We start from the raw sequence: 57414 nt of genomic DNA on the forward strand, positions 1-57414 counted from the left end.
CCGATGGTAGTGTGGGGTCTCCCCATGTGAGAGTAGGGAACTGCCAGGCATCAAACAAGTGAAGAGCCCATCCTGCCGGATGGGCTTTTTGCGTTTCTGTCGTCCGGCCAGCGTGCCGGTATGTCTCCCCGGTGGCGCTGCGCTTACCGGGGCTACACGATCCGTAGCCCGGACAAGGTGCGCAGCACCGTCTCCGGAGAGGCTCCTGTCTAAGGGTTAGCAGTTGCGACGTCAATCTTAGTCTGCTTCAGCCTGCTGCTCATGTATCAAATTCAATAACGGATACGGTTGCCCCAGATCGTCCGTTTCAGACCGCCCTGTCACCCTAAAACCCATTCTCTGATAAAACCCGACCGCTTGTTCATTCTGCTCATTTACGTTTGTCGTCAGCTTCGGCGTTAACGACAGCGCATGCTCAATCAGCAATCTCCCCACACCGCAGCCGCGGACATCTGGATCGACGAACAGCGCATCCATATGATCTCCGGTCAGTAGCATAAAGGCGATCGGCTGGTCCTCCGTGTTAACCGCCACCCACAGCGGAGCCTCCGGTAAAAATGCGCGTACCATCTCCTCCAGCTCCTTTCGATACGCTTTTGACAGAAAGTCGTGGGTGGCGTCGACCGACCGACACCAGATCGCAATCAGTTTATCCCCTTCATCAGGCCGGGAACGGCGGATGCTAATAACCATATTTTCTCCTTTTCTTCATTCTTATATTCTAACTCAATGCGCGCCGTGAAATTTTCTCACCGTGAACATGCAGACTCGACATTCACTCGATTCCTGGTTATCTTCAGCTATCTGGATGTCTAAACGTTTATACGTATGCTATGAGGTAATAGAGTTATGCCAATTCGGGTGCAGGACGAGCTACCAGCCGTCAATTTCTTGCGCAATGAAAACGTCTTTGTAATGACGACAACGCGTGCAACAACTCAGGAAATCCGCCCCCTGAAGGTGTTAATCCTCAACCTGATGCCGAAGAAAATCGAGACGGAGAATCAGTTCCTGCGTCTGCTGTCGAACTCTCCGCTGCAGGTGGACATCCAGTTATTACGCATCGATGCACGTGAGTCACGTAATACGCCGGCGGAGCATCTGAATAACTTTTACTGCAATTTCGATGAGATCTGCGATCAGAACTTTGACGGCTTGATCGTCACCGGCGCTCCTTTAGGCCTGGTTGAATTTAATGATGTCGCTTACTGGCCGCAGATCAAACAGGTGCTGGAGTGGGCCAAGGATCACGTCACTTCGACGCTGTTCGTCTGTTGGGCGGTGCAGGCCGCGCTGAATATTCTGTACGGCATTCCCAAGCAAACCCGTGCCGAAAAGATTTCTGGCGTCTATGAACACCATATTCTACACCCACACGCCTTACTGACCCGCGGTTTCGACGACTCTTTCCTCGCCCCACACTCACGCTATGCTGACTTTCCGGCAGGGCTTATCCGTGACTATACCGATCTCGAGATCCTCGCGGAGACAGAAGAGGGCGATGCGTATCTGTTCGCCAGTAAAGATAAGCGTATCGCCTTTGTCACCGGCCACCCCGAGTACGATGCCAATACCCTGGCAAGTGAATATTTCCGCGATGTGGAAGCCGGTTTGAACCCTGAGGTTCCCCACAACTATTTTCCGCAAAACGACCCGCAGAACAAACCGCGCGCTACCTGGCGCAGCCACGGTAATCTGCTGTTCGCTAACTGGCTGAACTATTACGTCTACCAAATTACACCATACGATCTGCGGCATATGAATCCAACGCTGGAGTAATACTCCGCACGAAACGATCCTAAAGCGTTTCAGCACTTTGCCTCTGGCACCTTCGGGTGCCTTTTTTATTTCCGAAATTCACCTCACAGCTGATGATAACTTTAATTCCATTGTTATCAATATGTTAATGTCATTTTAAAATTAAAATGGAAATTGTTTTTGATTTTGAAAATTAATTGAGTAGTCTTAATTGTGCTGAGCGAAAACTGCACAACGATCTTTCGCTCGCTTCCAGCGGATCAACCAAGAGGAGCAGCACAATGACGCAGCAGGCGACAATCACCGATGAACTGGCCTTTAGTCAGCCCTATGGCGAGCAGGAGAAGCAAATCTTAACGCCTGAGGCGGTAGAATTTCTGACGGAACTGGTGAGCCGCTTTACGCCGGCGCGCAATAAACTGCTGGCCGCGCGTCTGCAGCAGCAGCAGGCTATTGACGATGGACAGCTGCCGGATTTTATTTCGGAAACTGCTTCCATTAGAAATAGCGACTGGACCATTCGTGGTATCCCGGCGGATTTGCAGGATCGCCGCGTTGAAATTACCGGCCCCGTCGAGCGCAAGATGGTCATTAACGCGTTGAACGCTAACGTAAAAGTCTTTATGGCGGACTTTGAGGATTCGCTGGCGCCTGACTGGCGTAAAGTCATTGATGGTCAGATCAACCTACGCGATGCCGTGAACGGGACCATCAGCTACACCAATGAGGCTGGCAAAATCTATCAACTGCAGCCCAATCCCGCTGTGCTGGTATGCCGTGTGCGCGGTCTGCACCTGCCGGAAAAGCATGTGACCTGGCGTAATGAGGCCATCCCCGGCAGTCTTTTCGATTTTGCGCTCTATTTCTTTCATAACTACCAGGCGCTGCTGGCGAAAGGAAGTGGTCCCTACTTCTATCTGCCAAAAACCCAGGCCTGGCAAGAGGCGGCATGGTGGAACGATGTCTTCAGCTTTACTGAAGATCGCTTTGATTTGCCGCGCGGCACTATCAAGGCCACGCTGCTGATTGAAACACTGCCGGCGGTGTTCCAGATGGATGAGATCCTGCATGCGCTTCGCGACCATATTGTCGGCCTGAATTGCGGCCGCTGGGACTATATCTTCAGCTATATCAAGACGCTGAAAAACCATCCGGACCGCGTACTGCCGGACCGCCAGGTGGTGACGATGGATAAACCCTTCCTTAGCGCCTACTCACGGTTGTTGATTAAGACCTGCCACAAACGCGGGGCGTTTGCGATGGGCGGGATGGCGGCCTTTATCCCGAGCAAAGATGTCGAGCGTAACCGTCAGGTGCTGAATAAAGTCACCGCCGACAAAGAGCTGGAGGCGAACAACGGTCACGATGGCACCTGGATCGCCCATCCTGGGCTGGCGGATACCGCCATGGCGGTGTTTAACCGCGTGCTCGGCGACAAGCCGAATCAGCTCTCGGTGACCCGTAGCGAGGACGCGCCCATTACCGCCGAACAGCTGCTGGCCCCCTGCGAGGGCGAGCGCACGGAAGCCGGGATGCGCGCCAACATTCGCGTGGCGGTGCAGTACATCGAAGCCTGGATCTCCGGCAACGGCTGCGTACCGATTTATGGCCTGATGGAAGACGCCGCGACAGCTGAGATCTCGCGCACCTCTATCTGGCAGTGGATCCATCATCAGAAAACCCTGAACGACGGCACGCCGGTCACAAAAGCGCTGTTCCGCCAGTGGCTGGCGGAAGAGCTGATGGTGATTCAGGAAGAGCTGGGAGAGCACCGCTTCAGCCATGGCCGCTTTGACGATGCGGCGCGGCTGATGGAGCAGATCACCACCTCTGATGAACTGATTGATTTTCTGACATTACCGGGCTACCGCCTGCTGGCCTAATCGCCAGATGGTGTGGTTCGCCATTTAGTCCTTCACCAATGCGCCTGGAGAGCCAGGAAATTATATGGAGCATCTGCACATGAAAACCCGTACCCAACAAATCGAAGAATTAAACAAAGAGTGGACGAACCCGCGCTGGGAAGGGATTACCCGCCCGTACAGCGCGGAAGAGGTGGTGAAATTACGCGGCTCGGTGAACCCGGAATGCACGCTGGCGCAGCTTGGCGCGGCGAAAATGTGGCGTCTGCTGCACGGTGAAGCAAAGAAAGGGTACATCAACAGCCTTGGCGCGCTGACCGGCGGCCAGGCCTTGCAGCAGGCGAAGGCCGGCATCGAAGCCATTTATCTCTCCGGCTGGCAGGTGGCGGCGGATGCTAACCTGGCGTCCAGCATGTATCCGGATCAATCGCTGTACCCGGCCAACTCGGTACCGGCGGTGGTGGATCGGATCAACAATACCTTCCGCCGCGCCGATCAGATCCAATGGTCAGCCGGGATCGAGCCGAACGATCCGCGCTTTATCGACTATTTCCTGCCGATCGTGGCGGATGCGGAAGCCGGTTTTGGCGGCGTCCTTAATGCCTTCGAGCTGATGAAATCGATGATTGAAGCCGGTGCAGCGGCTGTTCACTTCGAAGATCAGCTGGCGTCGGTGAAGAAGTGCGGTCATATGGGCGGTAAAGTGCTGGTCCCGACCCAGGAAGCGATACAGAAACTGGTGGCGGCGCGTCTGGCGGCTGACGTGATGGGGGTCCCGACGCTGGTGATCGCCCGTACCGATGCTGACGCTGCCGATTTAATTACCTCAGACTGCGATCCGTACGATCGTGAGTTTATTACCGGGGATCGCACCAGCGAAGGGTTCTTCCGCACCCATGCCGGGATCGAGCAGGCGATCAGCCGCGGGCTGGCCTATGCGCCGTATGCGGACCTGGTGTGGTGTGAAACGTCGAAACCGGATCTTGAGCAGGCGCGTCGCTTTGCTGAAGCCATTCATGCGCGTTTCCCGGGCAAACTGCTGGCCTATAACTGCTCGCCGTCGTTTAACTGGAAGAAAAATCTCGATGATAAAACCATCGCCAGCTTCCAGCAGCAGCTGTCGGACATGGGATACAAGTACCAGTTTATTACCCTCGCCGGGATCCACAGCATGTGGTTCAACATGTTCGACCTCGCCCATGCTTACGCTCAGGGTGAGGGGATGCGCCATTATGTTGAAAAAGTGCAGCAGCCGGAATTCGCCGCCGGGCCGGAAGGCTATACCTTCGTCTCGCATCAGCAGGAGGTGGGTACCGGCTACTTCGACAAGGTCACCACCATTATCCAGGGCGGTGCCTCGTCGGTGACGGCGCTGACCGGCTCGACCGAAGAAGATCAGTTTTGAGCCATGCCCGGTGGCACGACGCTAACCGGGCCTGTGAAGGGATCCAGGCCGGATAAGCGAGCGCGCCATCCGGCCTGACGTGGTGCCGGATGGGGGAGTTCGATGACGCGTGGTCTGGAATTACTGATTGCCCAAACGATATTGCAGGGATTTGACGCTCAGTATGGGCGTTTTCTCGAAGTGACTTCCGGCGCGCAGCAGCGCTTTGAACAGGCCGACTGGCATGCGGTGCAGCAGGCGATGAAACAGCGGATCCACCTCTATGACCACCATGTGGGTCTGGTGGTGGAGCAGCTGCGCTGCATCACGGAAGGAAAGAGCACGGATGCCGACTTTTTGCTGCGGGTGAAAGCCCACTACACCCGTTTGCTGCCGGATTACCCTCGTTTTGAAATTGCCGAGAGCTTTTTCAATTCGGTCTACTGCCGCCTGTTTGACCACCGCTCGCTGACCCCCGAGCGGCTCTTTATTTTCAGCTCGCAGCCCGAGCGTCCTTTTCGCACCCTTCCGCGACCGCTGGCGAAAGATTTTTTTGCCGATCGCGGCTGGCCGCACCTGCTGGGTAAAGTGCTGTCCGATCTGCCGCTGCGGCTGCCGTGGCAAAATAAAGCGCGGGATATCGGCTATATCATTGCCAGTCTGCAGGAGGCGCTGGGGGAGGAACTGCTCGCCACCTGTCATCTGCAGGTCGCCAATGAGCTGTTCTATCGTAATAAAGCCGCCTGGCTGGTGGGCAAACTGGTGATGCCGATGACCACGCTGCCCTTTTTGCTGCCGATCCATCGCAGCGACGAGGGCGAGCTGTTTGTCGATACCTGCCTGACCACCCATGCCGAAGCGAGTATCGTGTTTGGCTTCGCGCGTTCCTATTTTATGGTTTATGCGCCACTGCCCGGCGCCCTGGTGGAATGGCTGCGCGAGATCCTGCCGGGGAAAACCACGGCCGAGCTGTATATGGCGATTGGCTGCCAGAAGCACGCCAAAACCGAAAGCTATCGTGAATATCTGCACTACATCGCTCGCTGCGATGAGCAGTTTATTGAGGCGCCGGGCATTCGCGGGATGGTGATGCTGGTGTTTACCCTGCCGGGGTTTGACCGGGTGTTTAAGGTGATCAAAGACCGCTTCGCGCCGCAGAAAGAGATGACCGCCGCCCACGTGCGCGCCTGCTATCAGCTGGTAAAGGAGCATGACCGCGTCGGGCGGATGGCGGACACGCAGGAGTTTGAAAATTTCGTGCTGGAGAAACGACAAATCGCGCCGGCGCTGCTGGCGCTGCTGCAGGCGGAGGCGGGGAACAAACTGACCGACCTCGGCGACCGGATTGTCATCAGTCATCTGTATATTGAACGGCGAATGGTGCCGCTCAACCTGTGGCTGGAGCAGGTTAACGGCCAGGCGCTACGCGATGCGGTAGAAGAGTATGGGAATGCTATCCGCCAGCTGGCCGCCGCCAACATCTTTCCCGGTGATATGCTGTTTAAAAACTTCGGCGTCACCCGCCACGGCCGGGTGGTGTTCTACGACTATGACGAAATCTGCTATATGACGGAAGTGAATTTTCGCCAGATCCCACCGCCGCGCTATCCCGAGGATGAACTGGCCAGCGAGCCGTGGTACAGCGTCTCGCCGGGGGATGTGTTCCCGGAGGAGTTCCGCCACTGGCTGTGTGCCGACCCGCGCATTGGGCCGCTGTTTGAGGAGATGCATGCCGACCTGCTGCGCGCCGACTACTGGCGCGAACTGCAGACGCGGATTAAAAACGGCCATGTGGAAGATGTCTACGCCTACCGGCGCAAGCAGCGTTTTAGCGTGCGCTATGGCGCCGACAGTAGGCCGGATAAGGCGTTTACGCCGCCATCCGGCAAGGTGCGCCGATCTGCCTGATGGCGCTACGCTTATCAGGCCTACTTAAAATGCCCCGGTGGGGCATTTTTTTATTTAACCCCGCCGTATGCCAGCGTCACTTCCTTCGCCGCTTTGATCACCAGCGCGCCCAGCTCGGTCACCCGGTCATCGGTCATGCGTGAGATGGGGCCGGAGATGGAGATTGCCGCGAACGGTTCGCGGTGTTCATCATAAATGCAGGCGGCGACGCAGCGGAGGCCGAGCGCGTGCTCCTCGTCATCGAACGAGTAGCCCCGCTTGCGGGTCTGCGCTAAATCTTCCTTCAGATGCAGCGGCGAGACCAGCGTGGCATGCGTATAGGCATGTAGCCCTTTACGGTGCAGGAGGCTGGTAACCTGCTCTTCGCTCAGCTGCGAGAGGAACGCCTTCCCGGCGCCGGAGGCGTGCATCGGCAGTTTTCCGCCGATCGGCGCCGACATCCGCATCAGCTGGGTGCACTGCACCTGGTCGATAATGATCGCCTGGTGGTCGCTCTGGTCAAGCACTGCCAGATTCACCGTTTCACCGGAATCTTCCATCAGCTGGCGCAGGATCGGGTGGACAATCGCCAGCAGATTGCGGCTTTGCAGAAAGCTGCTGCCGACCACGAAGGCATGCGCGCCGACGGCCCAGTGGCCCAGCTCGCCGACCTGGCGGACGAAACCCAGCTGCTGCATGGTGGTCAGCAGGCGGTGAGTGGTTGAGTTGGGCAGACCCGCCTGCTGCGCCAGCTCGGTCAGCGCGACGCTGCTGTGGGATTCGGCAATCCATTCGAGCAATTTCAGGCCGCGGGTCAGCGACTGAACCTGACCGCCAGCCTGCTGGGCGGTGGCAGCCGCGGGTTTTCTGCCGCGTTTCGCGGGAACGGGGGTAGTGGCCATCGCGGACTCCTTTTTCTGTATCGTGGAAATAATTTTCGTTTTATTTGGCGATAATGCAATCACAACCGGACTCATCGGAGGAGTGAAGCTGAACATGTCTCATATTGCCCGTTGTTGTCTTTTCCGCTCCGGTGGTTTATGCCAGTATGGTTTGTTGGCTATTTGGCCTGAGTTGAGCGTTGTCGGGAGCAAGTGTGAGCAGCAAAGTTGAGCAACTGCATCAGCAGTTAAAAGAACGTATTCTGGTTCTGGATGGGGGCATGGGCACCATGATCCAGGGCTATCGTCTGAGTGAGCAGGACTTTCGCGGTGAGCGCTTTGCTGACTGGCCGTGCGACCTGAAAGGCAACAACGACCTGCTGGTGCTCAGCAAGCCCGAGGTGATCCGCGAGATCCACGACGCCTACTTCGAGGCCGGCGCGGATATCATTGAGACCAACACCTTTAACTCGACAACCATCGCGATGGCGGATTACCAGATGGAATCCCTGTCGGCAGAGATCAACTATGCGGCGGCGAAGCTGGCCCGCGCCAGCGCCGACGCCTGGACGGCCCGCACGCCGGAAAAACCGCGCTACGTGGCGGGCGTGCTTGGCCCAACTAACCGCACCGCCTCCATTTCGCCTGATGTGAACGATCCGGCGTTCCGTAATATTACCTTTGACCAGCTGGTGGCCGCCTATCGCGAGTCCACCCGGGCGCTGGTGGAAGGTGGCGTGGATCTGATCCTGATTGAAACGGTATTTGATACCCTGAATGCCAAAGCGGCCATCTATGCGGTGAAAGAGGAGCTGGAGGCGCTGGGCGTTGACCTGCCGCTGATGATCTCCGGCACCATTACCGATGCCTCCGGCCGCACGCTTTCCGGGCAGACCACCGAAGCTTTCTATAACTCGCTGCGCCACGCCGAAGCCTTATCGTTTGGTCTGAACTGCGCCCTCGGGCCGGACGAACTGCGCCAGTACGTCCAGGAGCTGTCGCGCATCGCTGAATGCTACGTCACCGCGCACCCGAACGCCGGCCTGCCCAACGCCTTCGGCGAATACGATCTGGATGCCGATACCATGGCGGCGCAGATCCGCGAATGGGCGGAAGCCGGTTTCCTTAATATCGTCGGCGGCTGCTGCGGTACGACCCCGGAGCATATCGCCGCCATGAGCCGGGCAGTAGCGGGCCTGCCGCCGCGCCAGCTGCCGGAAATCGCGGTGGCCTGCCGCCTCGCCGGCCTTGAGCCGCTCAATATCGGCGATGACAGCCTGTTCGTTAACGTCGGCGAACGTACCAACGTTACCGGCTCGGCGAAATTTAAACGCTTAATCAAAGAAGAGAAGTACAGCGAAGCGCTGGACGTCGCGCGTCAGCAGGTGGAAAGCGGCGCGCAGATTATCGATATCAACATGGACGAGGGGATGCTCGACGCAGAAGCGGCGATGGTGCGCTTCCTCAACCTGATTGCCGGCGAGCCGGACATTGCCCGCGTGCCGATCATGATCGACTCCTCCAAGTGGGAAGTTATTGAGAAAGGCCTGAAATGCATTCAGGGCAAAGGCATCGTTAACTCGATTTCGATGAAAGAGGGCGTCGAACCCTTTATCCACCATGCGAAACTGGTTCGCCGCTACGGCGCTGCGGTAGTGGTGATGGCCTTTGACGAAGTGGGCCAGGCTGATACCCGCGAACGTAAAATTGAGATTTGCCGTCGCGCCTACAAAATCCTCACCGAAGAGGTCGGCTTCCCGCCAGAAGATATTATCTTTGACCCGAATATCTTTGCGGTGGCGACCGGTATCGAAGAACACAATAACTATGCCCAGGACTTTATCGGCGCCTGCGAAGACATCAAACGCGAGCTGCCGCATGCGCTGATCTCCGGCGGCGTCTCCAACGTCTCCTTCTCTTTCCGCGGCAATGACCCGGTTCGTGAGGCGATCCACGCCGTATTCCTCTACTATGCGATCCGCAACGGCATGGATATGGGGATCGTCAATGCCGGTCAGCTGGCCATCTATGATGACCTGCCGGGCGAGCTGCGCGACGCGGTGGAGGACGTGATCCTCAACCGCCGCGATGACAGCACCGAAAGATTGCTCGAACTGGCGGAAAAATATCGCGGCAGTAAAGTTGACGACGGCGCCAATGCCCAGCAGGCGGAGTGGCGCAGCTGGGAGGTGAAAAAACGCCTCGAATATTCGCTGGTGAAGGGCATTACCGAATTTATCGAACAGGACACCGAAGAAGCGCGTCAGCAGGCTGCCCGCCCGATTGAGGTGATCGAAGGGCCGCTGATGGACGGCATGAACGTGGTCGGCGATCTGTTCGGCGAAGGCAAAATGTTCCTGCCGCAGGTGGTGAAATCCGCTCGCGTCATGAAACAGGCGGTGGCCTACCTTGAGCCGTTTATCGAAGCCAGTAAAGAACAGGGCTCCAGTAACGGCAAAATGGTGATTGCCACGGTAAAAGGCGACGTTCATGACATCGGCAAAAACATCGTCGGCGTGGTGCTGCAGTGTAATAACTACGAAATCATCGATCTTGGCGTGATGGTCCCGGCGGATAAAATTCTCAAAACCGCCAAAGAGGTAAACGCGGATCTCATCGGCCTTTCCGGGCTGATTACCCCATCGCTGGATGAGATGGTTAACGTGGCGAAAGAGATGGAGCGTCAGGGCTTTACCATTCCGCTGCTGATAGGCGGCGCGACCACCTCGAAAGCGCATACGGCGGTGAAAATCGAGCAGAACTACAGCGGCCCGACCGTTTACGTACAGAACGCCTCGCGCACCGTCGGGGTGGTGGCTGCGCTGCTCTCGGATACGCAGCGCGATGAGTTTGTCGCCCGCACGCGCAAAGAGTATGAAACGGTGCGTATCCAGCATGGGCGTAAAAAACCGCGCACCCCGCCGGTGACCCTGGCGGCCGCACGGGAAAACGATCTGGCCTTTGACTGGGAGAGCTATACGCCGCCGGTGGCCCATCGCCTGGGGATTCAGGAGGTGGAAGCCAGTATCGAGACGCTACGCAATTACATCGACTGGACGCCGTTCTTTATGACCTGGTCGCTGGCGGGTAAATATCCGCGCATTCTGGAAGATGAAGTGGTAGGGGAAGAGGCGCAGCGCCTGTTCAAAGACGCTAACGAGCTGCTGGATAAACTGAGCGCAGAGAAAACCCTCAACCCGCGCGGCGTGGTGGGCCTGTTCCCGGCCAACCGGGTGGGCGACGATATTGAAATCTATCGCGATGAAACCCGCACCCACGTGCTGACGGTGAGCCATCACCTGCGCCAGCAGACGGAGAAGGTCGGCTTCGCCAACTACTGCCTCGCCGACTTTGTGGCGCCGAAGCTGAGCGGCAAAGCGGACTACATTGGCGCCTTCGCCGTCACCGGCGGCCTGGAAGAGGACGCGCTGGCGGAGGCCTATGAAGCGCAGCATGACGACTATAACAAGATCATGATCAAGGCCATCGCCGATCGTCTGGCGGAAGCCTTCGCCGAGTATCTGCACGAGAAAGTGCGCAAGGTCTACTGGGGGTATGCGGCCAATGAGAACCTCAGCAATGAGGAACTTATTCGCGAGAATTACCAGGGGATCCGTCCGGCGCCGGGGTATCCGGCCTGTCCGGAGCACACTGAAAAAGGCACCATCTGGCAGTTGCTGGACGTCGAAGCCCATACCGGCATGAAGCTTACCGAATCGTTCGCCATGTGGCCGGGGGCATCGGTTTCCGGCTGGTATTTCAGCCATCCGGACAGCAAGTACTTCGCCGTGGCGCAGATCCAGCGCGACCAGGTCGAAGACTACGCGCGGCGTAAAGGGATGACCCCGGCGGAAGTCGAGCGCTGGTTAGCCCCTAATCTGGGCTATGATGCGGACTAGTCGTCATCTTTCCTTACAACTAACAAGGCGCTCTGTGAGCGCCTTGTCTCTTTATTGAGGTTAACCCCTTATACTGAGATAGGTTCCAGAACGTCGGAACACCTATAACGATAAGGAGAAGCTGATTCCGTGTTAACTCTGCTACACCTGTTGTCCGCGGTCGCTCTGCTGGTGTGGGGCACGCATATCGTGCGTACCGGGGTGATGCGCGTCTATGGCGCTCGCCTACGTACCGTTCTCAGTAGCAGCGTAGAGAAAAAGCCGCTCGCCTTCTGCGCGGGTCTTGGCGTGACTGCGCTGGTACAAAGCAGCAATGCCACCACCATGCTGGTGACCTCGTTTGTCGCCCAGGATTTAGTGGGCCTCACGCCGGCGCTGGTGATGGTGCTGGGCGCCGATGTCGGGACGGCGCTGATGGCGAGGGTACTGACCTTCGACCTGTCGTGGCTGTCGCCGTTGTTGATATTTATCGGGGTGATTTTCTTCCTCGGCCGCAAGCAGACCCGCGCCGGGCAGCTGGGGCGAGTGGGGATCGGCCTTGGGCTGATCCTGTTGGCCCTGGAGCTGATTGTGCAGGCCGTCCACCCCATTACCCAGGCCAACGGCGTGCAGGTGATTTTTGCCTCGCTGACCGGGGATATCATGCTGGATGCCTTGATTGGCGCTGTATTCGCGATCATTAGCTACTCCAGCCTGGCGGCGGTGCTGCTGACCGCGACGCTGACCGCGGCGGGAGCGATCTCTTTCCCGGTGGCGCTGTGCCTGGTGATTGGCGCCAACCTGGGATCGGGGCTGTTGGCGATGCTCAACAACAGCGCGGCGAACGCGGCGGCGCGCCGGGTGGCGCTGGGCAGCCTGCTGTTTAAGCTGGTGGGGAGCCTGATCATTCTGCCGTTCGTCCATCCGCTGGCCGCGGCGATGCACAAGCTGCCGTTGGCCGAGTCCGAGCTGGTTATCTACTTCCACGTTTTTTACAACCTGCTGCGCTGCATCGCGATGGTGCCTTTTGCCGGACCGATGGCGAAGCTGTGCCAGCGCATGATCCGCGATGAACCCGAGCTGGATAACCATCTCAAACCCAAGCATCTTGACCCGTCGGCGCTGGACACCCCGGCGCTGGCGCTAGCCAACGCCGCGCGCGAGACGCTGCGCATTGGCGACGCGATGGAGCAAATGCTGGAGAGCCTGCATAAGGTGATGCATGGCGAACCGCGTCAGGAGAAAGAACTGCGCCGCATGGCGGACGATATCAACGTCCTCTACACCGCCATTAAGCTCTATCTGGCGCGAATGCCAAAGGATGAGCTGGCGGAAGAAGAGTCCCGGCGCTGGGCGGAAATTATTGAGATGTCGTTAAACCTCGAGCAGGCCTCCGATATCGTCGAGCGGATGGGCAGCGAGATCGCCGATAAATCGCTGGCGGCGCGTCGCGCCTTCTCGGTGGAAGGGTTAAAGGAGCTGGACGCCCTGTACGATCTGCTGCTCAGCAATCTGCAGTTGGCGATGTCGGTCTTCTTCTCCAGCGATGTGCCGAGCGCCCGTCGCCTGCGGCGCAGCAAACACCGGTTCCGCATTCTTAACCGCCGCTACTCGCATGCGCACGTTGACCGCCTGCATCAGCAGAACGTGCAGAGTATCGAAACCAGTACGTTGCATCTGGCGCTGCTGGGGGATATGAAGCGCCTGAACAGCCTGTTCTGCTCGGTGGCTTACAGCGTGATGGAGCAACCGGATGAAGACGACGAACGGGATGACTACTGAGCCATTCCCCGGCGGCGCTGTGCTAACCGGGGTTTTGCGTTTGGACGTCCCGTTGAGGCAGCCCGGATAAGGCGCAATGCGCCGCTATCCGGGAAACGTTAGCCCCCCAGGCTCAGAAGCGGTGGCCCGCAGGCAGGGTTATCGCTTCTTCCCCCGCTTTGAACAACAGCGTCGGGTTCGGGCCGCCGAGCGTCGCGTGACCATCGGTGACCTGGATCCAGTTTCCTTCCGGCAAACCAATCACCGTTAATTCCGGCGCCACGACCAGCAGTTCGCGGATACGCTGTTCGCGGGTTTCGCCCTGATGCCCGGTCGGCAACGCGTTGGTGAAGTGCGGGTTAATCTGTAGCGGGAAAAGCCCCAGCGCATCAAATCCCTGCGGATCGACAATCGGCATATCGTTGGTGGTGCGAATGGTCGGGCAGGCGAGGTTTGAACCTGCGCTCCAGCCGATATACAGCGCCCCGCGTTTGACGACATCGACAATCGGCGCCAACAGACCGCGACTGCGGCACGCTTTCAACAGCTGGAAGGTGTTCCCGCCGCCGACGATCACCATCTCGGTGCTTTCAATGGCGGCGATAGGGTCGTCTACGCTGTGGATACCGGTTACGCTGACCGCCATGGGCGCCATAACCGCAGCCACTTTGGCCGTGTAATCATCCCAGGATTGCGTCACGCCAGCGAAGGGGATGAATACCGCTTTACGGCGGCCTTTGACCTGACCGGCAATCAGCGGCAGGGCGTGTTCCAGCCAGTCTTTCCCCGGCAGCGTGGAGTTACTGAGTAACAGCAGTTCCATCTTTTCTTCCTGTTTTAAAAATATTATTGAAGCAGAAATTCTAGCATCGCCCCCATACCGGCGCGCTGATATGGCGCATGATGTAGGTAAGCGGAATGCTGTTCACAAGCCCGACGAAGCTTCTGGATAATGAATCACACAATCCAGGTTTTTTCTCGCCCACAAGGTAGGGTATATTTCGCTTTTACAGGAGAATCTATGCTGCCCGACTCATCAACCCGATTAAACAAATACATCAGTGAAAGCGGCATCTGCTCGCGTCGCGAAGCGGACCGCTTTATTGAACAAGGCAACGTCTTTATCAATGGCAAGCGCGCCACGATTGGCGATCAGGTGAAGCCTGGCGACCTGGTCAAAGTTAACGGACGGTTGATTGAGCCGCGCGAAGCGGATGATCTGGTGCTGATTGCGCTGAATAAGCCGGTCGGCATTGTGAGCACCACAGAAGACGGCGAGCGCGACAACATTGTCGATTTCGTCAACCACAGCAAGCGTATCTTCCCTATCGGCCGTCTGGATAAAGACTCCCAGGGGCTGATTTTCCTCACCAATCATGGCGACCTGGTGAATAAGATCCTGCGTGCCGGCAACGACCATGAAAAAGAGTATCTGGTTACGGTCGATAAGCCGGTGACCGATGAGTTCATTCGCGGCATGGGCGCGGGGGTACCGATTCTCGGGACCGTGACCAAAAAATGTAAGGTAAAGAAAGAAGCGCCGTTCGTTTTCCGCATCACCCTTGTGCAGGGGTTAAACCGCCAGATCCGTCGCATGTGCGAGCACTTTGGCTATGAAGTGACGAAGCTTGAGCGTACGCGGATTATGAACGTCAGCCTGACGGGGATCCCGTTGGGTGAGTGGCGCGATCTGACCGATGACGAGCTGATCGACCTGTTCAAGCTGATTGAAAACTCCTCTTCCGAAGCGAAGCCGAAAGCGAAGCCGAAGGCCAAAGCGGCGACCCCCGGGATCAAGCGCCCGGTGGTGAAGGTGGAAAATAGCAACGATAAAGGCCGCCCGGCTGGCAACGGCAAACGTTTCACCCAGCCGGGACGTAAAAAGAAAGGGCGCTAACGCCTGCCGCGGGTCGGCGTATTCGCCGACCAGGAAAAGGTTGCTTCCTTATCCGTCTTATAAGCCTGCTGTTTTTTCACCTGGCGGGCTTTCTTCGCTTCCGCTTCGCGCTGCGCCATCAGCTTATCGATATATTCCTTTTTCACGCTGTTCGTTTCCGCATTGCTCAGCGGGCGGCCGTGCGCAATGCGCGCGCGGTCAAGCAGCGTTTTCAATTCGCGCTGTTCGCGCTCGGTCATCTCTTTTTGTGTAATTCGGGGGAGTGCCATGGTGGTGCCCTCAGTCAGACCAGAGCACCCAGTGTACGGTAATCAGCGCAAAATAGAACGCATCCGGAAAGCGCCTCGCAGAATATTTCCCTCGTTCGTGACCCGTGAGGTGAACTGGCTTAGGGTAACGGCACGATCAACCTGTTATCGACGATAAATATCGGGCGAGTGGTGTATAAAATTTTATACAAGGATGTGGTATGCTCAATCAGCAACCAAGATTAAGGCGTATCGTCTGGATGGGCTCTTCCTTTGACGATCTGCGCCAGTTTCCTGAGGACGTCCGCAGAGATGCCGGATTTCAGCTTTATCGTTTACAGTCGGGTTTAGAGGCTGCGGACTGGAAAGCAATGCCTCAACTGGGGCGGGGGGTTGAAGAAATCCGCCTGCGCCAATTTTCCGGTGCATATCGGGTAATTTATCTGGCCCGTTTTGCAGAGGCGATATATGTCCTGCACTGTTTTAACAAAAAGACGCGACGGACCGCCGAACACGAAAAACAGATTGTCAGAAGCCGTTTGCGGGTTATACAGCAGGAACACAGGAGTCATAAATGAATCGTAAGAGTGTGGATGGTATCCGTCATGTGACCTCTGAAGAGAGCAATATATTCAGTGAACTGGGCTTTGATGATGCTGACGCAGAGCAGCTTCGCGGACAAGCGGAAAAAGAAGTTGAGCAGTTGATGGCGCTTAAACGACAGTTAATGCAGGAAATCGCTGAGTGGATAGATGAACATCAATTGAAGCAGGCCGATGCTGCCGCGAAGTTGAGCATTTCGCGCCCACGCATTTCAGATGTGGTCAATCAGAAAACCAGTAAGTTTACCCTGGATGCGTTAGTCATGATGTTAATGAAGTTAGGTAAACCAGTACGTTTGCAGATTGGATAACGCACACGCCCGGGCCTGCGCCCGGACGTGTCACGCTCAGCGCTTGCTGGCTTTTTTGGCGATGGGCTTCCCTGACCAGTATCCGGCCAGCAGCGAACCGGACAGGTTATGCCAGACGGAGAACAGGGCTCCCGGCAGCGCCGCCAGCGGGCCGAAGTAAATTTTACCCAGCGCGGCCGCCAGGCCGGAGTTCTGCATCCCTACCTCGATCGCCAGCGTACGGCAGGTGGATTCATCAAAACCAAACAGACGTCCGCCCCAGTAGCCGCCGAGCAGGCCAATGGTGTTATGCAGGATCACCGCGATAATCACCACCAGGCCAACGGACGCGATATGGGCCGCGGAACCTGCCACCACCGCGCTGATGATCGCCAGAATGCACACCATCGAGAAAGCGGGGAGGAACGGTTCCACCGCTTTCACCACCTTCGGCAGCAGATGATGGACAATCAGCCCCAGGGCGATGGGAATGACCACAATCTGCAGAATGCTCAGCAACATCCCCATGACGTCGACCTGAATGTGCGCGTCGACGTACAGACGGGTCAGCAGCGGCGTCGCGATGACGCCGACCAGGGTGGAGACCGAGGAGATAGTCACCGACAGCGCCACGTCCCCTTTGGCCAGAAAGATCATCACGTTGGAGGCCGTCCCGCTGGCGACGCTGCCCACCAGCACCATCCCGGCGGAGAGCTCCGGCGGCATATGAAACAGCAGCGCCAGCAGCCAGGCGGCGAGCGGCATCACCAGATAGTGCAGAAATATCCCTGCAGCGACCGGCGCCGGACGCGACAGGACGCGTTTGAAATCCGCCAGCTTTAGATGTACCCCCATACCGAACATAATCAGCATCAGCAGGGTGGTAACCCACGGGCCGATCGGGGTGAAAGTGGTGGGGGTGTAATAGGCCAGAACGGAGAGCAGCAGTGCCCATAACGGGAACAGCCGCGTCAGAGTTGCGAGCATGTTGTGTTCCTTGCGATACGCAAACCGGCCGCGCCGAACCGGTAGGGCGGCGAGCTGGTCAGCTGGTTGTGTTGATGTTGTTATAAAAAAGCCGGGTTCGAGCCCGGCTATAGGTATTGTTTATCGTGCTAAGGAATTTTATTCAAACAAATTATGATGCAACGTCTGCACCACCTTCTCCGCATCGGCGCCAGGGACCAGGAAGCAGAGGTTGTGGCTGGATGCGCCATAGCAGATCATGCGGATGTTAAACGGATCAAGGACGCCAAACACCTCTTTGCCGACGCCGCAGGCTTTCGACAGCTCGTTGCCGATCAGGGCAACCAGCGCCAGGTCTTCTTCCACTTCCACGCGACACAGCGAGGAGAGCTCGGTCAGCAGCGCCTGGGTCAGCAGGGTATCGCCCGCAGAGGTTGAGCCAGTGGTGTCCATGGTCAGGGCCACGCTCACTTCGGAGGTGGTGATCAAATCGACGGAGATGTTATGGCGCGCCAGAATACCGAACACTTCGGCGAGGAAGCCGCGGGAGTGCAGCATATTCAGGCTGTGCAGCGTCAGCAGCGTCTGGCGGCGGCGCAGCGCCAGCGCGCGGAACAGCGGCGGGTTCTCGGTGGTTTTACACACCAGCGTACCGCCCGCTTTCGGTTCTTTACTGGAGCCGACAAATACCGGGATATCGCTGCGCACGGCAGGCAGCAGGGTCGCCGGGTGCAGCACTTTGGCGCCAAAGGTGGCCATTTCCGCCGCCTCTTCAAAGGCGATGACGTCGATGCGTTTCGCCGCTGGCGCGACGCGCGGGTCGGTCGTATAGATCCCGGGCACATCGGTCCAGATATCGACGCGGGTGGCATTCAGCGCTTCGCCGAGCAGAGCGGCGGTATAATCGCTGCCGCCGCGGCCGAGGGTGGTGGTGCGGCCCTTCGCTTCGCTGCCGATAAAGCCCTGCGTCACCACCAGGCCTTCCGCGAGACGCGGCGTCAGCTGCTGCTGGGTCAGTTCGGCGACAGCGGCGATATCCGGTTCGGCGCGGCCAAAGCGATCGTTAGTGCGCAGCACTTTACGGGCGTCAAACCACTGCGCCTGAATTCCGCGTTCACGCAGAATCTCCACAAACAGCAGGGTGGACATCAGTTCGCCATGGCTGACCAGTTCGTCAGTCAGCGCGCTAGAGGAGGCGAGCGCGGCGGCTTCCGCCAGCGTGGTGATATTTTCCAGCAGGCGCTCAATCTCTTCGCGGATCACGTTGGGATAGCGCAAACGCTCCAGAATATTGAACTGGATCTGGCGCAGAGCGTCCAGCTGGGAAAAACGTTCGGTGGGTTCCAGCCCTTCCGCTAAGGCCACCAGAATGTTGGTCACGCCGGCAGAGGCGGAGAGCACAACAATACGGGTATTGGCATCAAGCAGCGCCACATCAATGCTGCGGTTCATCGCGTCAAAATCAGCAACGCTGGTGCCGCCAAATTTGGCGACGACTAAATCTGTCATAACAACCTCGTGTCAGGGGGCCTGACTTATTAAAACGATTCCTGAACACCGATCCTGGCAGGGGCTGGATGCCGCCGGATCGCAACAAAATGTCTTAATAAGCCAGGCCAAATTATTCAGCCATGGCACAAGGGAAGAGCGATAAACAGGGTGGCGCAGAATGATAAACAACTACGATGTCACCCAGAAGTGCTCCACCTTGTAGACCCGACTCACCGCTCTGGGCGCTGAAGTGTTCGGGTATGAAACGCCCGACTGCGAACGTTTCTGGTGACAACCCAGGGGATTCAGCCCCTGTGGCCGGTGAGGAGCGTAACCAGACGCTCTTTCACCTCGGCGTTGCTCCCCCTCACGTATTTTCGCCGGACTGGTTCCTCCAATACGGTTACCTGGGCAACGCACCTCTTCTGGCAATTACCGACGTCTTTCACCTGGCCGGGGGAATAAGGACATTATATCCCCCGCGAATACCCTTTCGCTGTAGCGTGAAATGCGCGAGCAATAGATACTTACAATACGTAAGCACTGCGGATATATAAAGGCTTAACGCCAGCTATGTCAACGCTGCGGTTATGCGGATTTTTCATGCCCCTGCGGCTAACAGAAAAAAGCCTTATGATAGCTATACTAATGGGGCTTTTTACTCCGTTTTGACCCGATTCCTGACCGGCGTCAGGGACAAGTCACAAAAATCATCACAATTTTCCGTCACCGGCGCTACAATCGACCGAAGTCACAATCTCAAATCAGAAGAGTATTGCTAATGAAAAACATCAACCCAACGCAGACCTCTGCCTGGCAGGCATTACAGAAACACTTCGACGAAATGAAAGATGTCACTATCAGCGAGCTGTTCGCCAAAGATAGCGACCGTTTTTCTAAGTTTTCCGCGACGTTTGACGATCTGATGCTGGTGGACTTCTCCAAAAACCGCATCACCGAAGAGACGCTGGCTAAACTGCAGGATCTGGCGAAAGAGACCGACCTGGCGGGCGCCATCAAGTCGATGTTCTCCGGTGAAAAGATCAACCGCACCGAAGATCGCGCGGTACTCCACGTCGCGCTGCGCAACCGCAGCAACACGCCGATTGTGGTTGATGGCAAAGATGTGATGCCGGAAGTGAACGCTGTGCTGGAGAAGATGAAAACCTTCTCTGAAGCGATTATCTCCGGTAGCTGGAAAGGCTACACCGGCAAACCGATCACCGACGTGGTCAACATTGGTATCGGCGGCTCCGACCTCGGTCCGTTCATGGTCACCGAAGCGCTGCGTCCGTATAAAAACCACCTCAACATGCACTTTGTCTCCAACGTCGATGGCACCCACATTGCCGAAGTGCTGAAGAGCGTCAATCCGGAAACCACCCTGTTCCTGGTCGCGTCCAAAACCTTCACCACCCAGGAGACCATGACCAACGCCCACAGCGCGCGCGACTGGTTCCTGGCGACCGCGGGCGACGACAAGCACGTGGCTAAACACTTCGCGGCGCTCTCCACCAACGCGAAAGCGGTTGGCGAGTTCGGCATCGACACCGCCAACATGTTCGAATTCTGGGACTGGGTTGGCGGCCGTTACTCCCTGTGGTCGGCGATTGGCCTGTCCATCATTCTCTCCGTGGGCTTCGACAACTTCGTTGAGCTGCTGTCCGGCGCGCATGCGATGGATAAACACTTCTCCACCACCCCGGCGGAGAAAAACCTGCCGGTACTGCTGGCGCTGATCGGTATCTGGTACAACAACTTCTTCGGGGCAGAAACCGAAGCGATTCTGCCGTACGACCAGTACATGCACCGTTTTGCCGCCTACTTCCAGCAGGGCAACATGGAGTCCAATGGTAAGTATGTTGACCGTAATGGCCACGCCGTGGACTACCAGACGGGTCCGATCATCTGGGGCGAGCCGGGCACCAACGGTCAGCACGCGTTCTACCAGCTGATCCATCAGGGCACCAAAATGGTACCGTGCGATTTCATCGCCCCGGCTATCACCCACAACCCGCTCTCCGATCATCATCCGAAGCTGCTATCCAACTTCTTCGCCCAGACCGAAGCCCTGGCCTTCGGTAAATCCCGTGAAGTGGTGGAGCAGGAATATCGCGATCAGGGTAAAGATCCGGCGACCCTGGAGCACGTGGTGCCGTTCAAAGTGTTCGAAGGCAACCGCCCGACTAACTCCATCCTGCTGCGTGAGATCACCCCGTTCAGCCTCGGGGCGCTGATTGCTCTGTACGAGCACAAAATCTTCACCCAGGGCGCGATCCTCAACATCTTCACTTTCGACCAGTGGGGCGTTGAGCTGGGCAAACAGCTGGCTAACCGCATCCTGCCGGAGCTGAAAGACGGCAGCGAAGTCAGCAGCCACGACAGCTCCACTAACGGTCTGATTAACCGTTATAAAGCCTGGCGCGCATAACGCTTGCGCCGTTAAGACGAAATGCCGACCTTATGGTCGGCATTTTTTTACAGCCTCCGCAGCAGGCGGGCTGGGTTTCCCGCCCACACGCCTTTCTCGGTGATGGACTTCGTCACCACGCTGCCCGCGCCAATCACCACGCCGTCGCAGATGCTGACGGCCAGAATCGTGGCGCCGCTACCGATCGACACGTCATCGCCAATCTCAATCCGCCCCCAGCTGGCGCGGTCGGCGTTTGGTTTGCCGTCGCGAAACAGGTCGTTGGCGAACATCACCCCGTGACCGATAAAACAGCGCCGGCCAATGGTGACGTACTCGCAGATAAAGGTATGCGACTGGATTTTACTCTCCGCGCCGATGCGGGTATTCCCCTGGATCTCAACGAACGGTCCAACGAAGACGTTATCGCCCAGCGTGCAGTCGTACAGGTTGGCGGGCTGGTAAATAACGACATTTTTCCCACAGACGACGTTACGTACGCCGGTATCACGAAGCTCAGGCATAGTTCCTCTCACAGCGGTTTGGCCAGAATATGCAAGGTGCTTTGCTGGCTGGCGGAATGGAAAGTCGTGTCTCTGATGTGCTGCATCCCCTGGCGTTCGTAAAAACGGCGCGCGGCGGGATTCGCGGCGAGTACTTCCAGCCACAGCCAGCGTTCGCCGGCCGTTTTTGCTCGCGTCTCGATGGCGTGAAAAATCTGCTCGCCGTAGCGGTGGCCAGTCTCCCCCGGCATCAGGTAGAGCTTATGCAGCAGCGTACCCGTCGTGCCGTCGTCAGCCATTCGCTGTTGATAGCTATATTTAGCGAAACCAACGGGGGAAGCGGCTTCGGCGATGAGCCAATGATGGTTGGCATCGGTCAGACTCCGATGTAGCGCATCTTCGGCATATTCTTGCTTAAGAAATAACGCCAGTTCATCGGCATTGCGCCAGAGATGGGCGAAGTGGTGCTGGTAACTGGCATAACCCATCGCGCTCAGTTGTGGCGCGTCGTCGGATAATGCCTTTCGGATAGTCAACATGCTGCGTTCCTCGGGTCATTCAGTGGCTATAGTGCCTGTAATATGAACAACGTGGAACGACAAAAATCGGTGGGGAAGGGGCTGGAGGTTCTTCCTCCAGCCGGGGGGTTAACGGGCGAAAGCGATCGCTTCGATTTCGACGCCAGCGTCTTTCGGTAACCTGGCCACTTCCACGCAGGAGCGCGCCGGAAAGGCCGCCTGATGTTCGGTAAAGAAGGCCTCGTAGGCGGCATTGATGGCGGCAAAATCCGCCAGGTCTTTCACAAACACCGTGGTTTTGACGATCTGACCAACGCTGAGGCCGGCGGCTTCGACGATGGCTTTCACGTTCTCCAGCGACTGGCGCGCCTGTTCGGCAATGTCGTCGGGCATGGTGCCGTCCTGCGGATTAATGGGCAGCTGGCCGGAGGTGAGGGTCATCGCGCCGAGATTGACGCCCTGAACGTACGGACCGATCGCGGCGGGCGCGTCAGCGGTAGTAATAATCATGTGGTTACCCTTCAAACAGTTACAGAAAATAATTCAACAGCACCAGTGAGCCGACGCCGCTGACCACCACCCACACCAGACCCAAACGGAAGCTGGCGAGCGTACAGATAATAGCGGCGATCACCTTCGGGTTTTTTAAGTCGAACTCCATGCTGGAATTCACGCTCAGGATCTGAATGGTGATGATGGCCGGCAGGACGGTGACCGGCACGAAGCGCAATGTTTTGGTCACCCGCTCAGACATCTGGATCTTGCCGGCCAGGCCGATAAACGAGAAACGAATAAGAAAAGTGACCGCGGCCATGCCCAGCGTCAGGGCGATAAAGTAGCTATTACTCATTTTCCAGCGCCTCCACTAACGGCATATCGGATTCGGTTGTTGCCCTCTGCTTGCGCTCTTCCGCCAGGTCGACGCACAGGCCGGCGAGGACGCCGAGCACGGAGGCGACGACGATACCCAGCGAGTAGGGCAGGACCACTAACAGCACGCCGGAAACGGCGGCCACTACCGCGGCGACGGTGCAGGCCTGGCTTTTAATTTGTGGCACCACGATGGCGATAAAGGCGGCGACCATGGCGAAATCGAGACCGTATTTTTCAATGTGGGGAAACGAGGCGCCGACCAGCGCGCCAAGAAAATCGGCCAGCACCCAAATCGCCCAGAAGGTGATCATCGCCGAGCCATAAAACAGATATTTTTCCTTTTTATTTCCTTCCATCTCTTTAACGGTGGTGGCATACACCTCGTCGGTGAGCGCATAGGACATAAAGCATTTTTTAAAGAATGAGGCTTCGCGCACGGTACCGGAAATAGAGGCGCTATACAGCACGTGGCGAAGATTAATAATTAATGTGGTGAAAATAATCACGCCGAGCGTGGCGCCGGTTTTTAACATATTCAGTGCCAGCATCTGCGCCGAGCCGGCAATCACAATCGCCGACCACGCGGTACTTTGCCAGACGCTCATTCCGGCGCTGACGCTTAACGCGCCAACAATGAACGAGAAAGGAAAGTCCCCGATGCACAGGGGCATAATGGCGCTGGCGCCGCGTAATATGACTTTTTTATTCATCGTAAAATACCTGTTGGTGCAGGCAATAAATCATTATTGCGTAGGGTACAAAAGGGCTGGTCTTATTTGCTGACCATAATGCGAATGATCTCTTTATCAGTTTGCGCCATAGGCTTAATCACGAGGCGGCACAGGTTATTAATCGACTGTTCGACGTCGGCGCAGACAATGCCGTCGTTGGCGCTGGCGCAGCGGTTTTGCATCGCCATCAATACAGATTTAAAGGCGCTGGAGACCACCGAGGACACCTTCATCGCGCAGCTGTTGGAGGCGCCATCACAAATCATGCCGGTAACATCGCTAATCATATTGATGATGGCGGTGTTGATGGTTTCGATATTGCGGGTAAACAGCCATGCCATACCGGCGGCGGCGCCCATGGCGGCGGTGGAGGCCGCGCACAGTGCGGACAGGCGGGTATAGCGCGAATGGATGGAAATGGCCGTCAGATGTGAGAGCGCCAGCGCGCGAGCGAGCGTCTCTTCATCGGCATTCAGATGCTCGGCGACGGTTACCACCGGCATGGTCGCCGCGATCCCCTGGTTGCCAGAGCCGAAGTTCGACATAGCCACCACCGGGGCGCCGCCCATACGCGCATCGGAAGCTGCGACGGTGTTGATAATGACCTCGCTCATTAAGTCATTGCTTAACAAACCATTTTTAACGGCTTCAGAGAATGTTCCGTTAATATTCAATCCATACTTTTTCGATTTTCCTTCTGCAGCCAGTGCGCTATTGAGGCGGGCGGCTTCCAGAATAAACGTAATATTCTCAACCGGGGTGGAGATAATAAAGTCATACGCTTCCTGGAGAGAGAAAGTTGGCAGTTCGGCCTGCGCTGTGGCGCTATTTTCCCCGGCGTGTAATGGCTGCTGTTCGCCATTAATATATAACTCGACCACATTGGTATGCGTGCCTTTTACCACGACGCGACAGGTCTGGTCACCGGCGCTGAGGGTGAGATCGAGATGAATAAAGTCAGGCGTGTCCTGGACGTCAATATTAACGTGGCCGGCGTCCACCAGCGCTTGTGCCTGTTCCACATGCTGTGAAGTAATGCCTGCCAGGGTCTGTAATCCCTTATCGGCATCGCCGCCAAAGGCGCCGATGGCGGCGGCCAGCGCGACGCCATTAACTGTCGTGCCGGGAATCGTGACGCCCGTGGCGTTTTTATACAGGTTGGCAGAAATAAAACCGCTAATTTTTTCGCAGGGTATCGCTAAATGTTTCGCGGCGTAAGCGGTGGTAAATGAAATAGCAACGGGTTCAGTACAACCTAATGCTGGTACGACTTCTCGCTGTAGCCAGCGAATAAAAAGAGAGGATGTTTGGTCAGACATTATTATGATTCCTGGACGTAAGATGATGAGGAAATATGCTAAGGGAATCGGCAGAAAAAAACCTTCTCAAATAACCCTTTATTTATTAAGGTCTGGAGAAAAATTTTATTTTTAGCCATATCTAAACATGCAGGCTTGTATGTAAATTAAGCTATTGATTAACAATGATTGTATAAGCAAATTTTTATGCAAATCATGGGAATCAGTTATGTCGATCACACGCCGTTAAGGAGAGCATTTTTCTCTTTTGCCGAAATCCTGCCCTGAGGGCGAAAAAAATTAAAGCCCACGCGGTGAGGGGTAACTGTAGATCTGGATCACACTTTTGCGCTATACCGGACGCAACACGGACTGATTATGAGGTGTGAATATGTCGTCGGTTTATCGCCCACTGGTGAATTTTATCGCCACTGCGATGCAAACGGTTTTGAATCTTGGGCTGCTGTGCCTGGGGATTATCCTGATCGTCTTCCTCGGTAAAGAGACGCTGCATCTGGCCGATGTCCTCTTTACCCCGGAGCCGACCAGTAAGTACCGGCTGGTGGAAGGTTTGGTGGTCTACTTTCTCTACTTCGAGTTTATCGCGCTGATCGTCAAGTATTTTCAGTCGGGGTTCCATTTCCCGCTGCGCTATTTTGTCTATATCGGCATCACCGCGATTGTGCGTCTGATCATCATCGACCATGAGTCGCCGATGGCGGTACTTATTTATTCCGCCGCGATCCTGATTCTGGTGATTACGCTCTGGCTGTGTAACTCTAATCGCCTGAAACGCGAATAAAAAAAAGCGGCCTCCAGGGCCGCTGACCAACAGTCACAAATAGAATTTATGTAGGGTCCAGTTGAGGATAGCAGTGGCATTGGCCTTACTTTTTCAGCTGAGGGCGACGGCGACAATACCCGGTTGGGGTCGTGTATTGCGGCTAGACCGTCGGCCCTCCTCTGAAATTTGGGGCCGGTGTTACAAAAAACTTAACCTTTCACCCCGCCCGCCGTCAGGCCGTTCACCAGCCAGCGCTGCGCCAGCAGGAACACGACCGTAATCGGGATGGCGGAGAGTACCGCCGCGGCGGCAAAGTCGCCCCACAGATAGTTCTGCGGGTTGAGATACTGTTGCATACCTACCGCCAGGGTATAGCTGTTCACATCGCGCAGCAGCAGCGAGGCGACCGGCACTTCGGTGATAGCCGCGATGAACGACAGAATAAAGACCACCGCCAGAATCGGCACCGACAGCGGCAGCAGTACGAGGCGGAACGCCTGCCATGGGGTCGCGCCATCCAGCGCCGCCGCTTCTTCCAGCGAGCCATCGATGGTTTCGAAGTAGCCTTTGATGGTCCAGACGTGCAGGGCGATACCGCCCATGTAGGCAAAGATCACGCCGCCGTGGGTGTTGAGGCCGACGAACGGGATGTACTGGCCCAGGCGGTCAAACAACGCGTACAGCGCCACCAGCGACAGCACCGCCGGGAACATCTGGAAAATCAACATCCCTTTCAGCAGGGTCGCTTTCCCCGGGAAGCGCATACGGGCAAAAGCGTAGGCGCAGGTGGTGGAGAGGGCGACGATACCGATCGCGGTGATCCCGGCGACCTTAATCGAGTTCCACAGCCACAGCAGGACCGGGAACGGCGGCGGCGTGACGCGGCCATCCGCGTGTTCGACGCTGAAGCCTAACGCCAGACGCCAGTGCTCCCAGGAGATGGTATCCGGGATCAGGCTGCCGGTGGCGAAGTTACCCTCGCGCAGCGAGATGGCGATAACCATCAGCAGCGGAAACATAATCGCCGCGATAAAAATCAGTAGCAGGAGATGCGTGGTAAATAAACGTAGCTTCTGCGATTTGGGTTGGACCATAGCCATTGTAATTTTACTCCCCTTGACTTCGCACCAGGCTATTTTGCTTGCCATTTTGAACTCGGGCAGTGCTCAGAATCCTCACGTACTACGTGTACGCTCCGGTTCTTCCGCGCTGGCCGAGTCCAAACTGCCCGCGCCAATAACGCCTGGTTATTCCAATTAATCAAACTTCATGCGTGTGGCTTTCAGGTTCACAATCGCTAACGCGCCAACCAGCAGGAAGATAAGCGTTGCGATAGCCGCCGCCAGGCCGAAGTCCTGACCGCCGCCGCCTTCAAAGGCGATACGGTAGGTGTAGCTCACCAGCAGGTCGGTATAACCGGCCGGGGTGGTGGTGCCGAGACGGTCCGGACCACCGTTGGTCAACAGTTGAATCAGGACGAAGTTGTTAAAGTTAAAGGCGAAGCTGGCGATCATCAGCGGCGTCAGCGGCTTAATCAGCAGCGGGAAGGTAATTTTAAAGAAGTTCTGGAACGGGCCGGCGCCATCCATTGCCGACGCTTCGTACAGATCGTCCGGAATCGCCTTCAGCAGCCCCATGCACAGGATCATCATGTACGGGTAGCCCAGCCAGGTGTTGACGATGATGATCATGGTGCGCGCGGTGGTCGGGTCGCTAAACCACGCCGGCTTAATGCCGAACAGCGTGCTGAGCATCATGTTGATTTCACCAAAGCTCTGGTTGAACAGACCTTTGAAAATCAGAATCGAAATAAATGACGGTACGGCATACGGCAGAATCAGCAGGACGCGGTAAATCGCTTTGCCTTTCAGTGCTTCCCACTGCACCAGGCAGGCAAGGATCATCCCCACCGCGACGGTCAGCACCACGGTCAGCACCGAGAACACCACCGTCCAGACGAAGATCGCGAAGAACGGTTTCTGGATGCCTTCATCGTGGAAGACGCGGGTAAAGTTGTCCCAGCCGATAGTCACGGTGTAGCCCGGGCTCAGCTTTTCTGTGCCCCAGCTACCGTCGGCGTTGATGGCCTGGTAGAAACCAACGTCGTTGTTCGGGCGGTATTTGACGTGGGTTTGATTGTTGGTCAGCACGCCGTTTTCGCCAAGCGTATACAGCGGTTGGGTGCCGGAGAACTGGCGCAGCGAGCTCATGATCACTTTGCTGTCGTCAGGCAGCACGGCGGTCAGCTGGTTCAGCGCGGTGCGGTTCTGGGTAATGACGCGCAGGTTGGCGCGCTCGCCTTCCGGCAGGGCGTCGGTTTCTTTTAACGCCAGCTTCTGCTCGCCGCCGAATTTAAAGGCGTCGGAAAGGTAGTTTTTACCGCTCTCACCGTCGGTCAGGGCCAGCTTCCACTCGTCGCCTGCCGGGATCAGCGTGAAGTTATAGGCTTTGCCGGCCTGGAAGGAGCGATCCATCAGCACCTGCTGCGCGCGCTCAAAGGTCAGCTGGTTGGTGCTGCTGTAGTTGGTGAACGCGATAGCGATAGTACAGATCAGCGGAAACAGGACAAACAGGCCCATGCCGGCGAGGCCGGGATAGACATAGCGCCAGGCATAAGCCTTGCGGTTAGCGAAAATATACAGGCCAACTGAGCTTAAAATCAGCGTCATGATGGCGAACAGGTACTCCCCCTGGGCGTACATCAAAACAACAAGGTAACCCACCAGCAGGCACAGTAAGCCAATCACAGACCATGTGAGTTGCGGACTTTGCCACCAGTGTTTCTTTTTAACGGCATCCATGGGGATCATCCTCTACAGCGGTGAAAGCTTATTTGTCAGGTGGCGCTTCGCTTACCTGACCTACGGTCCGAGCCGTAGTGGTAGGGCGGGTAAGCGCAAGCGCCACCCGCCGTTTTCTTACTTGGTGATACGGCTCTGGGCATCCTTCAGCGCAGCATCGACAGTCTGACGACCGCTGGCGGCGTTGATAACCGCGGTACGAACGGCATACCAGAAGGCAGACATCTGTGGGATGTTAGGCATGATTTCGCCTTTCTGGGCGTTCGCCATGGTGGCGGCGATGCGCGGATCTTTTTCCAGTTTTTCCTGGAAGGATTTCAGCGCCACGGCACCCAGCGGTTTGTCGTTGTTAACCGATTCCAGACCCTGATCGGTCATCAGGTAGTTTTCGAGGAACTCTTTCGCCAGCTCTTTATTCGGGCTGGCGGCGTTGATCCCCGCGCTCAGCACGCCAACGAACGGTTTCGATGGTTTGCCTTTAAAGGTCGGCAGCAGGGTCACGCCGTAGTTAACCTTGCTCTTATCGATGTTAGACCACGCCCACGGACCGTTGATGGTCATCGCGGTTTCACCTTTGTTGAAGGCCGCTTCCGCGATGGAGTAATCGGTATCGGCATTCATGTGCTTGTTCTTGATCAGGTCAACCAGGAAGGTCAGGCCCGCTTTCGCGCCTGCGCTGTCCACGCCGACGTCTTTCACATCGTACTTGCCGTTTTCAAACTTGAACGCGTATCCGCCGTCGGCAGCGATCAGCGGCCAGGTGAAGTACGGTTCCTGCAGGTTGAACATCAGCGCGCTCTTACCTTTCGCTTTCAGTTCTTTATCCAGCGCCGGGATCTCTTCCCAGGTCTTCGGCGGGTTCGGCACCAGGTCTTTGTTGTAAATCAGGGACAGCGCTTCCACCGCGATCGGGTAGGCGATCAGTTTGCCGTTATAGCGAACGGCATCCCAGGTGAACGGATAGAGTTTGTCCTGGAACGCTTTGTCCGGGGTGATTTCCGCCAGCAGGCCGGACTGCGCGTAGCCGCCGAAACGGTCATGCGCCCAGAAGATGATGTCCGGGCCGTCGCCGGTCGCCGCAACCTGCGGGAATTTCTCTTCCAGCTTGTCCGGGTGTTCTACGGAAACTTTAATGCCGGTGTCTTTTTCAAACTTTTTACCCACTTCAGCGAGGCCGTTGTAGCCTTTGTCGCCGTTAATCCAGATAACCAGCTTACCTTCTTCAATTTTCGCGAGGGCAGAGGCGGAAAACATCATCGTGGTCAGTGCCGACAGCGCGAGGATGCGAGCGCCAGTTTTGATTTTCATATACCCGTCCTTTTTGGTGTTGTACTCGTGGATACACTTCGGTGGCTTAACGATGATGAGTTTCCTTTTTTAACAACCCCTTTCCATCCTCCCCAGGTCTACGCCCCACCCGCTGGTTGTGTGATCTCCATTGCAAAAACGGCCGTATTGCGTCCTGGAGCACAGAAAAAAGCGCCCAATTTTGTCGCCTCCATCACGAAATCACGCGCCGCCCGCCATCCCCCGCGGCGAGAGCCAATCTCTCATCCTCCCATCTCCTCCCCCATAAAAAAGCCGGGGGGTGGAGGATTTGCCCGGCTAATGAATGCCGCATAGTCGACCCATCTTGAATGTGACTGTTAGTGACAGGTTGTAACGAAGGGAGAAGGGCATGGCGAGCGTACAGCTGCGAAATGTAACGAAAGCCTGGGGTGACGTGGTGGTATCGAAAGATATCAATCTCGATATCCACGAAGGGGAATTCGTCGTGTTTGTCGGGCCATCGGGCTGCGGCAAATCTACCCTGCTGCGTATGATTGCCGGGTTAGAAACTATTACCAGCGGGGACCTGTTTATCGGGGACACCCGCATGAACGAGATCCCACCGGCAGAACGCGGCGTTGGGATGGTATTCCAGTCTTATGCGCTCTATCCCCACCTTTCCGTTGCGGAAAATATGTCGTTTGGCCTGAAGCTGGCCGGCGCGAAAAAAGATCTGATTAACCAGCGGGTGACCCAGGTTGCGGAAGTGCTGCAGCTGGCCCATCTGCTGGAGCGTAAACCGAAAGCCCTCTCCGGCGGTCAGCGTCAGCGCGTGGCGATTGGTCGTACCCTGGTGGCTGAGCCGAGCGTCTTCCTGCTGGATGAGCCGCTTTCCAACCTCGATGCTGCCCTGCGCGTCCAGATGCGTATCGAAATCTCCCGTCTGCATAAGCGACTGGGCCGCACCATGATCTATGTCACCCACGATCAGGTGGAAGCGATGACCCTCGCGGACAAGATCGTGGTCCTCGACGCTGGCCGGGTGGCGCAGGTCGGGAAACCGCTGGAACTCTATCACTATCCGGCTGACCGCTTCGTCGCCGGCTTTATCGGTTCACCGAAGATGAACTTCCTGCCGGTTAAAGTCACCGCGACGGCTATCGATCAGGTGCAGGTTGAACTGCCGAACCGTCAGCAAATCTGGCTGCCGGTGGACAGCGCCAACGTTCAGGCGGGCGCCAACATGTCCTTAGGTATCCGCCCGGAGCATTTACTGCCCAGCGATATCGCCGATGTGACCCTCGAAGGCGAGGTCCAGGTCGTCGAGCAGTTAGGTCACGAAACGCAAATTCATATCCAGATCCCCGCCATCCGTCAGAACCTGGTTTACCGCCAGAACGACGTGGTGTTGGTAGAAGAGGGAGCCACATTCGCCATCGGTTTGCCGCCAGAACGTTGCCATTTATTCCGTGAGGATGGCACCGCTTGTCGTCGGCTGCATAAAGAGCCGGGCGTGTAAGGCTTCCCATTAAAAAAAGGCGCGAACCCGGCTGGCGGTACACCGGCGAAGCGTGCAAAGAAAAGCAATGATCTCAGGAGATAGAATGATGATTACTCTGCGCAAACTTCCACTGGCGGTCGCCGTCGCGGCAGGCGTTATGTCTGCTCAGGCGCTGGCTGTCGATTTCCATGGCTACGCGCGTTCCGGCATTGGCTGGACCGGCAGCGGCGGCGAGCAACAGTGCTTCAAAGCGACCGGCGCTCAAAGTAAATATCGTCTTGGTAACGAATGTGAAACCTATGCGGAACTGAAGCTGGGCCAGGAGCTGTGGAAGGAAGGGGATAAGAGTTTTTATTTCGATACTAACGTTGCCTATTCCGTGAATCAGGAAGATGACTGGGAAAGCACCTCTCCGGCGTTCCGTGAAGCCAACATCCAGGGTAAAAACCTGATCGACTGGCTGCCGGGCTCCACGCTGTGGGCGGGTAAACGCTTCTATCAGCGTCATGACGTTCACATGATCGACTTCTACTACTGGGATATCTCCGGCCCGGGTGCAGGTCTGGAAAACGTTGACCTTGGCTTCGGTAAGCTCTCTCTGGCCGCTACTCGTAACTCAGAAAGCGGCGGCTCTTATACTTTCTCCAGCGATGACACCAAAAAATATGCTGCGAAAACTGCCAACGACGTCTTTGACATCCGTCTGGCGGGCCTGGAAACCAACCCGGGCGGCGTGCTGGAGTTAGGCGTCGATTACGGCCGTGCTAACCCGCAGGATGACTACCGTCTGGAAGACGGCGCGTCGAAAGACGGCTGGATGTGGACCGGTGAACATACTCAGTCCATCTGGGGCGGCTTCAACAAGTTTGTCGTTCAGTACGCCACTGACGCAATGACCTCCTGGAACAGCGGCCACTCTCAAGGGACCAGCATCGATAACAACGGCAGCATGATCCGCGTTCTGGATCACGGCGCGATGGACTTCAACGATGACTGGGGCCTGATGTACGTTGCGATGTACCAGGACGTGGATCTGGACAGCAAAAACGGCTCCACCTGGTACACCGTGGGTGTTCGTCCGATGTACAAATGGACGCCGATCATGAGCACCCAGCTGGAAATCGGTTACGACAACGTGAAATCCCAGCGTACCAGCGAAAACAACAACCAGTACAAAATTACTCTGGCTCAGCAATGGCAGGCAGGGAACAGCGTCTGGTCTCGTCCGGCTATCCGTATCTTCGCAACCTACGCGAAGTGGGATGAAAACTGGGGCTACAGCAACACCTCCGGTCTGCAGACAAAAGACAGCAGCGGAAGCGGCGCTTTCACCTCCAGCCGCGGTGACGACAGCGAAGTTACCTTCGGTGCCCAGATGGAAGTGTGGTGGTAATACCGTCCGCAGGACGGGTGTAACCTGGGAGGGGCATCGGCCCCTCCTGACTATTCAGGGTTAGCGCGCTATTGCCTGGCTACCGCTAAACCGATGCTATCCAAGGTGAGAAGAATGAAAATGAAGAAAACTCTCGTCGCTCTGTGTTTATCCGCAGGGATGTTGGCATGCGTGCCGGGGATGAGCCTTGCCGATGTTAACTTTGTACCGCAGAACACCAGCGCCGCGCCGTCTATTCCAGCCAGTGCGCTGCAGCAGCTGATCTGGACGCCTGCCGATCAATCGAAGACGCAGAGCGTAGATTTAACCACCGGCGGTCAACGCCTGGATGTACCGGGGATCGTCGGACCGGTCGCCGCCTGGAGCGTGCCGGCCAATATCGGTGAGCTGACCCTGACCCTCGACAGCGAGCTGAACAAACATAAGCAGATTTTTGCGCCGAACGTGCTGATTCTCGACCAGAACATGACGCCAGCGGCGTTCTTCCCCAGCAACTACTTCACCTATCAGCAGCCGGGCGTGATGACTGCCGATCGCCTGGGCGGCGTGATGCGCCTGACTCCGGCGCTGGGCCAGCAGAAGCTCTATGTACTGGTGTTTACCACTGAGAAAGATCTCCAGCAGACCACCACCCTGCTGGATCCGGCGAAAGCCTATGCCAAAGGCGCAGGCAATGCGGCGCCGGACATTCCGGATCCGATCGCCAAACATACCACCGATGGCGTGCTGAAGCTGAAAGTGAAAACCAACAGCACCTCCAGCGTGCTGGTGGGGCCGCTGTTCGGCTCCTCCGGCCCGGGCCCGGTCACCGTCGGTAACACCGCGGCGCCGGTAGCCGCGCCAGCCGCCGCAGCTGCTGCTGCTGCGCCGGCCGCTAAAAGCGAACCGATGCTCAGCGATACCGAAACCTACTTCAACAACGGTATTAAGCAGGCGGTGAAACAAGGTGACATCGATAAAGCCCTGAAATTGATGAACGAAGCTGAGCGCCTCGGCTCGAAATCCGCTCGTTCCACCTTTATCAGCAGTGTAAAAGGCAAGGGGTAATCGTCTCCCCACAATGCTGATGTTTAGGCACAGCCTTTAGGTGCATCCTCTGGGATGCACCTTTTTTTGCACGCGCGGCGGTCTGTTGCATGGCTGTTGCGTGAATGATCGTATATTGACGTTTGCCCGCCACCAACCGCCTATTCTGCGATACAATGCTTGCACGTTATGTACCGGAGAATCAGGCATGTCCCATCCTGCGCTTACGCGACTGCGTGCGCTGCGCTATTTTGCCGTTATGCCGCCCCTGGCGCCGCCTCTGAGTGACTGGCTGCTGCTGGAGGACTCAATGACCCAGCGTTTTGAGCAACAAGGAAAGCAGGTCACCGTCACCCTGGTTAACGAAGGGTATATCGGGCGTGAGGCGCTGGCTGACGAAGCGGCGCTGTTGCCCGACGAGCCGCGTTATTGGCTGCGGGAGATTATACTCAATGCCGACGGTGAGCCCTGGCTGGCCGGGCGCACGGTGGTGCCGGAGTCGACGTTGTGTGGGCCGGAGCTGGCGCTACAGCAGCTCGGGCAGACCCCGCTGGGGCGATACCTGTTCACGTCGTCGACGTTAACCCGCGATTTTATTGAAATTGGTCGCGATGCAGCGCTGTGGGGACGTCGTTCCCGCCTGCGGCTGAGCGGCAAACCCCTGCTGCTGACCGAGCTGTTTTTGCCTGCGTCGCCGTTGTACTAAGAGGAAGAAAAAATGGAGTGGAGTCTGTCGCAGAATAAGCTGTTGGCGTTTCATCGCCTGATGCGCACTGACAAACCGATCGGCGCCTTGCTGCTGCTGTGGCCGACGCTGTGGGCGCTATGGGTGGCCTCGCCGGGCGTCCCGCCGCTGTGGATCCTGGCGGTGTTTGTCGCCGGCGTCTGGCTGATGCGCGCCGCCGGCTGCGTGGTGAATGACTATGCCGATCGAAAATTTGATGGTCACGTAAAGCGTACCGCCCGCCGTCCGCTGCCGAGCGGCGACGTCACCGAGAAAGAGGCGCGAACGCTGTTTATCGTTCTGGTGCTGCTCTCCTTCCTGCTGGTGCTTACCCTCAACACCATGACGATTTTGCTGTCGGTGGCGGCGCTGGCGCTGGCGTGGGTCTATCCGTTTATGAAGCGCTACACCCATCTGCCGCAGGTGGTGCTGGGGGCGGCCTTTGGCTGGTCGATCCCGATGGCCTTCTCGGCCGTCAGTGAATCGCTGCCGCTGAGCTGCTGGCTGATGTTCCTCGCCAACATTCTGTGGGCGGTGGCCTACGATACCCAGTATGCGATGGTGGATCGCGATGACGACGTCAAGATCGGCATTAAATCGACGGCGATCCTGTTCGGCGAAAACGATCGTCTGATTATCGGTATCCTGCAGGTGGCCGTGCTGGCGCTGATGGGCGCGGTGGGCTGGCTGAATGGGCTGGGCTGGGAATACTACTGGTCGCTGTTCGTGGCGGCGGGTCTGTTTGGCTGGCAGCAGAAGCTTATCTTCAATCGCGACCGCGATAACTGCTTTAAAGCGTTTATGAACAACAACTACGTCGGGCTGGTGCTGTTCCTCGGCCTGGCGATGAGCTACCTGTAAAACCCCTGTCCCCATCCCCCCGGTTTACCGGGGGGCGGTGAGGACGGCAAACGCCGCGTTACGCGTCGTCCTGCGTGACGCTTTCGATCGTCAGACGTACATCCGACGTAATCAAATCCGCCAGCATCCGGTAGACCTTCAGGGTCTCTTCCGGCTCGGCATCGCCCGTATCGCTGATATAGCCTTCATCGCGCAGGGTCAACACCAGGGTACTGAACACTGCTTTGTCGAAGAACTCCGGCGCGTTGATGCCATGCAGCACCGACAGGCGCTGCGCCACGGTACGGCTCTCTTTCTCCAGCGAGCTACGGTTGATCGACGGGTTAGCGCTCAGCAGCCAGAAGGTGATGGCGTAGCGCTGCAGCGTCTCGCGGGCGCCTGCGGCCAACAGCTGCAGGGAGCGAGAGTGCGACGGGTTAAGGCTCATCACATCGCCATCGATGACGATCAGCTCCTGACGCAGCATCTCGGCAATCAGCGCATCCATTACTCCGGCCAGCTCCGCTTTCTCCCAGCGCAGGAACAGCTCGGCTTTGAGGAACGGGTAGAGCGTTTCCACATGGCGCAGCACTTCGGCGCGGCTGAGATGACGATGCTGAGTCACCAGGGCGGCTAACAGCGACGGCATCACCAGCATATGGGCGATGTTGTTGCGATAGTAGGTCATCAGCACCGCCTGCTCGCGCGGCAGAATGATGATGTCGCCAATGGTGTCCTTTTCAACTTCGAACTTATTCATCTGCAGTGCATGATCGATGAGCTCGCTGGCCGAAGCGGACGGCGCGGTGGCATCCGGCGAATAGGGCACATTGCGCAGCAGCGCGAGGTAACACTCCAGCTGCTGGGTGAGCTGCTCACGGGTCAGCGAACGCTGGCGGGAGGCCAGCAGCGCCGTACAGCACAGGTTCATGGCGTTGGCCGCGCCGGCGTTGTTGATGCGTACCATCAGGTCAGCGGCGATGTTATTCACCGTCGGCGTCAGCCAGGAGGGGCGGACCGCTTCGATTGGGTCAATTGCTTCCCGCCACTCTGGCACATGGTGGTTCAGGTAGGTCATCAGCGGCAGCGGTTCGCCGAAGTTAACGTAGCCCTGGCCAAGGTTGCGCAGCTTGCTTAAGCCGCGCAGCATCTGCGGCAGACTCTCTTTCTCTTTGGTGGCGCCGCGCAGCTCTTTGGCATAGGTCCCCACCTCCATCACGTGCTCGTAGCCGATATAGATCGGCACCAGAGTGATCGGCCGGGTGCCGCCGCGCAGCATCGCCTGGATGGTCATCGACAGCGTACCGGTCTTCGGATCGAGCAGACGGCCGGTACGGGAGCGGCCGCCTTCGACGAAATACTCCACGGAATAGCCGCGGCTGAACAGTTCACCAAGGTACTCGCGGAACACCGTGGAGTAGAGCTTGTTGCCCTTAAAGGTGCGGCGAATAAAGAACGCGCCGAGGCGGCGGAAGATTGGCCCGGCCGGCCAGAAGTTAAGGTTGATACCCGCCGCGATGTGCGGTGGCACCAGCCCCTGGTGATACAGGACGTAAGAGAGCAGCAGATAGTCCATGTGGCTGCGGTGGCAGGGGACATAGACAATCTCATGGCCGTCGTGCGCCAGCTGGCGTACGCGCTCGGCGTTATGCACGTTGATGCCCTGATACAGGCGGTTCCAGGTGAAGCCGAGAATGCGGTCGGTCAGGCGGATCATCTCGTAAGAGAAGTTCGCGGCAATCTCTTCCATCAGTGCAATCGCGTTCTGCTGGGCCTTCTCGTGGGAAATTTTCTTGCTGCGTGCTTCGTCTTCCACCGCACGGGCAATGGCCTTCGACGCCAGCAGCTTGTTAAACAGATCCTGGCGGGCCGGCAGACGCGGGCCGACGGCGGCCAGGCGCTGGCGGGCAAAATGCATCCGCGCGACGCGAGCCAGTTTCTGGGCGATGATCTTATCAGTACCGTGCTCATCGGCCATGCGACGCAGCGATACGGAAGGCGAGAAGCGCACGAAGCTGTCGCGGCCGAGCCAGGAGACGGCGAAAAATTTCTGAATGCCGTTAAGCATCCGCAGCGGCGGATTGACTTCCCCTTTCTCACGACCCGGCGAGCGGCCGAACATCACCGACACCGGCACCATTTGCACATCGAGATCCGGATGGTTGCGGTGCAGATCGAGGTAGTCGTGGAACAGCTTGATGGACTCTTCTTTTGGCGTGTAATAGGTGAATACGCGCGGCCCGCCGTGGATGAATACGTAGCGCGGCAGCAGGGCGCCGTCGATTTCCAGCGGTTCTAGCGGGTCAGGTAAATCATGCGCCAGGCATTGGGCGCGCAGCGTCAGCAGGTCCGCCTTGGAGTTATAGGGCAGGACGTACATGACCGGACGCGAGGTATCGAGTCCTAATTCCTGAGCAGGCTCTGCCGGAATAGACTTGCTTTTTACCAGCACCCGTAATGGTAAATTCAGTAATTTATAGTAAATTCGTTGCCAGCCGGACATAAACGATGTGAAGCCTCTGGTTAATCATGCAAATGCGCGGCAAGAATAACAGAAAGCGGGCAAAATTTCCGTTACCGCGCGGCAAACGCGTACACTCATCGACGTCATTTACATAAAAAAGGTTTTGTGATGGCCAATAATACCACCGGGTTAACCCGAATCATTAAGGCGGCAGGTTACTCCTGGAAAGGATTTCGCGCGGCGTGGATCAACGAGGCCGCGTTTCGTCAGGAAGGCGTCGCCGCCATTGTGGCCGTCGCGATAGCCTGCTGGCTGGACGTCGACGCCATCACCCGCGTATTGCTGATTGGCTCGGTCCTGCTAGTGATGATAGTCGAAATTCTCAACAGCGCGATTGAGGCGGTCGTGGACCGTATTGGCTCGGATTATCATGAGCTTTCAGGGCGCGCCAAAGACATGGGGTCGGCGGCGGTCCTGCTGGCGATTATCATCGCGCTGATCACCTGGGGAACGCTGCTGTGGAGCCATTATCACTAACGTTCTTCGCTAACCCTCGCAAAATATAAACAATCTGCCGATTTTTGTGTGCCATGTGGTTCCAAAATCACCGTTAGCTGTATATACTCACAGCATAACTGTATATACACCCAGGGGGCGGAATGAAAGCGTTAACGACCAGGCAGCAAGAGGTGTTTGATCTCATTCGGGATCATATCAGCCAGACGGGCATGCCGCCGACGCGTGCGGAGATTGCTCAGCGCTTGGGGTTCCGTTCCCCAAACGCGGCGGAAGAACACCTGAAAGCGCTGGCGCGTAAAGGCGCGATCGAGATCGTCTCCGGCGCCTCGCGCGGTATCCGCCTGCTGACGGAAGAAGAGCACGGCCTGCCGCTGATCGGCCGCGTCGCCGCCGGTGAGCCGCTGCTGGCGCAGCAGCATATTGAAGGCCACTATCAGGTCGACCCGTCGATGTTCAAGCCCAACGCCGATTTTCTGCTGCGCGTCAGCGGGATGTCGATGAAAGACATCGGTATTCTGGATGGCGATCTGCTGGCGGTCCACAAAACCCAGGATGTGCGCAATGGCCAGGTGGTGGTAGCGCGCATTGACGATGAAGTGACGGTCAAGCGCCTGAAAAAGCAGGGCAACGTCGTCGAACTGCTGCCGGAAAACAGCGAGTTTACCCCTATCGTTGTCGATCTGCGTCAGCAGAGTTTTACCATTGAGGGTCTGGCCGTTGGCGTGATCCGTAATGGAGAATGGCTGTAACGCCTGCCCCTGCGCAGCGTCATCTGATGCATGACGCTGCGACGTTTGTCCTCTATCAGGTCTCCGAACATGCTGCTCAACGCTGCCGATAAAGCGCTGTGGCGCCTTGCACTCCCCATGATTTTCTCCAATATCACCGTCCCGCTGCTGGGGCTGGTGGATACCGCAGTGATCGGCCACCTTGACAGCCCGGTATACCTCGGCGGCGTCGCGGTCGGAGCAACGGCCACCAGTTTCCTGTTTATGCTGCTGCTGTTTCTGCGCATGAGCACCACCGGGCTGACCGCTCAGGCCTGGGGGGCCAAAGATCCGCTGCGACTGGCGCGGGCGCTGGTGCAGCCGCTGGTCCTGGCGCTGGGCGCCGGGGTGTTAATTATCCTGTTTCGCCTGCCGCTGATTAACCTCGCCCTGCATATCGTCGGCGGCAGCGAGGCGGTTCTCGAGCAGGCGAGACGGTTTCTCGAAATCCGCTGGCTCAGCGCGCCCGCCTCGCTGGCCAACCTGGTGCTGCTCGGCTGGCTGCTGGGGGTCCAGTACGCCCGGGCGCCGGTGATTTTGCTGGTGGTCGGTAATCTGTTGAATATTGTGCTCGACCTGTGGCTGGTGATGGGCCTGCGGATGAACGTCCAGGGGGCGGCGCTGGCCACGGTCACCGCGGAGTACGCGACCCTGATTATCGGCCTGATGATGGCGAAGCGGGTGCTGACGCTGCGCGGCGTGTCGCTGGCGATGCTGAAAAACGCCTGGCGCGGAGACATGCGCCGTCTGCTGGCGTTGAATCGCGACATCATGCTGCGCTCCCTCCTGCTGCAGCTGTGCTTTGGCGCGCTGACCGTCTTCGGCGCCCGGCTGGGCAGCGATATCGTGGCGGTCAACGCCGTACTGATGACCATGCTGACTTTTACCGCCTACGCGCTGGATGGCTTTGCCTATGCCGTGGAGGCCCACTCCGGCCAGGCCTACGGCGCGCGCGACGGCAGCCAGCTGCTGGAGGTGTGGCGGGCGGCCTGCCGGCAGTCCGGTATGGTGGCGCTGGCGTTTGCCCTGGTTTACAGCCTGGCGGGGGGGCACATCATCGCGCTGTTAACCTCGCTGCCTTCCCTGCAGCAGCTGGCCGATCGATATCTGATCTGGCAGACGATCCTGCCGGTGGTCGGGGTCTGGTGCTATCTGCTGGACGGCATGTTTATCGGCGCGACGCGCGGCGCGGAGATGCGGAACAGCATGGCGGTCGCCGCGGCCGGCTTCGCCGTGACGCTGCTTACGGTCCCGGTGCTCGGCAATCACGGCCTGTGGCTGGCGCTGGCCGTGTTTCTCGCCCTGCGCGGCCTGTCGCTGGCGCTGATCTGGCGCCGCCACTGGCGACGCGGCACCTGGTTTAGCTAGTTATTGCCGTTCATAACGGCTATCCATGAATTCCCGCGGTTGCGCGCCGCTTACCGGGGCAACTCAGTAGCCCGGCTCAGCGTAGCGCAAGCCGGGGAAATCTCCTCAGCCTTATCCATCGGTATGGTGGTTAAAAATTCCGAATAACGAATCGGCGCCAGCATTCTCATCTATAGTTAATACCATGTCCGGCACAAAACGGGCTGTAAACCCACCGAATGATGAGGACGTTATCATGAATAAAGACGAAATCGGCGGTAACTGGAAACAGTTGAAAGGTAAAGCCAAGGAACAGTGGGGCAAACTTACCGATGATGATATGACCGTAATCGAAGGGAAGCGCGACCAGCTGGTCGGCAAAATTCAGGAGCGTTACGGCTATGCGAAAGATCAGGCTGAGAAAGAAGTCTCAGACTGGGAGCATAAGAACGACTATCGCTGGTAGCGTTCCTTGATCCGAAGAAAGAAGCATTTGTGTTAGTGCCTGTCTGAATGGCGCAGGGACGCGCCGTTAACCCTTTTTCCCGCTGCGGCTGCCGCTCAGCGGGCTTTCTTTTTGAGCTGAATAGTATGATCGTGGTGGCAGTGTCCCGGCGTGCTGCAGGCTTCTACTTCCACGCAGCTCGCGCAGAGGCCGTGGGCTTCAATCACGTTGTGGCGCAGGGCGAAGCCCATTCTGGCCGCCAGCGTATGCATGATATCTTCCACCCCTTCAGCCGCCTCTTCCTTCACCACGCCGCAGCGGTCGCAGATAAACATGGCCGAGCTGTGGGTCGGCTGGTCAAAAAGATGACACAGCACATAGCTGTTGGTCGATTCCACCTTGTGGACAAAACCCTGCTCGAGTAAGAACTCCAGCGCGCGGTAGACCGTCGGCGGCTTCGCCTGCGGCTCTTTCTCGCGCAGCAGATCCAGCAGGTCGTAGGCGCTGATTGCCCCTTGCTGCAGGCTCATCAGGCGCAACACTTCCAGACGCTGTGGGGTCAGGCGTACGCCGCGTTGCGCACACAGCTTTTCAGCATGCGCTAACATCTCTTGCGAAGGGGTCTTATCCATGAGCATCCTCAGGTTGCGTGAAATTGAATCTGTTACTTTATCACGTTCCGCGGAAAACGCCGAGACCCGACGGGTGATGCGGGTCATACTTCAGATTGTCGGTGCCTGCGCCAGTTCCGGGGGCTGGCCGCTGACGCTCGTGGAGGCTGCGCCTTAGCCGGCCGCTAAAACCGTCATGCCCGATTTAATCGCAACACGCCTGACCCAGGTATGCTATATCTGAAGTGTCTCATTTTCGGGAGAAAACGATGAAACGACCTGATTGCATTCGCCACTGGCGCGAACTGGAAGGGCCCGACGATGCCACTTATCCCGACAGCCCGGAGCGTTTTTCCATTGGCGCGCCGCTGGGGCGCGGTTTACGCCTCAATCGGTTGGGGATCCACCACGAGAGACTGCCGCCCGGGCGGCGCACCTCTTACCCGCACGCGGAGAGCGATGAGGAAGAGTTCATCTATGTGCTGGAGGGCTATCCGGAAGTGTGGATAAACGGCTATCTCTGGAAACTGGAGCCGGGGGACAGCGTGGGTTTTCCCGCTGGTACCGGCATCTGCCACACTTTTCTCAATAACACCGAGCAGGAGGTTCGTCTGTTGGTGGTGGGTGAGGCCAACAAAAAGTACAACCGAATTTACTACCCGCTCAATCCTGGCTATGCCGCGACGCGCCAGGATCGCTGGGTTGACCATCCGCCGCAGTTCTTTGGCCCACATGACGGCAAACCGCGGATAAAGTAATCGACACCGGGAAGGGGCGAAGCGCGGCGCACTACGCGCCTGTGGTTTATCTTTATGCTATAGTAGCGCCCCTTTTTACCCGGATGCTTATTTATTCGCCATGATGCCTGAATCAACGTCACCTGTTTTCCCTGCTCATCGCTTCTCCATCGCGCCGATGCTCGACTGGACTGACCGACATTGCCGCTACTTCCTGCGGCTGCTGTCGCGGCATACGCTGCTGTATACCGAAATGGTGACCACCGGGGCGATTATTCATGGCAAAGGCGACTACCTGGCGTATAGCGAAGAAGAGCACCCGGTCGCACTGCAGCTCGGCGGCAGCGACCCGCAGGCCCTGGCGCAGTGCGCGAAGCTGGCCGAGGCGCGCGGCTATGACGAGATCAATCTCAACGTCGGCTGCCCCTCCGATCGCGTGCAGAACGGGATGTTTGGCGCCTGCCTGATGGGTAACGCGCCGCTGGTGGCCGACTGTATCAAAGCGATGCGCGATGTGGTGTCGATCCCGGTCACGGTGAAGACCCGTATCGGCATCGACGACCAGGATAGCTATGAATTCCTCTGTGATTTCATTGAGACGGTCTCCGGCAAGGGCGAATGTGAGATGTTTATTATTCACGCCCGCAAAGCCTGGCTCTCCGGTCTGAGCCCGAAAGAGAACCGCGAGATCCCGCCGCTGGATTACCCCCGCGTCTGGCAGCTGAAGCGTGACTTCCCCCACCTGACGATGGCGATTAACGGCGGTATCAAATCGCTGGATGAAGCCAGAATGCAGCTTGAGCATATGGATGGGGTGATGGTCGGGCGTGAGGCCTATCAGAATCCGGGTATTCTGGCTTCGGTCGACCGGGAGATTTTCGGCGTCGCCGGCGCGGATGCCGATCCGGTGGCCGTCGTGCGGGCCATGTACCCGTATATTGAGCGCGAGCTCAGCAAGGGCACCTATCTGGGCCATATCACCCGTCATATGCTGGGACTGTTTCAGGGTATCCCAGGCGCCCGCCAGTGGCGTCGCTACCTGAGCGAAAATGCGCATAAACCCGGCGCCGACATTGCGGTGCTGGAGCAGGCCCTAAAGCTGGTGGCCGATAAGCGTTAGTTTCTCACCAAAACCTGGTGAAATTGACCACGCCTCGCACACTATTGCGGGGCGTTTTCTTTTAAATTCAGTTTGTTATTGTTGGCATGTTTTTTGTAATACCTGCAGAGCGACATATTAATGACTGTGGGGAGAGAGCCATGCTGGAACTGTTATTTGTCATCGGATTTTTTGTCATGCTGCTGGTCACCGGCGTATCGCTGTTGGGGATTATCGCCGCCATCGTGGTGGCTACGGCGCTGATGTTCGTCGGCGGTTTGTTTGCTTTAATGATCAAATTGCTGCCGTGGCTGCTGTTGGCGGTGGTGGTGGTGTGGGTTATTGGGGCGCTGAAAACCCCGGACGGAAACGCTTTTCGCGACAATAACCGTTGGCGTTACTAAGGTATTGAGGGGTGTGTCACAACCTGAACAATTTTGCACAGAACCGCGTAGGCATCGCTACGCAAATCTGTCACTATTAGCGCGTTAACGAATTCATCGCGCTGTACCCTACATACAGCCGAACTAAAAAAAAGTAAGGGCTTCCCAGGTGGAAGCCCTAAACTTTTGTCCTTTTGTCCTTTTGTCCTTTTGTCCTTTTGTCCTTTTGTCCTTTTGTCCTTTTGACCGCTTACGGCAGCAGCAGACTCGACCCCTGTGTCACCCGGCTCTCCAGAACTTCATGCGCTCGTCGCGCTTCGATCAGCGGATAGGTCTGACTCTCCGGCACGTCCACTTTGATTACTCCACTGGCGATCAGCGAAAACAGCTCACTGCAGGCTTCAGCCAGCTCTTCCCGGTTGGTGATATAGCCCTGCAGCGATGGGCGGGTGACGTACAGAGAACCTTTCTGATTCAGGATCCCCAGATTAACGCCGGTCACCGGGCCGGAGGAGTTGCCAAAACTGACCATCAGGCCGCGGCGCTGCAGACAGTCCAGAGAGGCTTCCCAGGTATCTTTCCCTACCGAGTCATAGACTACGGCGACTTTCTTACCGTCGGTGAGCGCTTTGAGCCGCTCCGCGATAGGTTCTTCGCGATAGTTAATCACCTGCCAGGCGCCCGCCGCTTTGGCGCGCTGCGCCTTCTGCGCGCTGCCGACGGTGCCGATAAGTTTCGCCCCCAGCGCTTTCGCCCACTGACAGGCAATCAGCCCCACGCCGCCGGCGGCGGCATGAAACAGGAACATCTCATCAGGCTTAATTTCGTAAGTTTTACGCAACAGATACCAGACCGTTAATCCTTTGAGGAACGACGCGGCGGCCTGTTCGAAAGAGATGGCGTCCGGCAAGACCGCCGCTTTATCGGCCAGCACATTGTGCACCGTGCTGTAGGCGCCGAGCGCCGACTGGGCGTACACCACCCGATCGCCTGCCTTAATGTGCGTCACCCCATGGCCGACTTTACTGACGATGCCGGCCGCCTCGGTGCCCAGACCGCTCGGCAGCGACGGCGGCGGATAGAGGCCGCTGCGAACATAGGTGTCGATATAATTGATGCCGATAGCTTTGTTTTCGACCTGAATTTCATGCTCCGCAGGATCGCGAGGGGTAAACTCAACCGCCTGAAGCACCTCCGGCCCCCCGTGTTTTGAAAATTCGATGCGTGTTGCCATGTTCGCTCCTGTGTTGTTCTGAGATTATCCAGTAAGCTTAACAGCCTGCGGCGGCAGCGACGGATTTTCTTACCCGCCTCAGGCCAGCCACGCTTAATGGGTTCTTTAGCGGCAATGGCTTTCTCGCTATACTGTCACGCTCTTTTCCGTATCGGTGAAATGTTAGGCTATGGCAGGAAATAAACCCTTCAACAAACCACAGACAGAAACCCGCGAACGCGATCCGCAGCTCGCCGGGCTGAAAGTCCCGCCGCACTCGATTGAAGCGGAGCAGTCGGTGTTGGGCGGTTTAATGCTGGATAACGAGCGCTGGGACGACGTTGCCGAACGCGTCGTTGCCGACGACTTTTATACCCGTCCGCATCGTCATATTTTTACCGAGATGGCGCGCCTGCAGGAGTCGGGCAGCCCGATTGACCTGATCACCCTTGCGGAGTCGCTGGAGCGTCAGGGACAGCTGGACAGCGTCGGCGGCTTTGCCTATCTGGCGGAACTGTCCAAAAATACCCCCAGCGCGGCGAACATCAGCGCCTATGCCGACATCGTGCGCGAACGCGCGGTCGTGCGCGAGATGATCTCGGTGGCCAATGAGATCGCCGAGGCCGGCTTCGACCCGCAGGGGCGAACCAGCGAAGATCTGCTCGATCTCGCCGAGTCCCGCGTCTTTAAAATCGCTGAAAGCCGGGCCAATAAAGACGAAGGGCCGAAAAACATCGCCGATGTCCTCGACGCCACTGTCGCCCGTATCGAACAGCTGTTCCAGCAGCCGCATGACGGCGTTACCGGGGTCAACACCGGCTACGACGACCTCAACAAAAAGACCGCCGGCCTGCAGCCGTCGGATCTGATTATCGTCGCCGCCCGTCCGTCGATGGGTAAAACGACCTTCGCGATGAACCTCGTGGAAAACGCAGCGATGCTGCAGGACAAACCGGTACTCATCTTCAGTCTCGAGATGCCCTCCGAGCAGATCATGATGCGTTCTCTGGCCTCGCTGTCGCGCGTCGATCAGACCCGCATTCGTACCGGTCAGCTGGACGATGAAGACTGGGCGCGGATCTCCGGCACCATGGGCATCCTGCTGGAAAAACGTAACATCTATATCGATGATTCCTCCGGCCTGACGCCGACGGAAGTGCGTTCCCGCGCGCGGCGTATCGCTCGCGAGCATGGCGGCATCGGGCTGATTATGATCGACTACCTGCAGCTGATGCGCGTGCCGTCGCTCTCTGACAACCGTACCCTGGAGATCGCCGAAATCTCCCGCTCGCTGAAGGCGCTGGCCAAAGAGCTACAGGTGCCGGTGGTGGCGCTGTCGCAGCTGAACCGCTCACTGGAACAACGTGCCGATAAACGTCCGGTCAACTCCGACCTGCGTGAGTCCGGCTCTATCGAACAGGATGCCGACTTAATCATGTTCATTTACCGTGATGAGGTCTATCACGAGAACAGCGATCTTAAGGGCATCGCGGAAATTATCATTGGTAAACAACGTAACGGCCCGATCGGCACCGTGCGACTGACCTTCAACGGTCAGTGGTCGCGTTTCGATAATTATGCCGGTCCTCAGTATGATGATGAGTAACCCTTCCTCCTTCTTTTATTAAGGAATTCAAATGCAAGCGGCAACTGTAGTTATCAACCGCCGCGCTCTGCGACACAACCTGCAACGTCTGCGTGAACTGGCGCCTGCCAGCAAACTGGTTGCGGTGGTGAAAGCGAACGCCTACGGACACGGTCTTCTTGAGACCGCGCGAACGCTGACCGACGCCGACGCTTTTGGCGTCGCCCGCCTGGAAGAGGCGCTGCGCCTGCGAGCGGGGGGGATCGCGCAGCCGATCCTCCTGCTGGAAGGCTTTTTTGCGGCGGAAGACCTGGCGGTGATCGCCGCTCAGCGTCTGCATACCGCGGTGCATAGCCCCGAACAGCTGGCGGCGCTGGAGCAAGCCGACCTCCCCGAGCCGGTGACCGTGTGGATGAAACTGGATACCGGCATGCATCGCTTAGGGGTGCGCCCGGAGGAAGCCGAGGCGTTTTATCAGCGTCTGAGCCAGTGCAAAAACGTCCGCCAGCCGGTTAACGTGGTGAGCCACTTCGCCCGCGCCGATGAGCCGACCTGCGGCGCCACCGAACGCCAGCTGGATATCTTCACCACCTTTACCGAAGGCAAGCCGGGATTGCGCTCTATCGCCGCTTCGGGCGGTATCCTGCTGTGGCCGCAGTCGCATTATGACTGGGTGCGTCCGGGCATTATCCTGTATGGCGTGTCGCCGCTGGACGATCGCTCCACCGGGAAAGATTTTGGCTGTCAGCCGGTGATGACCCTGACGTCCAGCCTGATTGCCGTGCGCGAGCATAAAGCAGGGGAGCCCGTCGGCTACGGCGGCACCTGGGTCAGCGAACGCGACACGCGTCTCGGCGTGGTCGCGATGGGCTATGGCGACGGTTATCCGCGCGCCGCGCCGTCGGGCACCCCGGTGCTGGTCAATGGCCGCGAAGTGCCGATTGTCGGCCGGGTGGCGATGGATATGATCTGCGTTGACCTCGGCCCGCAGGCCCAGGATAAAGCCGGCGACGCGGTGGTGCTGTGGGGAGAGGGACTCCCGGTAGAGCGCATCGCCGAGATCACGAAAGTGAGTGCTTACGAACTTATTACGCGACTGACCTCCCGCGTCGCCATGAAATACCTCGACTAAGCCTTGTTCGTACCGGATAGCTCAGACGCTTATCCGGTACGCTATCGGTATAGCCGCGGACAAAAAAGCGGTTTATACCGCTGCGCGGTCACTTTCCCCTCAACATCCTCTCGACCTGCCGTCATATCCGGTTTATTGTGTAAGAACCTGCCCCATGTAAACCTGGAGATACATCGCGTGTTTCAAAAAGTTGACGCCTACGCCGGCGACCCTATTCTTTCTCTGATGGAACGCTTCAAAGAAGACCCGCGAAGCGACAAAGTCAACCTGAGTATCGGGCTGTATTACAACGATGACGGCATTATCCCGCAGCTGCAGGCGGTGGCGGAAGCGGAAGCGCGCCTGAACGCCGAGCCGCACGGCGCCTCGCTGTATCTGCCGATGGAAGGGCTGAGCGGCTACCGCCAGGCAATTGCGCCGCTGCTGTTTGGCGCGGAGCATAGCGCGCTTAAGCAAAACCGCATCGCCTCCATTCAGACGGTCGGCGGTTCGGGCGCGCTGAAGGTCGGGGCCGACTTCCTCAAACGCTACTTTCCTGAGTCTCATGTCTGGGTCAGCGACCCGACCTGGGAAAACCACATTGCCATATTTGAAGGGGCTGGCTTCGAAGTAAGTACTTACCCCTGGTTTGATAAAGCCACCAACGGCGTGCGCTTTGAAGCGCTGCTGGCGACGCTGCAAACGCTGCCGGCGCGCGACATTGTGCTGCTGCACCCCTGCTGCCACAACCCGACCGGCGCCGACCTGACGCCGGAACAGTGGGATCGTGTGGTGGAGATCCTGAAAGCGCGTCAGCTGATCCCGTTCCTCGACATCGCCTACCAGGGCTTTGGCGCAGGGCTGGAAGAGGATGCCTACGCCATTCGCGCCATCGCCAGCGCCGGGATGCCGATGCTGGTCAGCAACTCGTTCTCCAAAATTTTCTCCCTGTACGGGGAGCGCGTCGGCGGCCTGTCGGTGGTCTGTGAAGACAGTGAAACCGCAGGCCGCGTGCTTGGCCAACTGAAGGCCACCGTGCGCCGCAACTACTCCAGCCCGCCGAGCTTTGGCGCGCAGGTGGTGGCGACGGTGCTGAACGATGCCGGGCTGAAATCCACCTGGCAGGCGGAAGTGGACGCCATGCGCGCGCATATCCTGACTATGCGTCAGGCGCTGGTCGACGCGCTGCAGCAGGTTGCCCCGGGCAGCGATGTGGATTACCTGCTCAAGCAGCGCGGGATGTTCAGCTACACCGGCTTCAGTGCGGCGCAGGTGGATCGCCTGCGCGACGAGTTTGGCGTCTACCTGATTGCCAGCGGACGCATGTGCGTGGCGGGGTTAAACTCACGTAATGTTCAGCAGGTCGCGAAAGCCTTTGCCGCGGTAATGTAAGCCGCTCTCCAGCAGGTTGTCTCTGCCGGTCAACGGGCAGGGGCAACCCCCTCTGATTGTGATCATCCTCTTTTTCTATGACATCTACGCGAAAAAGGCTTTTCATCCCTGTCGCCTGCGGGTAAGGTCGGGGCGTTACTAAGCATGCACATTATTGAAAACAATAATGATTGATAGATTTAGGGATAAATATGCGCAAACTTACTCTCGCCCTTGCGGCGGCTTCTCTCCTGTTCACGCTGAACAGCGCCGTAGTAGCGCGCGCCTCCACGCCACAGCCGCTGTGGGTCGGCACCAACGTGGCCCAGTTGGCCGAGCAGGCGCCGATCCACTGGGTTTCGGTGGCGCAAATTGAGAACAGCCTGCTGGGGCGTCCGCCGATGGCCGTCGGCTTTGATATCGATGACACCGTTCTCTTCTCCAGTCCTGGTTTCTGGCGCGGGCAAAAAACCTTCTCTCCCGGCAGTGAGGATTACCTGAAAAACCCGCAGTTCTGGGAAAAAATGAACAACGGCTGGGACGAATTCAGCATGCCAAAAGAGGTGGCGCGCCAGCTGATTGCCATGCATGTGAAGCGTGGCGACAGCATCTGGTTCGTCACCGGCCGCAGCCAGACCAAAACAGAAACCGTTTCTAAAACCCTGCAGGATGATTTTCTTATCCCCGCCGCCAATATGAACCCAGTGATTTTCGCTGGCGATAAGCCGGGTCAGAATACCAAGACCCAGTGGCTGCAGACGAAGCAGATAAAGGTTTTCTATGGCGACTCGGATAACGATATTACCGCCGCCCGCGAGGCGGGCGCCCGCGGGATCCGCGTGCTGCGTGCCGCCAACTCCTCCTATAAGCCGCTGCCGATGGCCGGCGCGCTGGGGGAAGAAGTGATCGTCAATTCCGAATACTGACAGGCGCCAGAACGCGATAAACGGCAGCGGTGACGCTGCCGTTTTTTTATGCAAAATCCGGGGTGGAAGGTTTTACCTTTTCACGTATTGCTGCACACTTAGAGGGATTCATTCGCAAAAAGGAGTCGATGATGTGGTATCAGCAAACCCTGACGCTTGGGCCTAAATCCCGTGGTTTTCATCTGGTCACCGACGAAATCCTCGGCCAGATCCGCGGGCTGTCCGGGGTGAAGGTCGGCCTGCTACACCTCCTGCTCCAGCATACTTCCGCTTCCCTGACGCTCAACGAAAACTGCGATCCCACCGTCCGGTATGACATGGAGCAGTATTTTCTTAACGCCGTGCCGGACAATGCGCCGTACGAACATGATTATGAAGGCCCTGACGATATGCCGTCGCACATCAAATCATCGATGCTTGGCGTGTCGCTGATGCTGCCGGTCGAGGACGGACGCGTCAGGCTGGGGACCTGGCAGGGCATCTGGCTGGGGGAGCATCGGATACACGGCGGTTCGCGGCACATCGTTGCGACGCTCATGGGGGAATAAAAGATGACAATTTCGGAGTTATTGCAGTACTGCATGGCGAAGCCGGGAGCAGAGCAGAGCGTCCACAGCGACTGGAAAGCCACGCAGATTAAGGTCTCGGACGTGCTGTTTGCCATGGTGAAGGAGGTCGAAGACCAGCGGCCGGCGGTTGCGCTGAAGGCGAGCCCGGAGCTGGCGGAGCTGCTACGGCAGCAGCATCGCGACGTCCGGCCCAGCCAGCATCTCAATAAAGCACACTGGAGCACCGTCTTTCTGGATGGCTCGCTGCCGGATTCGCAAATCTACTACCTGGTCGATGCGTCTTATCAGCAGGCGGTGAAAATGCTGCCGGAGCCGGTCCGGCAGCAGCTTTCTCGCTAATTATTTTAGCATCGGCTTCAGGAAGCGCGCGGTGTGCGAGGCTTCGCACTCGGCGACGGTTTCCGGGGTACCGGAAACCAGAATTTCGCCGCCGCCGCTGCCGCCTTCCGGGCCGAGATCGACAATCCAGTCGGCCGTTTTTATCACGTCGAGATTGTGCTCAATCACCACGATGGTATTGCCCTGATCGCGCAGCTGGTGCAGCACTTCCAGCAGCTGCTGGATATCGGCGAAGTGCAGACCGGTGGTCGGCTCATCGAGGATATACAGCGTCTGGCCGGTACCGCGCTTGGACAGCTCGCGCGCCAGCTTGACGCGCTGCGCCTCGCCGCCGGACAGGGTCGTCGCCGACTGGCCGAGACGGATATAGGTCAGACCCACGTCCATCAGGGTTTGCAGTTTACGCGCCAGCGCCGGTACGGCATCAAAGAACTCGCGCGCTTCTTCGATAGTCATATCCAGCACTTCGTGGATGGTTTTGCCTTTGTACTTAATCTCCAGCGTTTCGCGGTTATAGCGCTTACCTTTGCACTGGTCGCACGGTACGTAGATATCCGGCAGGAAGTGCATTTCGACCTTGATCACCCCGTCGCCCTGGCAGGCTTCGCAGCGACCGCCGCGGACGTTAAAACTGAAACGGCCCGGCGTATAGCCGCGGGAACGTGATTCCGGCACCCCGGCGAACAGCTCGCGCACCGGCGTAAACACCCCGGTATAGGTCGCGGGGTTGGAGCGCGGCGTGCGGCCGATCGGGCTCTGGTCGATATCGATGACTTTATCGAAGTGCTCCAGCCCCTGAATATCGCGATACGGCGCCGGTTCGGCGATGGTCGCGCCGTTAAGCTGACGCTGGGCAATGGGGAACAGGGTGTCGTTGATCAGCGTGGATTTACCCGAGCCGGAGACGCCGGTGATGCAGGTAAACAGGCCCACCGGCAGGGTCAGCGTCACGTCTTTCAGGTTGTTGCCGCGCGCGCCGGTTAGCTTGAGGACTTTCTCCGGATCGGCGGGCACGCGCTGCTTCGGCACTTCAATTTTGCGCTTACCGCTCATGAACTGGCCGGTCAGGGATTCCGGTACCGCCATAATGGCCTCCAGCGGCCCTTCCGCCACCACCTGGCCGCCGTGGACCCCGGCCCCGGGGCCGATATCGATCACATGGTCGGCGGCGCGAATGGCGTCTTCGTCATGCTCAACGACGATCACCGTGTTGCCTAAATTACGCAGGTGGATCAGGGTCCCGAGCAGGCGCTCGTTATCGCGCTGGTGCAGGCCGATGGAGGGCTCATCCAGGACGTACATCACGCCAACCAGTCCGGCGCCAATCTGGCTCGCCAGTCGGATACGCTGGGCCTCGCCGCCGGAGAGCGTTTCCGCCGAGCGGGAGAGCGTCAGGTAGTTGAGGCCGACGTTGACGAGGAACTTCAGGCGATCGCCAATCTCTTTCAGCACTTTTTCGGCGATTTTCGCCCGCTGGCCGGAGAGCTTCAGATTGTTGAAGAAGTCCATCGCGTGGCCGATGCTCATATCGGAAATGGTCGGCAACGGGGTGTTTTCCACAAACACATGGCGCGCCTCGCGGCGCAGACGCGTACCGTCGCAGCTGGCGCACGGGCGATTGCTGATGAACTTCGCCAGCTCTTCGCGTACCGCGCTGGATTCCGTCTCTTTGTAGCGGCGCTCCATATTATGCAGCACGCCTTCGAACGGATGGCGGCGCACCGAGGTGTCGCCGCGGTCGTTCATGTATTTGAATTCAATATTCTCTTTACCGGAACCGTACAGGACCACTTTCTGCACGCTGGCGCTGAGGGTGCCCCACGGCGCTTCAACGTCAAACTTATAGTGCTCCGCCAGCGACTTCAGCATCTGGAAGTAGTAGAAGTTACGCCGATCCCAGCCGCGGATGGCGCCGCCCGCCAGCGACAGCTCCGGATTTTGCACCACGCGATCGGGGTCGAAATATTGCTGCACGCCGAGACCGTCGCAGGTCGGGCAGGCGCCCGCCGGGTTGTTGAAGGAGAACAGGCGCGGCTCCAGCTCGCGCATGCTGTAGCCGCAGATCGGGCAGGCGAAGTTGGCGGAAAACAGCAGCTCTTCCGCTTTCTCATCATCCATATTGGCCACGATGGCGGTCCCGCCGGAGAGCTCCAGCGCGGTTTCAAACGACTCGGCCAGACGTTGCGCCAGATCGTCGCGCACCTTGAAGCGGTCGATGACCACCTCGATGGTGTGCTTCTTCTGCAGCTCCAGCTTCGGCGGATCCGAGAGATCGCAGACTTCGCCGTCGATCCGTGCGCGGATATAGCCCTGGCTGGCGAGGTTTTCCAGCGTTTTGGTGTGCTCGCCTTTACGCTCTTTAATAATGGGCGCCAGCAGCATCAGACGCAGGCCTTCCGGCTGGGCGAGGACGTTATCGACCATCTGGCTGACGGTCTGCGCCGCCAGCGGCACGTCGTGGTCCGGACAGCGCGGCTCGCCGACGCGGGCGTACAGCAGACGCAGGTAGTCGTGAATTTCGGTAATAGTACCCACCGTCGAGCGGGGGTTGTGAGAGGTTGATTTCTGTTCGATGGAAATCGCCGGCGACAGCCCTTCGATATGGTCGACGTCCGGCTTCTCCATCAGCGACAGGAACTGTCGCGCATAGGCGGAGAGCGATTCGACGTAGCGACGCTGGCCTTCGGCATACAGGGTGTCGAAAGCCAGTGAAGATTTGCCAGACCCGGAAAGCCCGGTGACGACAATGAGTTTGTCGCGCGGGATAACGAGGTTGATGTTTTTGAGATTATGGGTGCGGGCGCCCCGAACTTCGATCTTATCCATTCACCTTTCCCGGTAGGTAGATACACGGATTGCCTGGTTTGCTTGAAGGACAAACGGCAGAAACGGCTAATTATGACACAATTTAACCTGAATGAATATACAGTATCGGAATGCAAATTCAGGTCGAGTGTGCAACAATGTCGTAGCCGGGTACTATCTCTGGAATCAGCCTCGCAGCTATTAAAATGCTACGTGGAAATGGTACACTCGCGCGTTTACACTATTAAGAAACGTATTCAGGAGACACGAACATGGCCAGCAGAGGCGTAAACAAGGTGATTCTCGTCGGTAATCTGGGGCAGGACCCGGAAGTACGCTACATGCCAAGTGGCGGCGCAGTCGCCAACTTCACGCTGGCAACTTCCGAATCCTGGCGTGACAAGCAGACCGGCGAAATGAAAGAGCAGACTGAATGGCACCGCGTTGTGCTGTTCGGCAAACTGGCTGAAGTCGCTGGTGAGTATCTGCGTAAAGGCTCTCAGGTGTACATTGAAGGCCAACTGCGTACCCGCAAGTGGACCGATCAATCCGGTCAGGATAAATACACCACTGAAGTGGTGGTAAACGTTGGCGGCACCATGCAGATGCTGGGCGGCCGTCAGGGCGGCGGCGCACCGGCAGGCGGCGGACAGCAGCAGGGCGGTTGGGGTCAGCCTCAGCAGCCGCAGGGCGGCAACCAGTTCAGCGGCGGCGCGCAGTCCCGTCCGCAGCAGCAGGCTCCGGCAGCGCCTTCCAACGAACCGCCGATGGACTTCGACGACGATATCCCGTTCTAAGGCCTGCCTTAAACGCAATATCCACGTAGTTAACACAGAAAGCCCCGGTTTCGCCGGGGCTTTTTTTATGATTATTTCACCACCGCCTCAGAAGTGGTTTTGACCGCTGGCCGCAAGCGCTTCAGGCCGCGGGCACCTGAGCGGTCGCGGGCATCGCCACGCTGGGCTGCGGTTTGGCTGGCGGCGCCACCGGCTCCTGCCGCGGCGCCGCCGTCGCTTTCTGTTTGCGGGCCATGTCATCGACGATCAGCCGATAGGCGATGTAATACTTATAGATATTGCTGACGTAGGTCACCGTTTCCGCGCCGATTTTTTCTGCCGCCAGATTTTCGACGTTACCGAACCAGACGTTTGGATCAAACCCGCGCTGTTTGGTCATGGTGCGCAGGCGGGCGATACGCGCCGGACCGGCGTTGTAGGAGGCAAAGGCAAATAGCGCTTTATCCAGCCGGGTCATGGGCTCATCAGCATAGTAACGATCTATCATCCAGCGCATATATTTCACGCCAGCATGAATATTGGGATCCAGCTGTTTAATATCGCCCACCTTCAGCTCTTTTCCGGTGCGGGGCATCACCTGCATCACCCCGACGGCGCCAACGTGGCTTCGAACCGACTGGTTCAGCCGCGACTCCTGGTATCCCTGGGCCGCCATCAGCAGCCAGTCGACATCATAGCGATCGCCATATTTACGGAAGACGTCCACCATGGCGAGGAACTTGCGCCGTTCCTTACTCGCTGCGGCATTTTTAACATATTGGGCATTTTTCAGGTAACGCAGCAGCAGGGTATTACCCAGCGTGGTGCCCTGACGATTCTTTTTCACGAAGTTGTTCAGCAGCGCCAGCAGCTGTGGGCTGTCCTGGCGTACCGCCCACGCAATGTTGCCGCCGTCGCGCAGCACCACGTTGTCATGGACCTGGATTTTCGGAAATACCTGTTTCCAGAAAACCGCTTTATGCTGATCGACGACGATCAACGGCACCAGCCCGGCGTTGAGCATTTCCAGCAGATCTTCATCCTCCAGCGCTTCCGGCGCCGCTTCCAGGGTAACCGGCGGTCGTGACTCGCTGGCAAATCGGGCGTTCAGCGCTTGCAGACTTTCGTAATAGCTGGAGGAGCGGCGAACAAAGACCGTTTGACCGGAGAGCTGCTCCAGACTGTCGACCTTCGGCGATGCCGGGCCGGAGATCAGTAATTCTTTCACGTTGCTGTAGAGCGGTTGGGCGAAATCGACCTGGGCTTCCCGCGAGGGCGTGATAGTCAGGTTGGCGGCGGCGATATCCCCTTTACCTTCATTAAGCGCGGTAAAGAGATTATCCCGACTGACCGGCACAAAAACGATGTGCAGCTTCAGGTGGCGCTGTTTTAGCTTTTTATCTTTCGCCAGCTGTTTATTCAGATCGTTTTCCAGCGCGATAAAAATGTCGTGCGTTGCCCCGCGCTGGGTGCCTTTATCAATAAAAAAGAAGGTCTTGCTGTAGGTGGTTAATACCCGGATGGTGCGCCGATCGAGCATGCCGGGCAGATCGCCTTTCCACGGCTGCAGCATGTCGTCGATATGGATCGACAGCGTATTGTCTTCGGTTGCCACCGGCGGCGCGATTTCCGCCTCCGCCGCCAGCAGAAAAGGGGCGAATAACAGCGTCGCGAGGCAGGTAAGCCAGGCGATAAACAGGCGTGATAGCGAGTTGGCGTTCATGGAGGAGCACTCCGCAGGGGGATGTGTTTATTTTAGCAGAACGGCCGCCGTTAGCTGGGTATGACATGGGGGAAAAGGTGTAACGATACCGACAAAGAGTCTTTCGCAAATAGTATTACTTACTATTAATGTGCTTTTGTCTTTAATTTAACTATGGAGATAATGTGATAAAAATATGTTTTTTTAATGATGAATAGAAAGTGATGATTTTATTTTTACTTTATTCTCTTCCATTTGTTTTTTGGTAACCAGCTGATTGGTAAATGTTATTTTATTTTTCTCTGATATTGATTATTATCATCTTGATAATGAATCTCATTTTTATTACCGTAACACGGCACATTACTCTAATGACACGCTGTCTGGATTACGCTATCAAAGAATAGCGCGCAGCGCTTTTTCTCTAATGATGAAACAGGGCACTTAATTTTATTATGCCTCACGCTGTCTTCTTATTCCCATTAATGCCGGGAAGGCGCTGGCCTGCGCCAAAATCTGGCGAGGCGCTGAGGCAAGTATTTTATCCCATTGTTTTTTCAATTGGGGAAGGCGTTATGCCCGACAGCAACAGAAAACAGGGCATATTCTATGAAATACACGTCTCTCTTCCCGCTGGGGATCGCCATTCCTCTGTTTGCCTGTAGCGTGCCGCTGCAGGCGACAGAGAGCGTTATCGAACCATCGACGTCTGACGAGAGCACCCCCACTGCTGAAAATCACGAGGAAACGATGGTGGTGACTGCCGCCAGGCAGAACCTGCAGGCGCCGGGCGTGTCGACCATTACTGCGGACGAGATTCGCAAACATCCCCCCGCCCGCGATGTGTCGGAGTTAATTCGCACGCAACCCGGAGTCAATCTGACCGGTAACTCCACCAGCGGTCAGCGAGGCAACAACCGGCAAATTGATATCCGTGGGATGGGACCAGAGAACACTCTGGTGCTGGTCGATGGAAAACCGGTCACCAGCCGTAACTCGGTGCGGTATGGCTGGCGCGGCGATCGTGATTCCCGTGGCGATACCAACTGGGTGCCGGCAGAGATGATCG

Annotated in this window: 51 protein-coding genes and 1 riboswitch (1 of these 52 only partly in view); of the genes, 31 read left to right on the forward strand and 20 right to left on the reverse strand. The window is 57.5% G+C overall.

From position 1 onward, the window contains the following. Nucleotides 1–237: 237 nt before the first annotated feature. Nucleotides 238–693, reverse strand: coding sequence for an acetyltransferase (locus ABLU73_RS14575; RefSeq protein ID WP_004206832.1), 456 nt, complete (start codon nucleotides 691–693; stop codon nucleotides 238–240). Nucleotides 694–849: 156 nt separating this feature from the next. Here ABLU73_RS14575 and metA point away from each other — a divergent pair, with 156 nt between their 5' ends. The 4 genes from metA to aceK all read left to right on the forward strand — a co-directional run bounded on the left by metA (nucleotide 850) and on the right by aceK (nucleotide 6912). Further along, nucleotides 850–1779, forward strand: coding sequence for a homoserine O-succinyltransferase (gene metA / locus ABLU73_RS14580; protein WP_004206830.1), 930 nt, complete (start codon nucleotides 850–852; stop codon nucleotides 1777–1779). 260 nt (nucleotides 1780–2039) lie between these two features. Continuing rightward, nucleotides 2040–3641, forward strand: a complete 1602-nt coding sequence (aceB, locus tag ABLU73_RS14585; protein ID WP_032456808.1) for a malate synthase A — start codon at nucleotides 2040–2042, stop codon at nucleotides 3639–3641. Nucleotides 3642–3720: 79 nt separating this feature from the next. Next, a complete protein-coding gene (aceA, locus tag ABLU73_RS14590) occupies nucleotides 3721–5025 on the forward strand; it encodes an isocitrate lyase (protein WP_004206828.1) in 1305 nt (434 codons plus the stop codon). 102 nt (nucleotides 5026–5127) lie between these two features. After that, nucleotides 5128–6912: a bifunctional isocitrate dehydrogenase kinase/phosphatase gene (gene aceK / locus ABLU73_RS14595; RefSeq protein WP_004206827.1), complete on the forward strand. Its 1785-nt coding sequence runs from the start codon at nucleotides 5128–5130 to the stop codon at nucleotides 6910–6912. 50 nt (nucleotides 6913–6962) lie between these two features. On the opposite strand, the gene iclR is transcribed toward aceK, so the two are convergent. Beyond that, the gene (iclR, locus tag ABLU73_RS14600; protein WP_004206826.1) at nucleotides 6963–7793 is read right to left on the reverse strand and encodes a glyoxylate bypass operon transcriptional repressor IclR; all 831 of its coding nucleotides are present in this window, start codon (nucleotides 7791–7793) and stop codon (nucleotides 6963–6965) included. A 194-nt stretch (nucleotides 7794–7987) separates the two neighbouring features. Here iclR and metH point away from each other — a divergent pair, with 194 nt between their 5' ends. Together metH and ABLU73_RS14610 are read left to right on the forward strand one after the other, a co-directional pair. Beyond that, nucleotides 7988–11671 carry a methionine synthase gene (metH, locus tag ABLU73_RS14605; protein ID WP_064178424.1) on the forward strand — a complete coding sequence of 1228 codons (3684 nt, stop codon included), beginning with the start codon at nucleotides 7988–7990 and terminating at the stop codon, nucleotides 11669–11671. Nucleotides 11672–11800: 129 nt separating this feature from the next. After that, a complete protein-coding gene (locus tag ABLU73_RS14610; RefSeq protein ID WP_004206824.1) occupies nucleotides 11801–13432 on the forward strand; it encodes a Na/Pi cotransporter family protein in 1632 nt (543 codons plus the stop codon). A 112-nt stretch (nucleotides 13433–13544) separates the two neighbouring features. Here ABLU73_RS14610 and pepE read toward each other — a convergent pair whose 3' ends face one another. Beyond that, a complete protein-coding gene (gene pepE, locus ABLU73_RS14615) occupies nucleotides 13545–14234 on the reverse strand; it encodes a dipeptidase PepE (protein ID WP_053810879.1) in 690 nt (229 codons plus the stop codon). A gap of 198 nt (nucleotides 14235–14432) precedes the next feature. Here pepE and rluF point away from each other — a divergent pair, with 198 nt between their 5' ends. Continuing rightward, on the forward strand, nucleotides 14433–15308 hold the full coding sequence (gene rluF / locus ABLU73_RS14620) for a 23S rRNA pseudouridine(2604) synthase RluF (RefSeq protein ID WP_017900131.1): 876 nt from the start codon (nucleotides 14433–14435) through the stop codon (nucleotides 15306–15308). Here rluF and ABLU73_RS14625 read toward each other — a convergent pair. After that, complete coding sequence (locus ABLU73_RS14625) at nucleotides 15305–15577, reverse strand: DUF3811 domain-containing protein (protein ID WP_004177859.1); 273 nt, start codon at nucleotides 15575–15577, stop codon at nucleotides 15305–15307. The genes rluF and ABLU73_RS14625 overlap by 4 nt on opposite strands. A 200-nt stretch (nucleotides 15578–15777) precedes the next feature. On the opposite strand from ABLU73_RS14625, the gene ABLU73_RS14630 reads away from it, so the two are divergent. Beyond that, the gene (locus ABLU73_RS14630) at nucleotides 15778–16134 is read left to right on the forward strand and encodes a type II toxin-antitoxin system RelE/ParE family toxin (RefSeq protein ID WP_065878224.1); all 357 of its coding nucleotides are present in this window, start codon (nucleotides 15778–15780) and stop codon (nucleotides 16132–16134) included. Continuing rightward, nucleotides 16131–16469 (forward strand): XRE family transcriptional regulator, encoded by a 339-nt coding sequence (locus ABLU73_RS14635; RefSeq protein ID WP_004206819.1) that lies wholly within the window; start codon nucleotides 16131–16133, stop codon nucleotides 16467–16469. Before ABLU73_RS14630 ends, ABLU73_RS14635 begins: the two co-directional genes overlap by 4 nt. Nucleotides 16470–16505: 36 nt before the next feature. Here ABLU73_RS14635 and panS read toward each other — a convergent pair whose 3' ends face one another. Both panS and lysC read right to left on the reverse strand, forming a co-directional pair. After that, on the reverse strand, nucleotides 16506–17435 hold the full coding sequence (gene panS / locus ABLU73_RS14640; protein WP_017900130.1) for a ketopantoate/pantoate/pantothenate transporter PanS: 930 nt from the start codon (nucleotides 17433–17435) through the stop codon (nucleotides 16506–16508). 138 nt (nucleotides 17436–17573) lie between these two features. After that, nucleotides 17574–18923, reverse strand: a complete 1350-nt coding sequence (gene lysC, locus ABLU73_RS14645) for a lysine-sensitive aspartokinase 3 (RefSeq protein ID WP_017900129.1) — start codon at nucleotides 18921–18923, stop codon at nucleotides 17574–17576. A gap of 179 nt (nucleotides 18924–19102) precedes the next feature. Next, nucleotides 19103–19338: riboswitch (Lysine riboswitch) on the reverse strand. Between the two features lie 348 nt (nucleotides 19339–19686). Between lysC and pgi the strand changes: the two genes are divergently transcribed. After that, complete coding sequence (pgi, locus tag ABLU73_RS14650; RefSeq protein ID WP_004206271.1) at nucleotides 19687–21336, forward strand: glucose-6-phosphate isomerase; 1650 nt, start codon at nucleotides 19687–19689, stop codon at nucleotides 21334–21336. Between the two features lie 47 nt (nucleotides 21337–21383). Here the strand turns inward: pgi and ABLU73_RS14655 are convergent, their stop codons facing one another. From ABLU73_RS14655 to ABLU73_RS14680, 6 genes are all read right to left on the reverse strand, one after another. Next, a complete protein-coding gene (locus ABLU73_RS14655) occupies nucleotides 21384–21839 on the reverse strand; it encodes an acyltransferase (protein ID WP_032454553.1) in 456 nt (151 codons plus the stop codon). Between the two features lie 8 nt (nucleotides 21840–21847). Continuing rightward, entirely contained in the window at nucleotides 21848–22357 is a 510-nt protein-coding gene (locus ABLU73_RS14660; protein WP_264924758.1) for a GNAT family N-acetyltransferase, read from the reverse strand. A gap of 108 nt (nucleotides 22358–22465) precedes the next feature. Next, the gene (locus tag ABLU73_RS14665) at nucleotides 22466–22846 is read right to left on the reverse strand and encodes a Rid family detoxifying hydrolase (RefSeq protein WP_064178427.1); all 381 of its coding nucleotides are present in this window, start codon (nucleotides 22844–22846) and stop codon (nucleotides 22466–22468) included. 19 nt (nucleotides 22847–22865) lie between these two features. Continuing rightward, on the reverse strand, nucleotides 22866–23186 hold the full coding sequence (locus ABLU73_RS14670; RefSeq protein WP_004206276.1) for an AzlD domain-containing protein: 321 nt from the start codon (nucleotides 23184–23186) through the stop codon (nucleotides 22866–22868). Further along, nucleotides 23179–23919: an AzlC family ABC transporter permease gene (locus ABLU73_RS14675; protein ID WP_004206277.1), complete on the reverse strand. Its 741-nt coding sequence runs from the start codon at nucleotides 23917–23919 to the stop codon at nucleotides 23179–23181. Before ABLU73_RS14675 ends, ABLU73_RS14670 begins: the two co-directional genes overlap by 8 nt. A 62-nt stretch (nucleotides 23920–23981) precedes the next feature. Then, complete coding sequence (locus ABLU73_RS14680; protein ID WP_100098483.1) at nucleotides 23982–25259, reverse strand: L-serine ammonia-lyase, iron-sulfur-dependent, subunit alpha; 1278 nt, start codon at nucleotides 25257–25259, stop codon at nucleotides 23982–23984. A gap of 370 nt (nucleotides 25260–25629) precedes the next feature. On the opposite strand from ABLU73_RS14680, the gene psiE reads away from it, so the two are divergent. Further along, the gene (psiE, locus tag ABLU73_RS14685; RefSeq protein WP_004206282.1) at nucleotides 25630–26040 is read left to right on the forward strand and encodes a phosphate-starvation-inducible protein PsiE; all 411 of its coding nucleotides are present in this window, start codon (nucleotides 25630–25632) and stop codon (nucleotides 26038–26040) included. Between the two features lie 191 nt (nucleotides 26041–26231). On the opposite strand, the gene malG is transcribed toward psiE, so the two are convergent. The 3 genes from malG to malE form a co-directional block, all read right to left on the reverse strand. After that, a complete protein-coding gene (gene malG, locus ABLU73_RS14690) occupies nucleotides 26232–27122 on the reverse strand; it encodes a maltose ABC transporter permease MalG (RefSeq protein WP_002884725.1) in 891 nt (296 codons plus the stop codon). 156 nt (nucleotides 27123–27278) lie between these two features. Then, nucleotides 27279–28823 (reverse strand): maltose ABC transporter permease MalF, encoded by a 1545-nt coding sequence (gene malF, locus ABLU73_RS14695; protein WP_017900124.1) that lies wholly within the window; start codon nucleotides 28821–28823, stop codon nucleotides 27279–27281. A gap of 117 nt (nucleotides 28824–28940) precedes the next feature. Next, nucleotides 28941–30131, reverse strand: coding sequence for a maltose/maltodextrin ABC transporter substrate-binding protein MalE (gene malE / locus ABLU73_RS14700; protein ID WP_004206285.1), 1191 nt, complete (start codon nucleotides 30129–30131; stop codon nucleotides 28941–28943). 370 nt (nucleotides 30132–30501) lie between these two features. Here malE and malK point away from each other — a divergent pair, with 370 nt between their 5' ends. The 5 genes from malK (at nucleotide 30502) to ubiA (ending at nucleotide 35597) form a co-directional block, all read left to right on the forward strand. Then, nucleotides 30502–31611 (forward strand): maltose/maltodextrin ABC transporter ATP-binding protein MalK, encoded by a 1110-nt coding sequence (gene malK, locus ABLU73_RS14705; RefSeq protein WP_002884743.1) that lies wholly within the window; start codon nucleotides 30502–30504, stop codon nucleotides 31609–31611. An 85-nt stretch (nucleotides 31612–31696) separates the two neighbouring features. Beyond that, entirely contained in the window at nucleotides 31697–32986 is a 1290-nt protein-coding gene (locus ABLU73_RS14710; protein ID WP_002884747.1) for a maltoporin, read from the forward strand. Between the two features lie 114 nt (nucleotides 32987–33100). Beyond that, the gene (gene malM, locus ABLU73_RS14715) at nucleotides 33101–34033 is read left to right on the forward strand and encodes a maltose operon protein MalM (protein WP_012543193.1); all 933 of its coding nucleotides are present in this window, start codon (nucleotides 33101–33103) and stop codon (nucleotides 34031–34033) included. A 187-nt stretch (nucleotides 34034–34220) separates the two neighbouring features. Continuing rightward, entirely contained in the window at nucleotides 34221–34718 is a 498-nt protein-coding gene (ubiC, locus tag ABLU73_RS14720; protein WP_017900123.1) for a chorismate lyase, read from the forward strand. A gap of 12 nt (nucleotides 34719–34730) precedes the next feature. Next, nucleotides 34731–35597: a 4-hydroxybenzoate octaprenyltransferase gene (ubiA, locus tag ABLU73_RS14725; protein WP_002884808.1), complete on the forward strand. Its 867-nt coding sequence runs from the start codon at nucleotides 34731–34733 to the stop codon at nucleotides 35595–35597. A 58-nt stretch (nucleotides 35598–35655) separates the two neighbouring features. Here ubiA and plsB read toward each other — a convergent pair whose 3' ends face one another. Continuing rightward, nucleotides 35656–38079 carry a glycerol-3-phosphate 1-O-acyltransferase PlsB gene (gene plsB, locus ABLU73_RS14730; protein ID WP_004206289.1) on the reverse strand — a complete coding sequence of 808 codons (2424 nt, stop codon included), beginning with the start codon at nucleotides 38077–38079 and terminating at the stop codon, nucleotides 35656–35658. A 129-nt stretch (nucleotides 38080–38208) separates the two neighbouring features. Here plsB and ABLU73_RS14735 point away from each other — a divergent pair, with 129 nt between their 5' ends. The 4 genes from ABLU73_RS14735 (at nucleotide 38209) to ABLU73_RS14750 (ending at nucleotide 41139) form a co-directional block, all read left to right on the forward strand. Next, nucleotides 38209–38577 (forward strand): diacylglycerol kinase, encoded by a 369-nt coding sequence (locus ABLU73_RS14735; RefSeq protein WP_004206290.1) that lies wholly within the window; start codon nucleotides 38209–38211, stop codon nucleotides 38575–38577. Between the two features lie 122 nt (nucleotides 38578–38699). Then, nucleotides 38700–39308, forward strand: coding sequence for a transcriptional repressor LexA (gene lexA, locus ABLU73_RS14740; RefSeq protein ID WP_004206291.1), 609 nt, complete (start codon nucleotides 38700–38702; stop codon nucleotides 39306–39308). Nucleotides 39309–39377: 69 nt separating this feature from the next. Next, nucleotides 39378–40694: an MATE family efflux transporter DinF gene (gene dinF / locus ABLU73_RS14745; RefSeq protein WP_043519212.1), complete on the forward strand. Its 1317-nt coding sequence runs from the start codon at nucleotides 39378–39380 to the stop codon at nucleotides 40692–40694. Nucleotides 40695–40929: 235 nt separating this feature from the next. Then, the gene (locus tag ABLU73_RS14750) at nucleotides 40930–41139 is read left to right on the forward strand and encodes a CsbD family protein (protein WP_004206293.1); all 210 of its coding nucleotides are present in this window, start codon (nucleotides 40930–40932) and stop codon (nucleotides 41137–41139) included. A 95-nt stretch (nucleotides 41140–41234) separates the two neighbouring features. On the opposite strand, the gene zur is transcribed toward ABLU73_RS14750, so the two are convergent. After that, a complete protein-coding gene (gene zur / locus ABLU73_RS14755; RefSeq protein WP_004206294.1) occupies nucleotides 41235–41750 on the reverse strand; it encodes a zinc uptake transcriptional repressor Zur in 516 nt (171 codons plus the stop codon). Between the two features lie 248 nt (nucleotides 41751–41998). On the opposite strand from zur, the gene ABLU73_RS14760 reads away from it, so the two are divergent. From ABLU73_RS14760 to pspG, 3 genes are all read left to right on the forward strand, one after another. After that, nucleotides 41999–42487, forward strand: a complete 489-nt coding sequence (locus ABLU73_RS14760) for a cupin domain-containing protein (protein ID WP_004206295.1) — start codon at nucleotides 41999–42001, stop codon at nucleotides 42485–42487. Nucleotides 42488–42587: 100 nt separating this feature from the next. Next, nucleotides 42588–43586, forward strand: coding sequence for a tRNA dihydrouridine(20/20a) synthase DusA (gene dusA / locus ABLU73_RS14765; RefSeq protein WP_017900120.1), 999 nt, complete (start codon nucleotides 42588–42590; stop codon nucleotides 43584–43586). A gap of 140 nt (nucleotides 43587–43726) precedes the next feature. Further along, nucleotides 43727–43969, forward strand: a complete 243-nt coding sequence (gene pspG, locus ABLU73_RS14770) for an envelope stress response protein PspG (RefSeq protein ID WP_087771149.1) — start codon at nucleotides 43727–43729, stop codon at nucleotides 43967–43969. Nucleotides 43970–44198: 229 nt separating this feature from the next. Here the strand turns inward: pspG and ABLU73_RS14775 are convergent, their stop codons facing one another. Continuing rightward, entirely contained in the window at nucleotides 44199–45182 is a 984-nt protein-coding gene (locus ABLU73_RS14775; RefSeq protein WP_004206298.1) for a quinone oxidoreductase, read from the reverse strand. Nucleotides 45183–45351: 169 nt separating this feature from the next. Between ABLU73_RS14775 and dnaB the strand changes: the two genes are divergently transcribed. The 6 genes from dnaB (at nucleotide 45352) to ABLU73_RS14805 (ending at nucleotide 51062) form a co-directional block, all read left to right on the forward strand. Beyond that, on the forward strand, nucleotides 45352–46767 hold the full coding sequence (gene dnaB, locus ABLU73_RS14780; RefSeq protein ID WP_002884942.1) for a replicative DNA helicase: 1416 nt from the start codon (nucleotides 45352–45354) through the stop codon (nucleotides 46765–46767). Nucleotides 46768–46798: 31 nt separating this feature from the next. Then, on the forward strand, nucleotides 46799–47878 hold the full coding sequence (alr, locus tag ABLU73_RS14785; RefSeq protein WP_048294005.1) for an alanine racemase: 1080 nt from the start codon (nucleotides 46799–46801) through the stop codon (nucleotides 47876–47878). A gap of 177 nt (nucleotides 47879–48055) precedes the next feature. Then, the gene (gene tyrB / locus ABLU73_RS14790) at nucleotides 48056–49249 is read left to right on the forward strand and encodes an aromatic amino acid transaminase (protein WP_043519217.1); all 1194 of its coding nucleotides are present in this window, start codon (nucleotides 48056–48058) and stop codon (nucleotides 49247–49249) included. 191 nt (nucleotides 49250–49440) lie between these two features. Beyond that, a complete protein-coding gene (gene aphA, locus ABLU73_RS14795) occupies nucleotides 49441–50154 on the forward strand; it encodes an acid phosphatase AphA (RefSeq protein WP_004206302.1) in 714 nt (237 codons plus the stop codon). 131 nt (nucleotides 50155–50285) lie between these two features. Then, nucleotides 50286–50702 carry a secondary thiamine-phosphate synthase enzyme YjbQ gene (locus tag ABLU73_RS14800; protein WP_004206303.1) on the forward strand — a complete coding sequence of 139 codons (417 nt, stop codon included), beginning with the start codon at nucleotides 50286–50288 and terminating at the stop codon, nucleotides 50700–50702. A 3-nt stretch (nucleotides 50703–50705) separates the two neighbouring features. Next, a complete protein-coding gene (locus ABLU73_RS14805; RefSeq protein WP_004206305.1) occupies nucleotides 50706–51062 on the forward strand; it encodes an MmcQ/YjbR family DNA-binding protein in 357 nt (118 codons plus the stop codon). Here ABLU73_RS14805 and uvrA read toward each other — a convergent pair whose 3' ends face one another. Next, nucleotides 51063–53888, reverse strand: a complete 2826-nt coding sequence (gene uvrA / locus ABLU73_RS14810) for an excinuclease ABC subunit UvrA (protein ID WP_023291635.1) — start codon at nucleotides 53886–53888, stop codon at nucleotides 51063–51065. It lies immediately after the preceding gene. A 251-nt stretch (nucleotides 53889–54139) separates the two neighbouring features. On the opposite strand from uvrA, the gene ssb1 reads away from it, so the two are divergent. After that, complete coding sequence (gene ssb1 / locus ABLU73_RS14815; RefSeq protein ID WP_004151744.1) at nucleotides 54140–54664, forward strand: single-stranded DNA-binding protein SSB1; 525 nt, start codon at nucleotides 54140–54142, stop codon at nucleotides 54662–54664. 121 nt (nucleotides 54665–54785) lie between these two features. Here ssb1 and ABLU73_RS14820 read toward each other — a convergent pair whose 3' ends face one another. Continuing rightward, on the reverse strand, nucleotides 54786–56366 hold the full coding sequence (locus tag ABLU73_RS14820; RefSeq protein WP_053810875.1) for a lytic transglycosylase F: 1581 nt from the start codon (nucleotides 56364–56366) through the stop codon (nucleotides 54786–54788). A 588-nt stretch (nucleotides 56367–56954) separates the two neighbouring features. Between ABLU73_RS14820 and ABLU73_RS14825 the strand changes: the two genes are divergently transcribed. Then, nucleotides 56955–57414: the beginning of a TonB-dependent siderophore receptor gene (locus tag ABLU73_RS14825; protein ID WP_043519224.1), read on the forward strand. The gene runs 1799 nt beyond the window's last position; only the first 460 of its 2259 coding nucleotides appear in the window; the start codon lies at nucleotides 56955–56957; its stop codon lies off the right edge, out of view.

Origin of the sequence: Klebsiella sp. GG_Kp175, assembly GCF_040062325.1 — a bacterium.
Lineage (GTDB): Bacteria > Pseudomonadota > Gammaproteobacteria > Enterobacterales > Enterobacteriaceae > Klebsiella > Klebsiella quasipneumoniae.

What these genes read in the sequence shown, in the direction of transcription:
- aceK (WP_004206827.1), top strand. Translation starts at nt 5,128, where the DNA reads ATGACGCGTGGTCTGGAATTACTGATTGCCCAAACGATATTGCAGGGA.
- ABLU73_RS14820 (WP_053810875.1), bottom strand. Translation starts at nt 56,366, where the DNA reads ATGAACGCCAACTCGCTATCACGCCTGTTTATCGCCTGGCTTACCTGC.
- ABLU73_RS14575 (WP_004206832.1), bottom strand. Translation starts at nt 693, where the DNA reads ATGGTTATTAGCATCCGCCGTTCCCGGCCTGATGAAGGGGATAAACTG.
- ABLU73_RS14760 (WP_004206295.1), top strand. Translation starts at nt 41,999, where the DNA reads ATGAAACGACCTGATTGCATTCGCCACTGGCGCGAACTGGAAGGGCCC.
- aphA (WP_004206302.1), top strand. Translation starts at nt 49,441, where the DNA reads ATGCGCAAACTTACTCTCGCCCTTGCGGCGGCTTCTCTCCTGTTCACG.
- malM (WP_012543193.1), top strand. Translation starts at nt 33,101, where the DNA reads ATGAAAATGAAGAAAACTCTCGTCGCTCTGTGTTTATCCGCAGGGATG.
- rluF (WP_017900131.1), top strand. Translation starts at nt 14,433, where the DNA reads ATGCTGCCCGACTCATCAACCCGATTAAACAAATACATCAGTGAAAGC.
- psiE (WP_004206282.1), top strand. Translation starts at nt 25,630, where the DNA reads ATGTCGTCGGTTTATCGCCCACTGGTGAATTTTATCGCCACTGCGATG.
- ABLU73_RS14805 (WP_004206305.1), top strand. Translation starts at nt 50,706, where the DNA reads ATGACAATTTCGGAGTTATTGCAGTACTGCATGGCGAAGCCGGGAGCA.
- ssb1 (WP_004151744.1), top strand. Translation starts at nt 54,140, where the DNA reads ATGGCCAGCAGAGGCGTAAACAAGGTGATTCTCGTCGGTAATCTGGGG.
- aceB (WP_032456808.1), top strand. Translation starts at nt 2,040, where the DNA reads ATGACGCAGCAGGCGACAATCACCGATGAACTGGCCTTTAGTCAGCCC.
- ubiA (WP_002884808.1), top strand. Translation starts at nt 34,731, where the DNA reads ATGGAGTGGAGTCTGTCGCAGAATAAGCTGTTGGCGTTTCATCGCCTG.
- ABLU73_RS14635 (WP_004206819.1), top strand. Translation starts at nt 16,131, where the DNA reads ATGAATCGTAAGAGTGTGGATGGTATCCGTCATGTGACCTCTGAAGAG.
- ABLU73_RS14800 (WP_004206303.1), top strand. Translation starts at nt 50,286, where the DNA reads ATGTGGTATCAGCAAACCCTGACGCTTGGGCCTAAATCCCGTGGTTTT.
- ABLU73_RS14775 (WP_004206298.1), bottom strand. Translation starts at nt 45,182, where the DNA reads ATGGCAACACGCATCGAATTTTCAAAACACGGGGGGCCGGAGGTGCTT.
- pgi (WP_004206271.1), top strand. Translation starts at nt 19,687, where the DNA reads ATGAAAAACATCAACCCAACGCAGACCTCTGCCTGGCAGGCATTACAG.
- ABLU73_RS14735 (WP_004206290.1), top strand. Translation starts at nt 38,209, where the DNA reads ATGGCCAATAATACCACCGGGTTAACCCGAATCATTAAGGCGGCAGGT.
- ABLU73_RS14675 (WP_004206277.1), bottom strand. Translation starts at nt 23,919, where the DNA reads ATGAATAAAAAAGTCATATTACGCGGCGCCAGCGCCATTATGCCCCTG.
- lexA (WP_004206291.1), top strand. Translation starts at nt 38,700, where the DNA reads ATGAAAGCGTTAACGACCAGGCAGCAAGAGGTGTTTGATCTCATTCGG.
- ABLU73_RS14625 (WP_004177859.1), bottom strand. Translation starts at nt 15,577, where the DNA reads ATGGCACTCCCCCGAATTACACAAAAAGAGATGACCGAGCGCGAACAG.
- ABLU73_RS14660 (WP_264924758.1), bottom strand. Translation starts at nt 22,357, where the DNA reads ATGTTGACTATCCGAAAGGCATTATCCGACGACGCGCCACAACTGAGC.
- zur (WP_004206294.1), bottom strand. Translation starts at nt 41,750, where the DNA reads ATGGATAAGACCCCTTCGCAAGAGATGTTAGCGCATGCTGAAAAGCTG.
- ubiC (WP_017900123.1), top strand. Translation starts at nt 34,221, where the DNA reads ATGTCCCATCCTGCGCTTACGCGACTGCGTGCGCTGCGCTATTTTGCC.
- malG (WP_002884725.1), bottom strand. Translation starts at nt 27,122, where the DNA reads ATGGCTATGGTCCAACCCAAATCGCAGAAGCTACGTTTATTTACCACG.
- malK (WP_002884743.1), top strand. Translation starts at nt 30,502, where the DNA reads ATGGCGAGCGTACAGCTGCGAAATGTAACGAAAGCCTGGGGTGACGTG.
- dusA (WP_017900120.1), top strand. Translation starts at nt 42,588, where the DNA reads ATGATGCCTGAATCAACGTCACCTGTTTTCCCTGCTCATCGCTTCTCC.
- pepE (WP_053810879.1), bottom strand. Translation starts at nt 14,234, where the DNA reads ATGGAACTGCTGTTACTCAGTAACTCCACGCTGCCGGGGAAAGACTGG.
- ABLU73_RS14665 (WP_064178427.1), bottom strand. Translation starts at nt 22,846, where the DNA reads ATGATTATTACTACCGCTGACGCGCCCGCCGCGATCGGTCCGTACGTT.
- dinF (WP_043519212.1), top strand. Translation starts at nt 39,378, where the DNA reads ATGCTGCTCAACGCTGCCGATAAAGCGCTGTGGCGCCTTGCACTCCCC.
- plsB (WP_004206289.1), bottom strand. Translation starts at nt 38,079, where the DNA reads ATGTCCGGCTGGCAACGAATTTACTATAAATTACTGAATTTACCATTA.
- malF (WP_017900124.1), bottom strand. Translation starts at nt 28,823, where the DNA reads ATGGATGCCGTTAAAAAGAAACACTGGTGGCAAAGTCCGCAACTCACA.
- iclR (WP_004206826.1), bottom strand. Translation starts at nt 7,793, where the DNA reads ATGGCCACTACCCCCGTTCCCGCGAAACGCGGCAGAAAACCCGCGGCT.
- uvrA (WP_023291635.1), bottom strand. Translation starts at nt 53,888, where the DNA reads ATGGATAAGATCGAAGTTCGGGGCGCCCGCACCCATAATCTCAAAAAC.
- ABLU73_RS14670 (WP_004206276.1), bottom strand. Translation starts at nt 23,186, where the DNA reads ATGAGTAATAGCTACTTTATCGCCCTGACGCTGGGCATGGCCGCGGTC.
- ABLU73_RS14630 (WP_065878224.1), top strand. Translation starts at nt 15,778, where the DNA reads ATGCTCAATCAGCAACCAAGATTAAGGCGTATCGTCTGGATGGGCTCT.
- metA (WP_004206830.1), top strand. Translation starts at nt 850, where the DNA reads ATGCCAATTCGGGTGCAGGACGAGCTACCAGCCGTCAATTTCTTGCGC.
- lysC (WP_017900129.1), bottom strand. Translation starts at nt 18,923, where the DNA reads ATGACAGATTTAGTCGTCGCCAAATTTGGCGGCACCAGCGTTGCTGAT.
- aceA (WP_004206828.1), top strand. Translation starts at nt 3,721, where the DNA reads ATGAAAACCCGTACCCAACAAATCGAAGAATTAAACAAAGAGTGGACG.
- ABLU73_RS14710 (WP_002884747.1), top strand. Translation starts at nt 31,697, where the DNA reads ATGATGATTACTCTGCGCAAACTTCCACTGGCGGTCGCCGTCGCGGCA.
- alr (WP_048294005.1), top strand. Translation starts at nt 46,799, where the DNA reads ATGCAAGCGGCAACTGTAGTTATCAACCGCCGCGCTCTGCGACACAAC.
- dnaB (WP_002884942.1), top strand. Translation starts at nt 45,352, where the DNA reads ATGGCAGGAAATAAACCCTTCAACAAACCACAGACAGAAACCCGCGAA.
- ABLU73_RS14655 (WP_032454553.1), bottom strand. Translation starts at nt 21,839, where the DNA reads ATGCCTGAGCTTCGTGATACCGGCGTACGTAACGTCGTCTGTGGGAAA.
- pspG (WP_087771149.1), top strand. Translation starts at nt 43,727, where the DNA reads ATGCTGGAACTGTTATTTGTCATCGGATTTTTTGTCATGCTGCTGGTC.
- malE (WP_004206285.1), bottom strand. Translation starts at nt 30,131, where the DNA reads ATGAAAATCAAAACTGGCGCTCGCATCCTCGCGCTGTCGGCACTGACC.
- ABLU73_RS14680 (WP_100098483.1), bottom strand. Translation starts at nt 25,259, where the DNA reads ATGTCTGACCAAACATCCTCTCTTTTTATTCGCTGGCTACAGCGAGAA.
- ABLU73_RS14750 (WP_004206293.1), top strand. Translation starts at nt 40,930, where the DNA reads ATGAATAAAGACGAAATCGGCGGTAACTGGAAACAGTTGAAAGGTAAA.
- panS (WP_017900130.1), bottom strand. Translation starts at nt 17,435, where the DNA reads ATGCTCGCAACTCTGACGCGGCTGTTCCCGTTATGGGCACTGCTGCTC.